49 protein-coding genes (2 of these 49 cut by a window edge) are annotated in these 57,671 nt (G+C 43.6%); 26 read left to right on the top strand and 23 right to left on the bottom strand.

The genetic code is table 11. The annotated features are described in order from the left end of the window. The 3 genes from DN068_RS19565 to DN068_RS19575 all read right to left on the bottom strand — a co-directional run. Positions 1-3,209, bottom strand: the 5' portion of a protein-coding gene (locus DN068_RS19565) for an Ig-like domain-containing protein (protein WP_111000642.1). 3,274 nt of this gene lie to the left of the window's left edge; 3,209 of the gene's 6,483 nt are visible here — the first part of the coding sequence; its start codon is at positions 3,207-3,209; its stop codon lies off the left edge, out of view. A 286-nt stretch (positions 3,210-3,495) separates the two neighbouring features. Next, on the bottom strand, positions 3,496-3,807 hold the full coding sequence (locus DN068_RS19570) for a hypothetical protein (protein ID WP_111000643.1): 312 nt from the start codon (positions 3,805-3,807) through the stop codon (positions 3,496-3,498). A 106-nt stretch (positions 3,808-3,913) separates the two neighbouring features. After that, positions 3,914-8,683 carry a T9SS type A sorting domain-containing protein gene (locus DN068_RS19575; RefSeq protein ID WP_111000644.1) on the bottom strand — a complete coding sequence of 1,590 codons (4,770 nt, stop codon included), beginning with the start codon at positions 8,681-8,683 and terminating at the stop codon, positions 3,914-3,916. A 407-nt stretch (positions 8,684-9,090) separates the two neighbouring features. Here DN068_RS19575 and DN068_RS19580 point away from each other — a divergent pair, with 407 nt between their 5' ends. Beyond that, the gene (locus tag DN068_RS19580; protein ID WP_111000645.1) at positions 9,091-9,762 is read left to right on the top strand and encodes a response regulator; all 672 of its coding nucleotides are present in this window, start codon (positions 9,091-9,093) and stop codon (positions 9,760-9,762) included. Between the two features lie 95 nt (positions 9,763-9,857). Here the strand turns inward: DN068_RS19580 and DN068_RS19585 are convergent, their stop codons facing one another. Then, positions 9,858-12,971: a sensor histidine kinase gene (locus DN068_RS19585; protein WP_111000646.1), complete on the bottom strand. Its 3,114-nt coding sequence runs from the start codon at positions 12,969-12,971 to the stop codon at positions 9,858-9,860. 738 nt (positions 12,972-13,709) lie between these two features. On the opposite strand from DN068_RS19585, the gene DN068_RS22185 reads away from it, so the two are divergent. From DN068_RS22185 to DN068_RS19620, 6 genes are all read left to right on the top strand, one after another. Then, the gene (locus tag DN068_RS22185; protein ID WP_165836469.1) at positions 13,710-14,288 is read left to right on the top strand and encodes a DUF1801 domain-containing protein; all 579 of its coding nucleotides are present in this window, start codon (positions 13,710-13,712) and stop codon (positions 14,286-14,288) included. A gap of 126 nt (positions 14,289-14,414) precedes the next feature. Next, positions 14,415-14,648: a hypothetical protein gene (locus DN068_RS19600; RefSeq protein WP_111000648.1), complete on the top strand. Its 234-nt coding sequence runs from the start codon at positions 14,415-14,417 to the stop codon at positions 14,646-14,648. A gap of 183 nt (positions 14,649-14,831) precedes the next feature. Further along, on the top strand, positions 14,832-15,470 hold the full coding sequence (locus tag DN068_RS19605) for an alpha-ketoglutarate-dependent dioxygenase AlkB family protein (protein WP_111000649.1): 639 nt from the start codon (positions 14,832-14,834) through the stop codon (positions 15,468-15,470). Positions 15,471-15,487: 17 nt separating this feature from the next. Further along, positions 15,488-17,224 carry a thiamine pyrophosphate-dependent enzyme gene (locus DN068_RS19610; protein ID WP_111000650.1) on the top strand — a complete coding sequence of 579 codons (1,737 nt, stop codon included), beginning with the start codon at positions 15,488-15,490 and terminating at the stop codon, positions 17,222-17,224. A gap of 143 nt (positions 17,225-17,367) precedes the next feature. Beyond that, a complete protein-coding gene (locus DN068_RS19615; RefSeq protein ID WP_111000651.1) occupies positions 17,368-18,162 on the top strand; it encodes an SDR family NAD(P)-dependent oxidoreductase in 795 nt (264 codons plus the stop codon). A gap of 207 nt (positions 18,163-18,369) precedes the next feature. Continuing rightward, positions 18,370-18,921, top strand: coding sequence for a type 1 glutamine amidotransferase domain-containing protein (locus tag DN068_RS19620; protein WP_111000652.1), 552 nt, complete (start codon positions 18,370-18,372; stop codon positions 18,919-18,921). 134 nt (positions 18,922-19,055) lie between these two features. Here DN068_RS19620 and DN068_RS19625 read toward each other — a convergent pair whose 3' ends face one another. After that, positions 19,056-19,301 (bottom strand): hypothetical protein, encoded by a 246-nt coding sequence (locus DN068_RS19625; RefSeq protein WP_111000653.1) that lies wholly within the window; start codon positions 19,299-19,301, stop codon positions 19,056-19,058. Positions 19,302-19,391: 90 nt separating this feature from the next. On the opposite strand from DN068_RS19625, the gene DN068_RS19630 reads away from it, so the two are divergent. Further along, a complete protein-coding gene (locus DN068_RS19630; protein WP_111000654.1) occupies positions 19,392-19,604 on the top strand; it encodes a hypothetical protein in 213 nt (70 codons plus the stop codon). Between the two features lie 28 nt (positions 19,605-19,632). Continuing rightward, complete coding sequence (locus DN068_RS19635) at positions 19,633-19,962, top strand: hypothetical protein (RefSeq protein WP_111000655.1); 330 nt, start codon at positions 19,633-19,635, stop codon at positions 19,960-19,962. Between the two features lie 6 nt (positions 19,963-19,968). On the opposite strand, the gene DN068_RS19640 is transcribed toward DN068_RS19635, so the two are convergent. From DN068_RS19640 to DN068_RS19650, 3 genes are all read right to left on the bottom strand, one after another. After that, positions 19,969-20,169 (bottom strand): KTSC domain-containing protein, encoded by a 201-nt coding sequence (locus DN068_RS19640; RefSeq protein WP_243630335.1) that lies wholly within the window; start codon positions 20,167-20,169, stop codon positions 19,969-19,971. 30 nt (positions 20,170-20,199) lie between these two features. Further along, positions 20,200-22,710 carry an ATP-binding protein gene (locus DN068_RS19645; protein ID WP_111000656.1) on the bottom strand — a complete coding sequence of 837 codons (2,511 nt, stop codon included), beginning with the start codon at positions 22,708-22,710 and terminating at the stop codon, positions 20,200-20,202. 170 nt (positions 22,711-22,880) lie between these two features. Beyond that, entirely contained in the window at positions 22,881-24,251 is a 1,371-nt protein-coding gene (locus DN068_RS19650) for a hypothetical protein (RefSeq protein ID WP_111000657.1), read from the bottom strand. Positions 24,252-24,582: 331 nt separating this feature from the next. On the opposite strand from DN068_RS19650, the gene DN068_RS19655 reads away from it, so the two are divergent. After that, a complete protein-coding gene (locus DN068_RS19655; protein WP_111000658.1) occupies positions 24,583-25,080 on the top strand; it encodes a hypothetical protein in 498 nt (165 codons plus the stop codon). A 95-nt stretch (positions 25,081-25,175) separates the two neighbouring features. Here DN068_RS19655 and clpB read toward each other — a convergent pair whose 3' ends face one another. The 4 genes from clpB to DN068_RS19675 form a co-directional block, all read right to left on the bottom strand. Further along, positions 25,176-27,803: an ATP-dependent chaperone ClpB gene (gene clpB, locus DN068_RS19660; RefSeq protein WP_111000659.1), complete on the bottom strand. Its 2,628-nt coding sequence runs from the start codon at positions 27,801-27,803 to the stop codon at positions 25,176-25,178. A 341-nt stretch (positions 27,804-28,144) separates the two neighbouring features. Further along, complete coding sequence (locus tag DN068_RS19665) at positions 28,145-28,684, bottom strand: YceI family protein (protein ID WP_111000660.1); 540 nt, start codon at positions 28,682-28,684, stop codon at positions 28,145-28,147. Positions 28,685-28,730: 46 nt separating this feature from the next. Next, complete coding sequence (locus DN068_RS19670) at positions 28,731-29,189, bottom strand: MarR family winged helix-turn-helix transcriptional regulator (protein ID WP_207799053.1); 459 nt, start codon at positions 29,187-29,189, stop codon at positions 28,731-28,733. Positions 29,190-29,385: 196 nt separating this feature from the next. Continuing rightward, complete coding sequence (locus DN068_RS19675; protein WP_123985420.1) at positions 29,386-30,603, bottom strand: T9SS type A sorting domain-containing protein; 1,218 nt, start codon at positions 30,601-30,603, stop codon at positions 29,386-29,388. Positions 30,604-30,815: 212 nt separating this feature from the next. Between DN068_RS19675 and DN068_RS19680 the strand changes: the two genes are divergently transcribed. The 3 genes from DN068_RS19680 to DN068_RS19690 all read left to right on the top strand — a co-directional run bounded on the left by DN068_RS19680 (position 30,816) and on the right by DN068_RS19690 (position 34,016). Beyond that, positions 30,816-32,144, top strand: coding sequence for a (Fe-S)-binding protein (locus DN068_RS19680; protein WP_111000663.1), 1,329 nt, complete (start codon positions 30,816-30,818; stop codon positions 32,142-32,144). Between the two features lie 211 nt (positions 32,145-32,355). Further along, positions 32,356-33,138 carry a (Fe-S)-binding protein gene (locus DN068_RS19685; RefSeq protein WP_111000664.1) on the top strand — a complete coding sequence of 261 codons (783 nt, stop codon included), beginning with the start codon at positions 32,356-32,358 and terminating at the stop codon, positions 33,136-33,138. A 281-nt stretch (positions 33,139-33,419) separates the two neighbouring features. Further along, positions 33,420-34,016: a hypothetical protein gene (locus tag DN068_RS19690; protein ID WP_111000665.1), complete on the top strand. Its 597-nt coding sequence runs from the start codon at positions 33,420-33,422 to the stop codon at positions 34,014-34,016. A gap of 535 nt (positions 34,017-34,551) precedes the next feature. Here the strand turns inward: DN068_RS19690 and DN068_RS21990 are convergent. Genes DN068_RS21990 through DN068_RS19710 form a run of 3 tightly spaced genes read right to left on the bottom strand, consistent with a single transcriptional unit; the run spans position 34,552 to position 36,027 of the window. Beyond that, a complete protein-coding gene (locus DN068_RS21990) occupies positions 34,552-34,758 on the bottom strand; it encodes a hypothetical protein (RefSeq protein ID WP_123985421.1) in 207 nt (68 codons plus the stop codon). 3 nt (positions 34,759-34,761) lie between these two features. Next, positions 34,762-35,673 (bottom strand): Abi-alpha family protein, encoded by a 912-nt coding sequence (locus tag DN068_RS19705; protein WP_111000667.1) that lies wholly within the window; start codon positions 35,671-35,673, stop codon positions 34,762-34,764. A 6-nt stretch (positions 35,674-35,679) separates the two neighbouring features. After that, positions 35,680-36,027 carry a hypothetical protein gene (locus tag DN068_RS19710; protein WP_111000668.1) on the bottom strand — a complete coding sequence of 116 codons (348 nt, stop codon included), beginning with the start codon at positions 36,025-36,027 and terminating at the stop codon, positions 35,680-35,682. Between the two features lie 552 nt (positions 36,028-36,579). On the opposite strand from DN068_RS19710, the gene DN068_RS19715 reads away from it, so the two are divergent. From DN068_RS19715 to rocF, 4 genes are all read left to right on the top strand, one after another. Continuing rightward, positions 36,580-37,089: a hypothetical protein gene (locus DN068_RS19715; RefSeq protein ID WP_111000669.1), complete on the top strand. Its 510-nt coding sequence runs from the start codon at positions 36,580-36,582 to the stop codon at positions 37,087-37,089. 542 nt (positions 37,090-37,631) lie between these two features. Next, positions 37,632-38,705: a DUF4421 domain-containing protein gene (locus DN068_RS19720; protein WP_111000670.1), complete on the top strand. Its 1,074-nt coding sequence runs from the start codon at positions 37,632-37,634 to the stop codon at positions 38,703-38,705. Beyond that, positions 38,702-41,176 (top strand): mechanosensitive ion channel family protein, encoded by a 2,475-nt coding sequence (locus DN068_RS19725; RefSeq protein ID WP_111000671.1) that lies wholly within the window; start codon positions 38,702-38,704, stop codon positions 41,174-41,176. The genes DN068_RS19720 and DN068_RS19725 overlap by 4 nt, the downstream gene beginning before the upstream one ends. A 152-nt stretch (positions 41,177-41,328) precedes the next feature. Then, positions 41,329-42,276 (top strand): arginase, encoded by a 948-nt coding sequence (rocF, locus tag DN068_RS19730; RefSeq protein ID WP_111000672.1) that lies wholly within the window; start codon positions 41,329-41,331, stop codon positions 42,274-42,276. A 169-nt stretch (positions 42,277-42,445) separates the two neighbouring features. Here the strand turns inward: rocF and DN068_RS19735 are convergent, their stop codons facing one another. Both DN068_RS19735 and DN068_RS19740 read right to left on the bottom strand, forming a co-directional pair. Continuing rightward, positions 42,446-42,850, bottom strand: coding sequence for an EVE domain-containing protein (locus DN068_RS19735; protein ID WP_111000673.1), 405 nt, complete (start codon positions 42,848-42,850; stop codon positions 42,446-42,448). Positions 42,851-42,904: 54 nt separating this feature from the next. Beyond that, entirely contained in the window at positions 42,905-43,936 is a 1,032-nt protein-coding gene (locus DN068_RS19740) for a polyprenyl synthetase family protein (protein ID WP_243630336.1), read from the bottom strand. A 155-nt stretch (positions 43,937-44,091) separates the two neighbouring features. On the opposite strand from DN068_RS19740, the gene DN068_RS19745 reads away from it, so the two are divergent. Beyond that, positions 44,092-44,628, top strand: a complete 537-nt coding sequence (locus tag DN068_RS19745) for a hypothetical protein (protein ID WP_123985422.1) — start codon at positions 44,092-44,094, stop codon at positions 44,626-44,628. 78 nt (positions 44,629-44,706) lie between these two features. Here the strand turns inward: DN068_RS19745 and rnr are convergent, their stop codons facing one another. The 3 genes from rnr to ftcD form a co-directional block, all read right to left on the bottom strand. Continuing rightward, positions 44,707-46,788, bottom strand: a complete 2,082-nt coding sequence (rnr, locus tag DN068_RS19750; protein WP_111000675.1) for a ribonuclease R — start codon at positions 46,786-46,788, stop codon at positions 44,707-44,709. 102 nt (positions 46,789-46,890) lie between these two features. Continuing rightward, positions 46,891-48,015 carry a tetraacyldisaccharide 4'-kinase gene (gene lpxK / locus DN068_RS19755; RefSeq protein WP_111000676.1) on the bottom strand — a complete coding sequence of 375 codons (1,125 nt, stop codon included), beginning with the start codon at positions 48,013-48,015 and terminating at the stop codon, positions 46,891-46,893. Positions 48,016-48,289: 274 nt separating this feature from the next. Beyond that, entirely contained in the window at positions 48,290-49,327 is a 1,038-nt protein-coding gene (gene ftcD, locus DN068_RS19760; RefSeq protein ID WP_111000677.1) for a glutamate formimidoyltransferase, read from the bottom strand. A gap of 172 nt (positions 49,328-49,499) precedes the next feature. Between ftcD and DN068_RS19765 the strand changes: the two genes are divergently transcribed. After that, positions 49,500-50,111, top strand: a complete 612-nt coding sequence (locus tag DN068_RS19765) for a GNAT family N-acetyltransferase (protein WP_111000678.1) — start codon at positions 49,500-49,502, stop codon at positions 50,109-50,111. After that, positions 50,104-51,381, top strand: coding sequence for a retropepsin-like aspartic protease (locus DN068_RS19770; RefSeq protein ID WP_111000679.1), 1,278 nt, complete (start codon positions 50,104-50,106; stop codon positions 51,379-51,381). Before DN068_RS19765 ends, DN068_RS19770 begins: the two co-directional genes overlap by 8 nt. 63 nt (positions 51,382-51,444) lie before the next feature. Here DN068_RS19770 and dprA read toward each other — a convergent pair whose 3' ends face one another. Beyond that, positions 51,445-52,509: a DNA-processing protein DprA gene (gene dprA / locus DN068_RS19775; protein ID WP_207799055.1), complete on the bottom strand. Its 1,065-nt coding sequence runs from the start codon at positions 52,507-52,509 to the stop codon at positions 51,445-51,447. Positions 52,510-52,630: 121 nt separating this feature from the next. Here dprA and DN068_RS19780 point away from each other — a divergent pair, with 121 nt between their 5' ends. After that, positions 52,631-53,095: a DUF6438 domain-containing protein gene (locus tag DN068_RS19780; RefSeq protein WP_111000681.1), complete on the top strand. Its 465-nt coding sequence runs from the start codon at positions 52,631-52,633 to the stop codon at positions 53,093-53,095. A gap of 124 nt (positions 53,096-53,219) precedes the next feature. After that, positions 53,220-53,552 (top strand): phage holin family protein, encoded by a 333-nt coding sequence (locus DN068_RS19785; RefSeq protein ID WP_111000682.1) that lies wholly within the window; start codon positions 53,220-53,222, stop codon positions 53,550-53,552. A 224-nt stretch (positions 53,553-53,776) separates the two neighbouring features. On the opposite strand, the gene DN068_RS19790 is transcribed toward DN068_RS19785, so the two are convergent. Next, positions 53,777-54,124, bottom strand: a complete 348-nt coding sequence (locus DN068_RS19790; RefSeq protein ID WP_111000683.1) for a 4Fe-4S dicluster domain-containing protein — start codon at positions 54,122-54,124, stop codon at positions 53,777-53,779. 54 nt (positions 54,125-54,178) lie between these two features. Between DN068_RS19790 and DN068_RS19795 the strand changes: the two genes are divergently transcribed. The 3 genes from DN068_RS19795 to DN068_RS19805 all read left to right on the top strand — a co-directional run bounded on the left by DN068_RS19795 (position 54,179) and on the right by DN068_RS19805 (position 57,032). After that, positions 54,179-55,183 carry an acyl-CoA reductase gene (locus tag DN068_RS19795; protein WP_111000684.1) on the top strand — a complete coding sequence of 335 codons (1,005 nt, stop codon included), beginning with the start codon at positions 54,179-54,181 and terminating at the stop codon, positions 55,181-55,183. Between the two features lie 208 nt (positions 55,184-55,391). Next, on the top strand, positions 55,392-56,228 hold the full coding sequence (locus DN068_RS19800) for a CvfB family protein (protein WP_111000685.1): 837 nt from the start codon (positions 55,392-55,394) through the stop codon (positions 56,226-56,228). 27 nt (positions 56,229-56,255) lie between these two features. Then, a complete protein-coding gene (locus DN068_RS19805; protein WP_111000686.1) occupies positions 56,256-57,032 on the top strand; it encodes a M90 family metallopeptidase in 777 nt (258 codons plus the stop codon). On the opposite strand, the gene DN068_RS19810 is transcribed toward DN068_RS19805, so the two are convergent. Continuing rightward, a complete protein-coding gene (locus tag DN068_RS19810) occupies positions 57,033-57,377 on the bottom strand; it encodes a hypothetical protein (protein ID WP_111000687.1) in 345 nt (114 codons plus the stop codon). A 234-nt stretch (positions 57,378-57,611) separates the two neighbouring features. On the opposite strand from DN068_RS19810, the gene DN068_RS19815 reads away from it, so the two are divergent. Continuing rightward, positions 57,612-57,671, top strand: partial view of a lysophospholipid acyltransferase family protein gene (locus DN068_RS19815; RefSeq protein ID WP_111000688.1) — the 5' portion only. 690 nt of this gene lie beyond the right edge of the window; 60 of the gene's 750 nt are visible here — the first part of the coding sequence; the start codon lies at positions 57,612-57,614; its stop codon lies beyond the right edge, outside the window.

Genomic DNA, 57,671 nt, shown 5'->3' on the forward strand with positions numbered 1-57,671 from the left:
GTAAGACCCTGTGTAGTTAGTTCAGAAGCAAGGATCAGGTATTGTTCATGATCCGATCCGTTGTATTCACCAAAAGGCGTCGGATACACAAGCGGGCCATTAAAGGTGCCTTGTGTACCTAATGTTGCCATCTTCGGATTGTCTGTTGGCACAGCGGTCAGTTTAGTGCTAGCACCCTGACATATAGCAGCCGTTGCCGGTGTAACCTTTGGCAAGACTGGTTGTGGAAAAATCTGGAATGCTGTTTTGGAAACTTGCTGAGTAGTAGGACCTGCTGCAGGCGGAAGATTTACGGTAGTGGGGCAGAAAGTACTTGCCAGCCCTACCAGACTAACGCCCACGTTGGGGTTGGTATTATTGTCTTGTGCTGCGATAAAATAAACGACAGAATCACCACCGGTAATTGAGGAAGTGAGTATGGAATAATCAAACGCGAAGGAAAAATTACTGCCACCGGTATTCACGCCTGTCACATATTTCCAACCATTAAAAGAAGAGACATTATTGCCCGGGTACACGCCAAAAGTATCCGATTCCGAAGCCTTTCTGTAATATAATCTTGGAGCATTCGTTGTTGTATTGACGCCGCTTGCATCGCTGATACTGGCAGTGAGCACCGGGGCCGATAAACAATAAGTTTTCGGAGACAGTGCGGTATAGCTAATTGCAGGTGGTGTAAAATCGCCTGCGGCGGTACCGGTAAACTGCAATGCACCTGCGTCTGCTGGCATTGTTCTGATAATACCACTGTAGTCAAGTGTTACAGCAGGAACGATCGTCGCAATTGCATTTTGCTTCGCGAAAGAGCTGCCTGTTGGCGCATAAGTCGGCGTACTGCCGATCTGGCTCAGGTTATTTTCAGTAAAAGTTGACGCCTCTGCAGGGTAAAAGAATTTCTTGTACTTACTGCAATTAGTATTAAAACCTGGATCGTTGGCGAGGTTGTACATATTGGTCAAACCAGCCAGCGATGTGCCCTCACAATAAAGATAGATGTTTGCATCAGCGGGCGTCCAGTAAACATTACCACCGCTGGTTGGCGCCAGACCTGTGCCCGGATAAGGTGGCGTATTCGCAACACCAGTAAGCGCGCGTAATGCACTCACCACCCCAACGCCATTCGGCGCTGCGTTTACACGAATAATATTGTTACGGATATCAATAATCGGGGCACCGTTGCCTGAAGGAAAGAAAATCCCCGTTGCGCCAAAATCAGTACCTGAACTTCCAATTGGCATAAAGCCCGGTCCTATATTGATCGTATTGTTGTAGATGTTATAAAACTTGCCATTGTTCGAAAGATAAAGACCTACAACCGGCGAAAAACCCGTCGCATTTGGCGCACGGAGATCGCTGATCATATTGTTGTAGAAATTTAAATTCACGCCGGTAAAAACATACATACCCGCCGTAAAAACACCACTGTTGAGCGTATATCTGACCTGATTATTCTGAAGATTAGTGACCGTATTATTATATACGTCAACGGTACCCGTAGTGCCCACTGTAAATATCAAACCATACATAGGCGCAGGCATAGCCGAAACACCATTACCATTCAGTGTCAGGTTGGAAACCGTGTTATTGAAAACGGATACTGCCCCGCCGGAATTTGTTGAAATACCATAGATAGTTCCTGTATCCACGATATTCGTCACCAGGTTATTGCTGATTACAGAACCGGTACCATTAGTGGCGGTAAACAAACCATAAAACCACGCGCCGCCACCATTAATATTAGAAATTGTATCAAAAGAAACCGTTCTGATCGGATAAGGACTTACCCCACCTGCGATATTCATAGGATACAACTGGGAATTATTGGTGAAATAACCTGGCGCGTTTACATTCGTTACCTTATTACGGAGAAAATCAAACGCTGTACCGCCTATCAGCGAGCCGCTCTGGTAAAATCCCATTGTACTGCCGGAGATAGGAACACCTGTACGGTTGATCCCGTCAATCTTGTTATCATTAATTGCCCAACGGGGATTGCTGCCGAAAGATGCACCGGAGAAATAAACAAGCCAGTGATTTCCGTTTGAAGATGAAGTTTCTGAAATCCTGTTTGCCGTACAACTCAATACATTTGCGGCGCCCGGCACATTAAATGCATTAATACCAGTACTGATATTCTGAGCGCCTGTAGAACTCACAGCCACTGTATTTGTATCAATATCGATTTCATTTGCATTAGTACCGCCACAATTCAGATAAACAGCAATCAGATTAGAAGCAACTGGTCCTTGGGTCAGGTTGATATTGTTTTTCCGCACAATAACGTTACCACCAACAGCTGCACCGTGATAAATACCATCGAGCACGTTGGCTGACGCGATACCACCATTTAGCATGTTGTTGATTGTATTGCCGCGAATCAAAGTATTATTGGCGTAACCAAAAATATAAACAGCGGAAGCTTCATTTGCACCGCCACCGTAATTCGATATCGTGTTACCATCGTTGGCACCATAGCCACCTATAATGTTACTCTGATCATACAGCGCGTAATTACTTGCAGCTGCATAACCATAAATGTAAATACCGTGGTTACAGCTACGGATATCACAGCCTTTCACCACATTATAACTATTGGCATCAGAAGGCGCCGCAATCGGTAACTGTGTGGTTAGTGCGCTCAGCGCGATATTCATCATCATGATGCCCTTGCTGCCGCCATATGTCGCTAACGCAATCGCATTCGGCACGTTCGTGTTGAGCTTATTCAACTGAATATTACAATTGCTGATCACATTATACTGACAACCATCAAAAGGTGCGGTAGCGCTGAGTTTCACCATACCGTAGCCCCACTCCATTTCTGTCGTGTACGACACGGTGTTCGTATCAACCAGATGCAAGGCATTTATGGTTACATAATCTGTCCCCCTCATGGTAAACATACCATCCGAACCGCTGGTCCCTACATTGGAAGTAATCGTATTTCCGTTACCATTAATCAGTAACCGACTCGATGCGGTAAGCGAGCTATTAAGCGTGGTACTGCCAAGCTGATAACCACCGGCGGGCGCGTATTGAGGATTCCCCGCTGTAATGTTTACGGTGACCCCTGAAGATCCAACACCTTGGGAGTTTAAAGCAGATACGACATCGTTGAGTGTCGCATAAGAAGCACTCGGAACCGTGACAGTCCCCGACAATTGTGCTTTTGTTTGTTGTGCACATAGCTGGAATAGTATCAGCAACATGCCTAGTGGTTTCATTCTCATGATAAACAATGGATAATAAATGAAGAACAGACCGAACGAGGACACTTAAACATTGCATCCATAAATCGCCGGATTATAAATTTATTTTCCCTGCCTGTTCAGTGTATTACAACTTCATTGAATTACCATTCGAAAAATCTTGAAATATCTACTTGTTGGATATAGACTATTAATTATTGAAAATTCCCAAAAACAAAGAGACGTCCCCGAATTAAATCAAGGACGTCTCTTTTAAAATGTATTCACATGTCAAATCACGGTTCAGTTACCGTTTCGCCATCAGCTTGCGGCCTTTAGGTTTTGGTGCTTCGAAATAGCCAATTCCCCATCCACTGACTGCAACATTTGAATTCTGTTTTTTAATTACTGCCTCCGCTTGTTTAGCATCGAAATGCTGACGGGAAGCGTTGGCGAGTGCATGCTGTAAACCTGTTCCGGAAAGCGGCGACCAGGATTTATTTGGTCTGGCAATAGAGTGCCTGCCATCACATTCCTTGATCTGGGCTCCGGATGAATGAAAGAATAAACACAATGCGATTACCGCCCCAAACGATCTGAAAAAAGTAGTTTCTTTCATTATTAAATACTTCGTAAAAAAATAGAGTTCAAAAAAGCTGGTCAAAAAAGAGGTCGCCTCAGGATTGAGGCGCCTCTTATAAGAATATAGACCCGGAAGCTTTTTACTATTGTTTAACCAGCTTCTGATTCAACAAGACATTTCCTTTTTCGTCCGTTACTGTTACGAGATAAATGCCATCAGCGATATTGCCGAATGTCAGTTCCTTAGTATCCGATGCTTTTGTAATAACCTTACCGACAACATCACGTAAAGTGATGGTTACATTGTTGGCAGATTGCACATAAATGCGATCGTGCATAGGATTCGGATAAACCGTTACCTTATTATTCAGGTTCACAGATCCTACGCTTTCCGGCGTCAGTGTGGTATCTGCAGAAGTACCATAGCAACCAGTAGTGCCTGGAACAGTAACAGAATATTGACCATTGGTCGTTACCAGATAAGTTGCATTTGTTTCACCCGCAATCGGTTGTCCGTTTTTATTCCACTGATAAGCGCTAAATGGAATGGTAGTGCTGAGGATATAACCGTTTACAATCAAAATCGGAGTTGGTGAAACATTAATCGTATCAGTTACTACAGCCGAAGTATCATGACAACCAGCACCCGTATATTCATATACGCGATACACACCACTTGCCGTTACTTTATAGCTGTTTGAAGTAGCCCCTGTGATATTGGCGCCATTTTGCTGCCATTGGTAAGAAAGACCTGTTGCCGTATTTGCGTTCAATGTCAGAGAATCACAAGCCTTAGTTGTAGACGAAGTAATCGTTGCAACAGGAGATGCGCTCAGTGTTACGGTAGCTGCAACCGCTGAAGTATCGCTACAACCAGGGCCAGCTACTACATACACGCGGTAAACACCGTTGGCAGTAACATTATAAGCGGAATCCGTAGCACCTGAAATGTTTGCACCATTTTTCTGCCATTGATAAGTAAGATTCACTGCGTTGTGTGCATGTAAATTCACAGAATCACAAGCTGATACAGCACCGTTTGGTGTGATTTGCGCAGCGCCGACAATCGGTGTGATTACAGAAGGCGCAGAAGGTGCAGAATTACAACTTGACAATACACTTACTACTGTATAATTAGTCGCTACCGTTGGGTTGGCATATACCACATGATTGGTATCCGCAGCCGTCATCGGAATGGTAAGTGCAGCATCTTTATAAAGACCTGTTACCGGATTCCAGCTGATTGGTTTTGGTGCACCAAACACGAGTTGCACATTCGGACGCATATTGTTTGCAGTAACATTAGCTGTCAGATAAGAAGAACGTGAAATAATAGAATCATAAAGCATTGGAGCAGCCAGCGGACCGCCGTCAATATAGTACATGTTCAGATTGCTGCTCTGTGCAGTATTAAATGTGCTTACGTTCCAGACAGTCGACGAGTTTCTGCAAATAAAGTCTACTACAAGGTTGCTTGTTCCGTCCCAGGTAAATGGCGTATTCAACAGATAAGTATTAAGACCGTTTGCAACAGAAACCTGTCCTTTAAATACCTTCTGAATCGGCTGCCAGTTAGCGTTTGAAAAAGATGTAGCGGTGGTATTGCCCATACCGATATTCAGCGAATCAAAGCCTGTAACACCAAAATTCAATGCCACGTTTAACGAAACCGCAGAAATCTGCACACCCGGTGTCATACCTTGTGCTGTCAATTCCGCTGCGGTGAACATCATTTGCTGACGGTGATTATACTGATATGCAGACAAAGGCGCGTTGTTATCATTATTCAGATTAAACGTAGAGTCAGTTCCCAATTTAGCAGTAGTAGGCACTGTTGAAGCGCCGGCAGCAGTGATCATAACCGGGCTGCCACAAACTACAGCGGAAGCTGGTGTCAATGCCGGAGATACCGGTGCCAGTATTCTGTAATAATTTTTAGCTACAGTATTCGAAGTAGGTGCAGCTGCAGATCCGATGTTTACAGATGTGAGACAGTAACCGCTCGCAAAAGCAACCATGTTGGTACCCGCATTTGCCGGTGCTGCTGTATCCTGCGCCACCACGAAATAAACGATGGTATCGTTTCCTGCAACAGGAGCAGTCAGTAAAGAATAGTCGGGAGTGAAATTGAATACAGAACCGGAAGTGTTGGTACCTGTTACATATTTCCATCCGTTGAACGCAGCAGTATTTGTTGTACCAAAAGCATCTGCTTCTGAAGTTTTGCGATAATACATACGCGGAGCAGCTGTAGTAGTGTTCACGCCCGTACCATCATAAATATTCGCAGTCAGTGTTGGCGCAATATTCGCACAAACCGAAGTAGACGGCAATGCGCTATAACTGATTACCGGAGGGAAATAGTCTTTATTCGCACCGTGAAACAGAATAGCACCTATATCAGAAATTGTTGCACGAACACCACCGATCTCATCAGTAGTAATTGCAGGATTCGTAATTGGCGAGCTGCTGCTGCTGGCATAAGACATACCTGAAGGAGCGTACATGCCCGGGTGACCTGTTACAGCAACCGTGTTGTACTCTGTAAAGCTCGTACGTTCTTTCTGTCCCATCCATGCCTTATAAAGACTTAGACAAGAGTTGTTGAAATTCGGATCATTGAGTGGACCATAAGCGTTAATTGCAGCGGAGTTAAAACCTTCCGCATAATAGTAGCAAGAACCAGCAGCCGGTACGTAGTAAATATTGTTACCGGAAGTATTCGCCATATAAACCGGCGCAGGACCACCTACGTTACCGGATTGTTTTACGATAGCACCGACCATACCAAAACCGTTTGGCATACAATCAAGATAGACGATGTTATTACGGATATCCATACCCATCAGTTTATCTCCCAGATAAATACCGGCTACACCAAAGTAAGACCCGGTGCTGGTTGGATTGAGACGAACCGTATTGTGATAAATATTGTAGTAAGACGTGTAGTTAATAGTACCAACCAGATAGATGCCATAAATACTCGGCCATGCCCAGTTTGGCGCCGAATAATCACTGATAGTATTGTTGTACAGGTTACAGGTACCCAGTCCGGCTGTACCGGCGATACCATAGATCGCACCTGATGTTGCAGCACCGGTGCCGGTGGCCGCAAGGCCAGTAATCAGGTTGTTATAAACAGAGTTGCTGTTATTACCGCCATCGATCTTGATACCATACAGAAAACCGTTCGCAGTGGTATCTTTCCCAACGTAACAATCATGAAGATCACCGTTGAAAGACTTATCGACAGAGATAAAAAACGCATTATTGTTACGGCAGTTCGTAACTGTATCGAAAGCCATTACTGATCCTTTCGCACCGTACATCGCCAGGTGTCCGTAAAAAGCCCCGCCCGTAGAAGTGGTAACAAAACTATACATCGATACACATTTATCAACTTTGTTGTACATGTACGTTACTATGAAACCGTTTGGATCAGCGTTGGTGCTGAAAATACCGCTACCTGTATAGAAGCATTTCAGCTGTGAATTCGAATAGCAATTCTGCATCAGGTTTCTGGTAAAAATCAGCGACCCGGTTGGTGCCTGATTGGTGGCGTTATCAATCCCCGTCAGCTCACCACTGCCACCCGCAACTCCCAATTTGTTCAGATTGGTGAATTGGTTATTTTGAATAACGGTGTATTTACGGCTACCTGCAGACGTATTGCTGCCTGATTCGTAAATACATTTGATAGTACTGTTACTGTTAGTCTTGGTCATACTCGACCAGATGATATTCGTAAAGTTGTTATTGCAGATACTATCAATATTAAAGTCGGTATAGTTGTTGTAAAGCCCGTAGAAGTTACCGGCCGTCGCAGAGGTATCCGTTCCCGTAATCGTATTATTGACAAAAACGAATTTTGCGTTGATATCGGAATGACCCGTAGTCGGAAACGCAGAACCAATGAGGTTGTTATTAAACACCGCATACATATTACCGCTCGCAAACGCCGCGCTCGGCGCCCAGCTCAGATCATACGTGTTGTTTTTAATGGTCATGTTACCTCTACCGGTACCCAGCGACATCATCGCCAGTTCGGCAATGGATGGTGTTTGCGTATTGGAAACAGAAAACTGATTGTATTGAACAGTCAAAACAGAATCAAACTGCACGTAAAGACCTGCAGTACGGTTATTGGTACTGCCGCCCACTTTCATCAGATTACCTGCTGCAGCCGTCGCACCGCCAATTACGTTGTTGTAATCATAAAAACCCGGAGCGTTCATACCACGAAAAGACATCGCAGTGTCGATGTTGCTGATGTTATTGCCCGAGAAAACGTTATAGCTGTTTGCGTCTCCTGCAACAGCGCCGGTTACCGGCAGTATCACGCCGCTGGCAGCATTTGAGTGCGCCATACGGATACCGCATGACACCAGGTTAGCCGCATTCAGCGTAATGGTACAATTGGTGATCGTATTATACTGACAACCATCGTAAGGAGCAGTAGCATTAAGTTTCACCAGATTATACCCCCATTCCATACGTGTAGTAGTAGTGGTATTTGCTGCATTTTCCGAAAGATTGAGGCCATTGATCGTTACGTAATCGGTACCAAGGATAGAAAAAATCGCATCACTCGTTCCCACGCCGGTTCCGGCTGTAATAGTGTTACCGTTACCGTTGATGACAATCGTCTTGGCTGCCGACACACTGCTGTTCAGCGCTGTACTGCCAAGCGCATACCCTGTACCCGGTGCCGTCTGCGGATTCCCCGAAACGACATTGATGATGACACCACCACTGCCTACACCTTGTGTATTCAGTGCTGTAATTGCCGTGCCCAGATCTGGATAGTCGCCCGGAATATTTTTTGTGCCGGACAACTGGGCACTCACCTGCAAACTCATGATGCTTCCTGAAAACAGCAGAAGCATACGCCGCCATGTAGTTTTAATAATCATTAGATTGATTTTGGGGGTTTCGGTGATTGCAATTTTTTGTCGCGACCACCATTAATTAACAATTCGTTTTCGGGGAATGAAAAAAGCAATAAGCCATTTCTATTCGCGACTTACAAGGTCGTTTTTTGCATCGCAACACAACTATGAATGCATTGAATTCTGATTCGAAAAATCTTTAATCACTATTCGAATTATATTGAAATGCAACATCCAGGAAGTTTAAACAGAATAAACTTGTTAACGTAAACAACTGTATAACAACAAAAAAGACATAAAACAGAAATAAATTACCAGGTAGCCTCGTTTCATACGACATCTACAATAATGCGATACAATTGACTAACTTGCCGGTTAATCCCAATATAAGACATCAAAAAATCCGCACTCCATCAACGGTATTATTGCTTATGATCGCTAAAAATCTTGTGAACAACCCCGCTATCAATGTACTCATAGCCGAGGATCATTATCTGGTCCGGAAAGTGACAAAACAGGTCGTGAAAACCTATTATCCACAAGCTACTTTCGAAGAAACAGACAGCATTGAGGAACTGGCAGATATGGTGAAAAACGGAAAGTATGATCTGCTCATTCTCGATATTTATCTGGCTGACGGCAACGTGATCTCTACCCTCCCTTACATCAAACAACATGCCGGACCGGAAACAGGAATTTTATTCTTCACGATGTGCAAGGAAGATACTTATGCAAAACGCCTGATACAGCTGGGAGCAGACGGTTTTCTGAATAAAAAGGCAGATGAAAACGAGATTAAAGAATCGCTTCAAAAAATTCTGGCCGGCGAGAAATACATCAGTCCTTATATGCAGCGAAAACTCGCAGAGGAAGTTGTAAGCGGCCGCAAAAGCAACCCGTTTGAAGAACTGACCAACAAAGAATTTGAGGTGATGCTTTATTTATTGCAGGGGCATTCACTCAACGATATTGCAGACATTACACACGTTTCTGTAAGTACAGTAAGTTCACATAAGAAAAGAATGTTTGACCGGCTGAAAATTACGAGCCTGGTAGAATTAACGCAGCTGACTGCCATACATAATATCATTCCCGGCGGATAGCATTATTCAAAAAAGATAAAAATTAAGGGTTAAATAAGTTCGCGACTGCGCCACTTATTTAACCCTTTCTTCATTTACCTATCAAAAATCAGCGATCAGAAAATCATTCCTTTTCGTTGCACAAATGCAACAGCGGGCAAGTGAATATTTACAACGGTGCCTTGTCCCTGCCTGCTTTCGATGGCAATGCTGCCGCCTAATGCATGCGTCAGATCCCTTACAATGCGCAGCCCTATTCCTTTCCCACCCTCTTCATTGGTTCCTTTTTCCGGACTTACGCCCAGCATACCATTGATCTGCTGCAAACGCTGCTGCGAAATACCCTTGCCCTGATCGCTCACCGCAACCGTACACAATTTCTTTTCGTCGGAATAAAACACATCAATCATCACTTTACCGGAAGATGAAAATTTAATGGCGTTACTGAATAAATTATAGAGTATGATCCCGAGCAATTTCGGATCGGTAAATAACTGCTGACGGGCGTCGAATATCAATTCCAGGCTCAGGTTTTTGTAAGCCGCCTGCGAGCGCAGCGGTTTCCATTTTTCGGCCACCAGATCGGCAAGCAAAAAGTTTTCATTGTATACCGAGAATGTATCCGCATTCTGTTGTAACTGTGACCAGCGTACCAGATCGTCGGTAAGGCATTCCAGATTTACCACCGTATCTACCACATCTTCTAAATCTGCCTTCGGAACCGCAACATTCGTATGATCTCCTCCGCGCAGCAAACTGATCAATGCACGTTCTATATACTGAAGTGGCGTTGCAATGTCGTGGCTCAATGCCGAAAGCAAACGGTTCTTCAACACATTGTTGCGATGCAGCTGCAGATTGGTGGCACGCAGATCTGCAGTGGCCGCACGCACATGGCTTTCCAGCTGCCTGTTGCGCCTTACGAGCGACCAATAACGCATCCGGAATAACAGAAAGACCAACAATACACTTCCCAATACAATCAACAGCAAAAACCAGGTGGTCTGATACCAGAACGGCGCGATTGCAAAATTGAAACGGTGCATACCAGCTTCCGTGCCAAAAGCAGAGCGAAGCAGCAAATGATAATGCGTATTACTGAGCACAGGAATCGTGATAAATCCAGATGCGGGAATGTCCAACCATACTGGTCTGTCAAATCGTTCATCTGTAGTCAGCGAATAACGCATCTGACTGCCCGAAATTTTCGTCCAGGAAGGTGCCGCAACATGCAATTGAATTGTTTGTGTTCTGGGTCCGCAGTTCAAATCTCTGACCGCGTTTTGTGAAACGCCATCCACCCAGACATTATCGATGTATAACACGGAATCTGTAGTTGCGTAAATACGCGCCAGCGTATCGGGATGAAATTGCACCAGACCATACATAGAAGGCAAACTGATCTTACCTCCCGGCAAACGCAGGTAAGCCGGATTACACCCTCCGTTAAATTCATTGGAATGCAGACCGTAATTACGGTCAAAATAAACGTATGCAGGTGTTATTTCTTTTGTATCCGCATAAGACAGCATTTTATGATAATCCGCGATCAACAGACCATGATTTGTGGGAAGAAAAAGATACTTGAAATCTTTGTCTGGAATCGCGGCGTGTACATACCGGAGACGCGATTCCACATCGAGTGGAAAATGGATAGCCTCCCCATTCCGATATAGGTAAAGACCATCGCCATAGGTGGCGCACCAAATGTTTCCACGGCCATCCTTCTCTATAAAGCGAACATCTTTCCCCTTCGCAAAAGGCAATAGCCATCCCTTGTCTGTACCGTTTTTCACAAGATAAATACCTCCGGAAGTACCTACAAGAAGCCCATCCGGGCATTCATAAAATGTTTCAACATGGTAAGAATCATTAAAGCCGATCAGCTTTATGCGATGCAGCGAATCGTGAACTATATAGCCTATATCAATGCCCTCCGCATCAGACATCCATATTTTACCGCCGGAAGCCTGATAAAAAGCCCTCACTCCTTTCTCCACAAATAAAACCGGATGAGCTATTCCGTCTGGTGTCCGCCGGTACACGGTCCCCCTAATGCTGTACCACAAACTCCCGGAACGGTCTGTCATGAAAGTAAAACTAGCCGCGTTCTGCAACGAAGGCTCTACGCCTATATACGCTCCGTTTCTGAAAAGCAGTCCCCGCCCCGATAAAATGGTACTGTTGTTGGGGAAAAAAGCCTGGCCATAAAATACTGCCTGTATATCTTCACTAGCCGGTGGCAGCAACGTTGTGAAAGGCACCGTATGAAAAACAAACAAACCCTGCGATGCGGAACTTCCGACTAAGGTAAATTCATCTTTCTTCCAGATAGCGCTCAGCAGTAGTGCGCGGGGGAATTGGGACAAAACTGTATCAAAAACAACATGGTGTTCTTTATTTAATGCAACGGAAAATACGGTGCTCCCAATTGCATAATACCCCATCACATCAGGATTTTTACTGACGACGACTTTGGTGTCTTCATTGTGTTTTTCGGGGCCCATCTGTTCAGATACCAATGCTCCTTTTGCATTATAAACCTGCAACATGCCATCATCCCGGAAGTAAACGACATACGGCGGCTTAAAAAGCGTGTTTACCTCTTTTGTCGTCTGAATTGGAATTTCTTTAAATAGACCGGCAGCATTATACCAGTCCATATGTGCCTGTGAAACTTCTACTATAGTGTCGGTAGCAAGCTGATCTCCGAGTGTATACCCTTCCAGCCCATTTTGCCGCTTAAAATTTACAGATTGTTTTAATACAGCATAAGAGTTGAGCTTTCCGATTTTGGAATTCAGCAAAAGCACGCCTATACTGTCAAAATTCAACGGTGTTATTTTCACGATTCTGCTGGCATAAATGTAAATCAACTGCAGATCGGTGGTCTGGGCCAACAGCGTATCTCCCTTATAGTACAAAGACCAGATACGGTTGAGGAATCCGGAAACATCAGACCTGTTATGTTCAGGAGTATAAAACTGAGCACCATCAAACCGCTGTATACCGGATTGGGTTGCCAGCCAGAGAAAACCAGCTTTGTCGGGCAACATATCAGTCACGCTGTTCTGCAACAGTCCGTTCTCATCGGTGTATTGCTGAAGAAAATAAGATTTTCCGCCATTACCTTGTACAGATTGTCCGGACGAAATAATGCTCCATGTCTGTAACAACAGCAGCATGAAAAAAACGGGGAAAAGATTGATGTGGCGCGCAGTAACCTTCATCGGGCACGGTTAGTAATTGCTATTAAATTACTCAAATAAAAAAGAAATTTTCAATGGAAATAAAATTGATATTCCTTTATTCATAAAAAAAGCCGGGCATTAGACAATGCCCAGCCTAATATGTGCAAAAAAGACTTAAAGTCAGTATAACCTGACGGTGCAAAATTTTTAAAAACCCTTTTGCAATAATGTTATCTGAAAAAAATACGCCTGGCATAGACATACCCAGCCTTGTCTTAGATCAAATGCGTGTTTTCACACGAAAAAAGTTGTTGCTGATCTCACCCAACTAAAACTTAACCATCGTCACCAAAACTTCCCTTTTTTGATTTTCTCCAATTTTTTCGGGCCACAAAGGTCTGCAATCAAAATTCTGACACGGGCTTAATTTATTGAATCTACATTCAAACTTTATCCAATTTTTGAGCAATTAGCAGCGAAAATATCCTTAAAACACTCATGCAATCCGTTCACTCAGAGCTGTTTTGATAAGATATCGGGCTATTTGCGACTCAGAAAGAACACGTTCCCGCCCGGAGCTGAATCATTTCTGCTAAAAGAGCGCGCATTTCCACTCAAAGAGGGAACGTTCATGTTCAGAGAAGGAACATTCCCACTAAAAGAGGCAATTTCCAGGCTAAAAGCTACAACCGTTCCCATAGTTGCCAAATCGGCGTTCGCAATTAGATATTTGAGTTTTCTGTAAGTTTGATGCAGCACAATCCAAACACTTCGACTATGATGCCTAAAGCCGAAAACATCGACGCCTATATCGCCCGGTTTCCTGACGACGTTCAAAAACAATTGCAGCAGATACGCAAACTCATAAAAAAAACGGCGCCCGGCGCGGAAGAAACAATCAGCTACGGTATGCCGGCCTTTCGCCAAAACAGAGTACTGGTTTATTTCGCCGGATATAAAAATCACATAGGGTTTTATCCAACTGGTTCCGGAATCAAGAAATTTGAAAAAGAAATACAAGGTTATGTGCATTCAAAAGGCGCGGTACAGTTTCCTGTCGGCAAAGCCTTACCGACTGACCTGATTAAACAAATCGTTGCTTTTCGCGTAGCGGAAGATCATACCGTCGCAGATCTGAAAAAGCAGGCGAAACCGGCAAAATCCAGTGGCAAAAATTTCGCCGCGTCGCTGTCCGCACCCGCACAACGGGCTTTGGTCTATGCCGGCATTAATACGCTCAAACAACTTGCAAAATGGAAGGAAGCTGATCTGCTAAAACTGCATGGACTTGGCCCGGGTTCTTTGCCAAAGATCAGGGAGATTCTGGCAGCAGAAGGATTATCGCTGATTTCCTGAGGGCTGATTTTTGCGTGATGAATGGCCGGTTGTGCGCTTCCCGAACTATACAAACATTGTTAAATGTCTGTTGACTTTTGAATTTTGCTTCTTTGAATTTTGACTATTCACTTTAGACGCTGAAAGATGCATTTTACCGCTACAACACACAACAGTCGCTATTTTGAGATCATAGACGATCTTGATGAAATTACAGGCACGCTCAATTACGATATTTGGACCGACAGTAATGCGACAACACTCACACATAACTACACAATGGACGTCGACATCATTGCGGTCGATACAGAAACGACAGCGGTATTGCCCATCCTGATGGTCTATGGTGCGAAATATTTTAAAACACGGGCAAGTTCATGATGGTGGAACGGTGAATGATCAAAGTAACGCAGATGGGTTCGGGAAACCCAAAATATCAGCCCAAAATCAGCTCCCCACTTTTCGCATCTCGTTTTTGACTTTTGACTTTTGACTTAATTTTTACGGTATGATTTTTCTAACTTCATTATCACATCCACTCTGCTGATCAGATAATGGCCGGTCATGGAACAACTCAGTTTTTTCGAACACGATGAAAATGACCTCAGCGTATTGGCTGATGTGCTGGACTATTTGCCGGCAATGTTTACCAAAGCGGTAGGCGATCATTATCTGGCGCATTTTATCAAATCAGTTCCCTGGCAACAACGATCTGTTTTAATGTATGGCAAAGAAGTCATGACACCGAGGCTTACCGCCTGGTATGGTGATGTAGACGCCGATTATTCTATTTCGGGGAGTAATGCTACGCCACTTCCATGGACAGACGAACTGCTGGAGATCCGCGAAAAGGTCATAACCCAGTCGGGCTTTAATTTCAATACTGTTTTACTCAATTATTATCGCGACGGCAATGATTCGGTCAGCTGGCACGATGACCAGGATAATATTCCGGGGAGAAATCAGATAGTAGCTTCCGTAAGTTTTGGACAAGAACGGATGTTTGATATTCGTCAGAAGAAAAACCATGCAGTCAAGTATTCCATTCCACTGCCAAACGGCTCGTACTTGTTGATGAAAGGGCGTTTTCAGGATGACTGGCAGCACCGCATCGACAAATCGAAACATCAGATGAAACCGCGCATTAACCTCACATTCAGAATCAGCAATACCCGCATTATTTCAAGCAATCTTTCTCCATAAAAACAAATTTTTCAGCAATGAGTCAGAATGTAGCAGATCAAATCGTAACCATGCTCGTAGCCGCCGGTGTGAAAAGAATTTATGCAGTAACCGGCGACAGTCTCAATCATCTCAACGATGCGGTAAGAAGAAACGGACAGATCAAATGGATGCATGTACGCCATGAAGAAGCGGGAGCCTATGCTGCTGCCGCGGAAGCTGAACTGGAAGGCATTGGCTGTTGTGCCGGCAGCGCAGGTCCGGGACATGTGCATCTGATCAACGGTCTGTACGATGCACACCGTTCCAATGTGCCCGTAATTGCCATCGCCGCCACCATTAATACAAATGAAATGGGTACCGAATATTTTCAGGGCACCAATACCATAAAACTGTTTGATGACTGCAGTCTGTACAATCAACTTATCACCACACCGGTGCAGGCGCCGCATATGCTGCAGACAGCATTGCAACATGCGATCCACAGAAAAGGTGTAGCTGTAATCGGATTGCCCGGAGATGTCTCTGCACAAAAAGCACAGGAAACAGAAACATCCCTGCACACCTATCGCACCAATAGCATTCTGCGTCCAGCAGCACAGGAACTGAAAGATCTGGCGGGTTTTCTCAACGAAACAAAGAAGATTGTTATCTACACTGGCATCGGCGCGGCAGATGCACATAACGAAGTGGTAGCACTTGCGCAGAAATTAAACGCTCCGGTGGGTTATTCTTTCAGGGGTAAAATGAGTATGCAGTATGACAATCCAAACGAAATCGGAATGACCGGATTGCTGGGCCTGCCTTCTGCTTATCACGCCATGCATGAGGCAGATTTACTACTGTTGCTCGGTACCGATTTTCCCTACAGTCAATTCATGCCTACTGATAATAAAATCATCCAGATCGATGAATGTCCGGAGAAACTGGGTCGCCGTGCGAAATTATATATGGGCTTGCACGGCAACGTAAAAGATACGCTGGAAGCATTGTTGCCAATGATCGATCAGAAAAGCGACGATGATTTCCTGCAGACCGAACTGAAGATCTATGGCATGATCAATGACCGCCTGCAAACCTTCGCTAAAGAATCGGGTGAAACCGATAAAATAGAACCGGAGCACGTAGCCGCGGTGATCAATGAAATGGCAAGCAGCGATGCAATCTTTACGCTCGATACAGGCATGTGTTGTGTCTGGGGTGCCCGTTACTTACACGCAACGGGTTTCCGTAAAACACTCGGTTCGTTCAATCATGGCTCTATGGCGAATGCGATGCCGATGGCTATTGGCGCACAGGCCGCCTATCCCGGCCGTCAGGTAATTGCATTCTGCGGAGATGGCGGTATTTCAATGCTGCTCGGCGATCTCGCTACTATTCAGCAATATAGGTTGCCGGTAAAACTGATTGTTTTTAATAACCGCGCACTTGGAATGGTGAAACTGGAAATGGAGGTACAAGGTTTGCCCGATAACGAAACCGATATGGTGAACCCTGATTTTGCCTTAGTAGCGCAGGCAATGGGTTTTACAGGCATTAACGTGCATGAGCCATCCGAACTGCGACCGGCGCTGGAAACTGCATTTAATTCAGACGGCCCCGTTTTGGTCAATATATTCACCAATGCGGATTCGCTGGCGATGCCGCCAAAACTGGAATGGGAACAAGCTAAAGGCTTTGCAATGTCGATGACCAAAATGATGCTCACCGGCAGAATGGATGAAGTGATGAATATTATCCGCACTAATTATAAACACATCCGGGAGGTGCTTTAATACGGCTGATTGACGATCGCGGATGTCTGATTTACTTCAAAATTCAATCAATATTTACGCGCAACTTGCAATACCCAAAGAAATTGACTTTTGCCTTTCGGCTCCGCTCGGAGTGACAATAAAAAACTTTCGACTTTTAAAACATGGATTTACAACTAAAAAATAAAACAGCATTTATCAGCGGATCTACTGCTGGTATTGGTCTTGCAATAGCTGCCGGCTTATTGAAAGAAGGTGCAACGGTAATTATTAATGGTCGCACAGAAGATGCGATCAATAAGGCAATTGATGTACTGAAGGGGGAGATTCAGGATGCGAATGTGTACGGGATTCCGGCCGATTTTTCGAACGAAAAGGAAATCGGTGCATTACTATCAAAGCTGCCGGACATTGACATACTGATCAATAACGTGGGCATCTTCGAACCAAAAGCATTTGCTGAAATTTCAGACGAAGACTGGTTCCGCTTCTTTAATGTGAATGTGATGAGCGGTGTTCGATTGTCCCGCCATTTCTTCGATAAAATGATTGCAAAAAACTGGGGCCGTATCATTTTCATCTCCAGCGAATCTGCGATTTTCATTCCGGATGAAATGATTCATTATGGCATGACCAAAACAGCGCAGTTAAGCATTAGTCGCGGTTTGGCGGAACTAACGAAAGGTACCGGCGTGACCGTAAATTCCGTTTTGCCCGGTCCTACGAGATCCCGCGGTGTTGGTGATTTCCTGAGCGACCTTTCGAAGCAGGAAGGGGTAACAGAAGATGAAATGGAAACGAAATTCTTTAAAGATTTTCGCCCAACGTCTCTGCTGCAACGTTTTGCATCAACAGAAGAAATTGCGAATATGGTGGTGTATCTCTCGAGCCCGCTTTCTTCCGCGACTAACGGTGCCACGCTGCGTGTAGAAGGTGGTTTGCTGCGGAACGCTTTTTAAATTCAAAAAGCAGAAAGCGCAACCTCTAAAGCTGAAAACTGCCTGCATTATTACAAGTTGCATCTTTACGGTTCTACGAAGCCGCTTCAGCTCGCTTGCCAGGCAGAACAGAATCGTAGCCTCGCGACGTATTAACCCATTGACGCCTCAACTTATTAACGTGCTCCGGTGGTATGATAATGGTGCTTTTTACAGAAACACTATACTATGGAAGGGAAACTGAAAGGCAAAAATGTTGCCATCATCGCTACAAACGGCGTTGAACAATCTGAATTTGAAGAACCGCTAAAAGCTTTGAAAAAAGCAGAGGCGAATATCAAAATTATTTCGCTGAAAGCGGAACCAATTAAAACCTGGAAAAACAAAGACTGGAGCGATACACACAATGTGGATCTGACGATCGATCAGGCAAATAGCAGCGACTATGATGCAGTTGTATTGCCGGGCGGCGTTATCAACGCGGATATTTTACGAACAAACCAGGATGTGGTCAATTTTGTTAAGGATTTTTTTGACGCCGGCAAGCCGATTGCAGCTATTTGTCACGCGCCGTGGATATTGATTGAAACCGGGGCTTTACGCGGCAGAAATGTTACCTCTTATCATTCACTACAAACTGATCTATCCAACGCCGGCGCCGTTTGGATTGATGAAGAAGTGGTTGTAGATAACGGCCTGGTGACCAGCAGAACACCAAAAGATCTGGTCGCTTTTTGCCAGAAAATGGTAGAAGAAATTGGAGAAGGGGTTCATCACTGATTTTTTGACCGCTGATAGCTGATTTGTGAAGGGGCAGTGGTCAATGGTGAATGGTCAATTTTATAAGACGTAAAACAACAACGAAATGAGTGCTTTGCTTCGTTGTCTCTTCGCGTCTGGGGGGAATGAACTGTCTAAACATACGCGACTACGACATGCTCACTATTATAAACTACGTATTCAAACTTGTTGTTTGAAATTGCTTTATCGTGCTTGATATGCGCGTGCACTTTTTCAAGACTATCAAATATCGCAAAATAGTCAGCATCAGTATGCGCTGTACTTAAAGTACGTGAGCCTTCAGTTGTGACAACGATTCCAGTCTGGCGTTCTGCTTTCATCAACGCAAAACTTCCTTTAGCAAACTTTGGTAGTTCCATATATTTAGAAGATAGTGTAATTCTTTCAAACGATAGGATTTTATTAGTGGCGGCACGATGTTTTAGCCTTTAAAGTGCAAAACTATCACTATGAAAAATATTCTTGTCGCTGCAGCAATCCTGTTTGGTGCTTTATTGTTGGGGACGTCGTGCAGTTCATCCAATCAATCCGACCATATGACCACTACAGACACGGTCATGAATACCCCGCCGGCAGCGGGTGACACGGCAATGATTCCACTCGCAGACACAATGGTACCACGCAGCAATATCAATTCAGATACTCCAATGCAAGCTCAATAGATTTTGTGAAGATTTAAAATGAACAGTGATGAAAAAAGGACCAACTTCATTTAATGAAGCAATGGAACTCAGAGATCGTTATGACTATCTGATCGGCAATGTCGCTGAAGGCTCAAACGGCGCGAGGGATATTATTGAAAACATAATTGTAGCTCCCAAAAACATGTTGGGAGATTCATTCTTATATCATTATCATCTGGAGGGACAAAACAGCAAAGCTTTGCTTCGTTTCTACTCCTATCACGATTATGCAGTGGTGGGCATTGTAAAACAAGAAGAGAAAGACGGCGGTATCAGCTACTATTATAAACCGCTGGTGGCACTGACTCATTTTCTTGCTCCTGAGACAATGGCCTAGTGTGGTTTATGCTACTTTCCGATACCGGTACTTGCCTTTAATATGAACGTTAAGGTAGGTACCCTTCGACGTTGCCGCACGCATTGCATCATATTCCGCCTGCGGCACAGCCAGGTACTCATAAATATTCCCCGACAGGAAAATAATACGAAGGATTTCTTTGGCCTGATCGTACTCCATTCGTGCAATAACAGAAGACGGCATCATTTATTCCTATAAAAAAATCCGGCCCGCAAATCAGCTCACAGGGACGGCCGGTATTGTAAAATAGAACGTCGCACCTTCGCCAGGTTTACTCATAACGCCGATACTTCCCCGGTGTCGCTGAATAATTCCCGAACTAATGTAGAGGCCGAGTCCCATACCCGGAAACGTACGCATCTGCGCATCATTGATTCTGAAGAACCGGTCAAACACCTTATGTTGTAATTCCGGCGTAATACCAACACCTTCATCGCGCACCAATACTTTGATATAGCCGTTTTCCGGCTCCATTCTGATCTCTACCTTTCCGCCATCGGGAGAATATTTCACCGCATTTGAAAGCAGATTTGTAATCACCTGCCCGATCCGTTCACGATCGCCGTAAATCTCCGGCAGAATGACGTCATTAAAAATGATCTGATGTTTCGCTGTGGTGTGTTGCATTTCTTCTGCCCGTTCCAGAATGAGGGAACCGAGATGAAACTGCTCCGCACGCAATTGCAATCTTCCTTCTGAAATACGCGTGGTATCCAGCAAATCGCGGATCAGCTGTGCCAGGCGGTCCACCTGCATATTCAGCTTATGCATCATTTTAATATTGCTGTCCTCCTGCTGATGCTCAAATCGCTCCAGTAAAAGTTCAGCGAATGCCTTAATACTTGTCAACAGTGTTTTTAGCTCATGACTTGCCACAGCGATAAAATCATCTTTCTGTTGCTCCAGCGCTTTCTGGTCAGAAATATCAATGGCAGTACCTACCATGTGCAACGCTGTTCTCGGATTTTCAGAAAAATAAACCTGACCGTTAATGGAAATCCAGCGTATGCTGCCGTCGGGAAGTGAGATACGAAAATCCTCGTGAAGGACACCGGGACCATTTACATCGCAGGCAGCGGCCACGGCAATGGCATACCCTGGTACATCTTCAGGATGAATCATAGACCGCAATGCTATCTGCAGATTAATAATACCATTTTCCGGCAGTCCAAAATGCCGCAGAAACTGCGGATCTGGCTCTGTACGGTCTTCTGCCACATACCATATAAACGTGCCGATATTCGCAGCTTTTACAGCCAGCTTCAGTCGTTCTTCACTTTTGCGCAGCGCTTCCCCCGCTTGTTTACGTTCCAATAAATCAGTGGCAAGACGTGCAAGTACGTCAAACATCATAAATTCTTTTTCGCTGGCCAGGTGTTCTTTTCGCCAATGTGTAGAGATCATACCAATAAACTGGCCGCTGCGGGAGATAAGTGGCGTCGACTGCACCCCTCTGATACCGCAAAGACTAAAGTAGACCCGCTCCTGATCGGCGATAAAAGCATTTGTCATTACATCCTCAATAATGACACGTTCCCGCAACGCGGTTGCTTTAGCACAACTGGTACCATCATCTATTTCTACCCATTGCCAATGCGCTTCCGCTTCCGGATGAAAACCGCTGGAACCGAGCAAAAACAATGCATTCCTGTCTTGATTCATCATTTGAAAACTGGCCATATCAGAATGCATCATGGCTTTTGCAGCAAAGACGACCTGTTCATAAAGCAATTGCGCATCATCTTCCTCTATCAACCGGGCGCTGACTTCCTGCAACAATTTTGTATCCGCGAGTTCCTTTGCCAGCTGAATTTTGCTTGCGACCAACGCTTCTTCAGCTTGTGCCCGTTCCAGCCTTGGAAAAAAACGATTGGCCAGTTCCCTGAACACATCAACCTCGTCACTTCGCCATACCCTCATTTTATTATCGGAAACCGCTAACACAAAACGCCATTCTTCGTTTCGGTGAAAAGGAACCACGACGGCAGAATAGATATCCAATGCGGCCATTGCCACGGCGCTGACCCGGTCATCGTTTTGTGTGTCGCTGATAATTACTGTTTCTCCATTGCGAAAAGCATTGGCTGTGTCCTCATTGATAAAATCGGACAAACGGATAACAGGCGGCACAAACGGACTGCCGGCATTATTCATGATATAATAAAAGCGGCCCTGATCCACACTTTCGTCTATCTCCACAAAATAAGCGGTAGCGATATTCATGTACTCGCCCAACTTCTGCCCGACAGTATGCATGATTTCTTCGGTGGTATTAAGACTGGCGAGATCATCCTGAATTTCGGAAAGAAAAGTATTGTTGAGTTCCCGTCTTTTACGTCTTGTAATATCACTGAAAATAACAGCAACCTGTTTGTTTTCGGGACTTCCTAATCTTGCAGCGAATACGCTTACCCAACGGTCTACTTCCGGCGAATAATCCTCGAAACGCTTGGGCTTGCCGGTCTTTACAACTTCACCAAAAGCACCCGCCCAGGAAGCCTCCATGCCGGGAAATATTTCGAGCAATGTTTTTCCTTTGGCATTTGGAACGCCACTGTCCTGCTCAAATGCGCGATTTGTTTCTAAAAACCGGTAGTCTTCACCATTGCCAACCTCATTAAAAATGATTTCTATTATGGCAAATCCTTCGTCTATGGAATTGAAAAGAATTTCGTACTTGTCGGCCTCACTGCCGAAATAACTTTTGCGTGAATCGGCTGGTGTCATGGGATTCAGATTTGTTCTTACAATTTAAGAAAAATCACCTGAATCGCTGATGGCGGATTTCTTGCCCGCACAACTGATTGTCTTACTGAGCGGAAAACACCAAACGTTCTCAAAATCAAAAAAACGTTTCCACGATACCGTGAAAACGTTTTTGAATTTTGATTTTTAGCTTAAACTTTCGGCTGAAAACTCATTTCCACCCAAAACCAATAGTAAAAGTCTGCAGTGGAAGAAGCAGGATCGCGAACAGCCCATATATTCGACAACACATAATCATCGATTATCGGGATCTCCATGTATTGCATGGCACCTTTGTTCGTTATTGCCGTTTCACTTTCTGTGTTGTCTTCGTATACAAAATTGATAGACCGGAATGGAGCGCTATAAGTAGAAGGCACGTAATAGAAACGGAGCGCTTTAATTCGCTTACTAAGATCCGCTTTTACCGTCTTGACGTTATTACCGCCCATATTCGATGGACGAATGCCATCGTGATCGGTAAAATTGACCAGGAAGCTGTCCATATTGTTACCAAAATTGAAAACGATTTCCTTAATGGTTCCGCTTTTTTGCTCTTTGTTTTTCGGTGCTACAACCGGAATCCGCTTTTCATTACCCGGACAGAAAGGACCATAAACGATTTTCTGAAAGTTAGCATCTGCAATCGGCGCCGCATTTTCCTGGCCTGGCACCAGACGATTCATGTAGAAAAATGAGGTGTACGATTTGGTCAGTTCAGCCATCCACGGAGACAGCCAATGATCTCTCATTTTCATCAGCTGTTCCTTTTTATAGTCTTTTACGTCCGTGCTAGTAAAAACTTCCTCAAAATCTTTACTTCCAAACTTGTCGTTCAATTTAACTGTAGTGTCTCTGAACACGGCACCAGAAACAGTGCAAGAGTAAGCGATCTCACTCTGCCGCCATTTGATCAGATTAGGCATTTCCTCACTGAAAAACTGGCGATAGTTTTCGATTTGCCGCTGCAATTCAAAAGTCCATTGTTCGTCAAATTCACCATACAGTTCTTGTCCGGAAACGATGCGTTCTCTCAGCACAGCCAGATGTACCAATGAAAATGCAATGGTAAACGGAATCAGGCGCGCTTTGTTTTGCGAACGGCTTAGTTTAAAATAAAGCTCCGTGCATTTACTGATCAGGAAAGTCAGCTTCATCGCACGCTCACTATTGTTTTTCGCCAGCACATAAGAAAGCATATCACTTTTGATGGCCACCATTTCTGCGCCGTCGCGTGTGATTTCAAATTCCAGCAAGTGCAGTTGGATCATTCTTTCAACGTTCGCACTCACCTGGCTCCAGATATCGGCTTTGGCTTCCTGCCAGAAACTACGGATTACATAGCTTAAAACGCTGCCTACATAAGGTGCTTTTGAGGCCAACGCAACAGCCACTGTTCTTGCTTTCTGGCTCCAGGCTTCTTCGGGTCCGGGTGGCGGATGCGGGAATGAAATTTTGTTGGACAGAACTAATCTTTGGTGATCGGTAGGTAGTTCTTTGGTGTCGGTAATAGTAAACGACATGGATTTGGAAAATTTTGGTGTGGTTAGGAATAAGGCGGTAAGATAAGCCGGCGATACGATAATTGGGCAATGACTCGGACTATAAATGTGTCAATGCAAATTTGTGATTCAACGTGCGTATTAACGCGAAATCAGGTGGCGACGTCGACGAAAAAAGCACCTCGCAATTAACGCATTTTTATACACATGCGATATGAAACACAAATAGGCAAAACTCACGCAAGTCATTGCGAAAAGAAAACGACTTCATCATCCAACCGAATATAGTTTATCTAAAAATTAGATACTATTGTAGTCCGAACAAAAACCAACAATTAAAACCTTATTATCCATGCGCCGTTTCAGAATAATTTTGGTGTTTCTATCCATCGCACAGATTTCCGCTGCACAACATTTTCGTGATAGCAAATTCAAAATTTCCAAAACAGAGAAAAAATTAATTGCAGCATTCTGGACCGATTTCAAAGAAGCGATCAATTCCCAGAACAAATCAAAACTCGCAGCACTGATTTACTTCCCATTTAATTGTGAATATTGCGGACCGGTTAACCCCGCATCCCATTTTTATCCTCCGGTAACAAAAACTGAATTTGATCAAAAATTCTATGCAATATTTTTCGATCCAAAGCTTGTAAAAACAGCAAATGGTATTCAGGAGCTAACTGATATTTTAGAGATCGCAAAAAATGAAGACGGCAGTGATGGGGGATTCATGTTTAGCTATACAACAATCGACCAATCTCAAAACACAAAAGGACGACAATGCTGTTTTTGTATAGCAAAGATTAACCAAAAGTACGTGATAACATCAACCTGGACATTCCCATAAATTGCATTTCGAATTGATGTAGACGTAACAATAAAAAAGCTCGTCTCCACATTTCTGCAAAGACGAGCAACTTATAACCTAAAACTTATCACTCTCTAAGAATCTGCCTGTACACCAGAAGATGCTTCATTTCTGATCGCCACAACCCCATCGAACACATCGATCAGTACCGGTTTTGTTTTATCGATATCGCCGGCAATGATTTTTTTACTCAGTTGGTTAATGATATCTTTTTGTATCACACGTTTCAGTGGACGAGCGCCATATTGCGGGTCAAAACCACGTTGTACGAGATAGTCCAGCGCATAGTCAGTAAATTGGAGATCGATCCCCTGCTCTGCCAATTGCTTCTGAAGATGCTCTAACTGAATACGGATAATTCCTTTGATTTCTTTTTTCAGCAGCGGATGGAACATAATCACATCATCTACCCTGTTCAGGAATTCCGGACGCATGGATTGTTTCAGCAAATCCATCACCTGTTCTTTCGTAGCATCGACTACTTCGTCAATATCCTTATCTTTTAAGTCTGCAAAATTTTCCTGAATAATATGGCTACCCATATTGCTGGTCATAATGATGATGGTGTTTTTGAAATTCACCACACGACCTTTATTATCCGTCAGGCGACCATCATCCAATACTTGCAGCAATACATTGAACGTATCCGGATGTGCTTTTTCAATTTCATCCAGCAGCACCACAGAATATGGTTTCCGGCGAACGGCTTCTGTCAGCTGACCACCCTCATCATAACCAATGTATCCCGGAGGCGCACCAACGAGACGGCTCACGCTGTGTTTTTCCTGGTATTCACTCATATCAATACGCGTCATCATGCTGTCATCGTCAAATAAGACCTCTGCAAGCGCTTTTGCCAGTTCCGTTTTACCTACGCCAGTTGTACCCAGGAAAATAAAAGAACCGATCGGACGTCTTGGATCCTGCAAGCCGGCACGGCCACGGCGAATCGCATCTGAAACTGCTTCTATAGCTTCATCCTGACCAACCACACGCTTGTGTAATTCTTCTTCCAGCTGCAGCAGTTTTTCACGTTCGCTCTGCAGCATTCTTTGTACCGGAATGCCGGTTGCTTTCGCCACATTTTCTGCAATATCTTCCGCATCCACTTCTTCCTTTAGCAAACGTTTATGCTGATTGTCCATTTCATTCAACTGTCTGCCAAATTCCGCGATCTTCGTTTCTTCTTCTTTTATTTTACCATAGCGAATTTCAGCTACCCGGCCATAATCACCTTCACGTTCCGCCCTTTCTGCTTCCAGCTTCAATTGCTCAATGCTGTTCTTCGATTTATTAATCTGGTCTACAATTTCCTTTTCTTCCAGCCATTTTGCTTTCAGCGTATCACGCTCTACCGTGAGCATGGAAATATCCTGGCCTAATTCTCTCAGTTTTTCTTCGTCATTTTCCCGTTTGATCGCTTCGCGTTCAATTTCCAGCTGACGGATGCGACGTTCCAGTTCATCCAGTTCTTCTGGCATGGAATTCATTTCCAGCTTCAGTTTGGCGGCACTTTCATCAATCAGGTCAATAGCCTTGTCCGGCAAAAAACGATCGGTGATATAGCGATGTGATAATTCAACCGCAGCAATAATCGCCTCATCTTTGATACGCACCTGATGGTGGTTTTCATAACGGTCTTTCAGACCGCGGAGAATGGAAATGGCATCTTCCGGTGTCGGTTCATCGACAAACACTTTCTGGAAACGACGTTCCAATGCTTTATCTTTTTCGAAGTACTTCTGATATTCGTTGAGCGTCGTTGCGCCAATTGCACGAAGTTCCCCGCGTGCCAGTGCCGGCTTCAGAATATTAGCTGCATCCATCGCACCTTCCATGGCGCCGGCGCCGATCAGTGTATGAATCTCATCGATAAACAAAATGATTTCGCCATTGCTTTCGCTTACTTCTTTTACAACTGCTTTCAAACGTTCTTCAAACTCACCTCGATATTTTGCACCGGCCATCAGGGAACCCATATCAAGTGCAAAGATGATTTTGCTTTTCAGATTATCGGGCACGTCACCGTTAATGATACGATGCGCCAGACCTTCTACGATGGCTGTTTTACCAACACCCGGTTCCCCAACGAGAATCGGATTGTTTTTTGAACGGCGGGAAAGTATATGCAACGTCCGACGAATTTCTTCATCACGGCCAATCACAGGATCGAGCTTACCATTACGGGCGAGTTCGTTGAGATTTTTCGCATAACGTTGCAGTGAATTATATTGATTTTCGGAAGTCTGCGAACTTACGGTACTACCCTTGCGCAATTCTTTAATCGCAGTAATCAGGCCTTTTTCGGTAAGCCCTGCATCTTTCAGCAATTTGGAGGTATCATCATTGGTTTGCAGAATACCAATGAGCAAATGCTCGACGGTTACAAACTCATCGCCAAATTCTTTCAGCGAGGCGCCGGCACGCAGCATTGCATTATTCGCATCGCGGCCAATGTTTTGAGCTGGTTCGCCGTTCTGCATTTTCGGCAATTTATTAATCGCTTCCTGAAGTTTAGTTTCCACAAAATTCAGGTTCACATTATTTTTCTTCAGTAAATAGGAAATCGGGGCATCCTGGTCATCCAGTAAAGCCTGGAGCAGGTGTGCGGATTCTATGTTAGGGTTTTGATTATTAAAGGCAATCTGTTGTGCCTGTTGCAGTATTTCCTGCGCTTTGATCGTGAAATTATTCAAATTCATAGTCGTGTCGGTTTTTCCTTTTAACTAATACGCATAAAAAGCGTTCCAAATGAATTTCAAAGCAGAAATGTCACCTAAAATTACGGCAAAATGCCACTACGGCGCACAAACAAAGTCAGTTCTGTATATTTTTCAGGACAATTTGTTCCGGACCGCCAAGCTGACAAAAATCGCTGGTGGCTGATAGCTGATTTTATGAGTTGTGAGTGGTCAATTGGGAGTGCCCATGGAATTAATGGAACTCAATTTTAAATGTGTCATTGGCACTTGTATCTGAACCAAAAGCAAAGCGGTCCCCATGTAGTATGGAGACCGCTTTGTCTAAAAGTATTTACTATTAATTAGTTCGCACTTGCTTTCACAAATTCTACAGCAGCATGGATTTTTACTTCGTCACTTACAACGAGGCCACCAGCTTCTGTTACAGCATGCCATGTCAGACCGAAATCTTTACGGTTGATTTTACCGTTGATCTCGAAACCGGCACGTTCGTTGCCCCAAGGATCTTTTGCAAAACCACCGAATTCAACGTTCAATTTTACAGGCTTTGTAACACCACGCATTGTCAGGTCACCGTTCAACACATAATCTTCATCATTTACTTTTTCCAGTTTAGTACCTTTAAAAGTCAATTGCGGGTGATTGGCAGCGTCGAAGAATTCATCACCTTTCAGGTGTTCATCACGTTGTTCGTTTTTAGTATCTACAGATGCAACATCAGCAGAGAAGCTGATTGCAGCTGTGGTCAGGTCTTCACCATCTGTTTCCACGTTCGCGTCAAATTTTTTGAAATGACCCGTAACAGAAGAAATCATCAGATGTTTTACTTTAAAAGAAATTTCAGAGTGACTGGCATCTAATGCCCATTTAGTTGTTGACATTTTATTTTCCTTTTTTATGGTGTTTTTAAAATAATTACAATGTTATTTAAAGATCACTACTGCGCATTTTCTCAAGTAGTTCATTGAGCGCAGCTGCATCTTCTTCGGTTGTTCCAATTACCTGTTCGGTCATTTCCGCTACTTGCCTGTTGGTCTTTTCCAGCAACTGAATTCCTTTTTCAGTAAGCTGCACCATGGTTTCGCGTTTATCTTCTTCCGAATTATAACGCTTTACCAGTTTTTTAATGACCAAACGGTCTATGATACGTGGTACGTTGGAACTTTTCTCAATCATACGCGAACCAATATCTTTCACACACATTGCTTTAGGGTCAGAGCCTTTCAGGATGCGCAGCACGTTAAATTGTTCTGCAGTAAGTCCCGACTCCTTTAATGCCTGGCTGATATGCGATTTCATCCAGTAAGCCGTGTACATAATATTGAGACTGGCTTTATGGCGTTCGCTGAGAAAACGGTTTGTCTTTAGTGCTTCTTCGAGTTTCACAATGCAAATATATGTACATACATGCATTTTCGAAATCAATTTAACCTATACCGTGATTAAATATATGTAATAATAGGGGTATTCAGAAATTATTTGCTTCGCAACAAAAACAAATACCGTGGAGATCATCCTCCACGGCATTAAAAAAGCTATTTGATTTACAATAAAAAAACATTGTTCTATCAGCCTTCGATGTTTAATGTGTCACGATCAAACGGAAATTCTGAGGCTGCCATTTACTGCCACTTACGCGCAACAGATAAATTCCTGCGGATAATGCGCCGGTAGCAATGGTATTAACGCCTGCTTCTAGTTGGCTGCTCAAAATCTTTTTTCCTTCAACAGAATAAATAGCCATTTCGTTGTAAACAGCATTTTTATTATCAATGGTTAGAAATGCATTTGCAGGATTGGGATAGATCGAAATCTGGCGCGCTGCATTTATTTCATTAACGCCGGTGGTCGTATCTGGTGGCGGATTGCTCGTTACGGTATCATACAACACATACTGCGTACGCACCGGAAAGTGATCAGACACATCATAATTATAATTGTTTACCCAGCTCTTTACTTCTGTACGTAATGAGTGCGCACTATTGGGTACATAATAGTGAAACATTGAATTGCTGGCAAACACATGGTCGATCAATGTTGTGTATCCGTCAATGGAAATGGCGCCAGCTTTTGAAATGGCTAAAGTGAGTGCATGGTAATGTGCACTATCCGCCAACAAGTAACTGTAATTGCTCACTGAATAATTGCTGCAGATAGTTTGGTCAAGATCATCGTTATAATCGCCGAGCAGTAAAAAAGGCTTGTTTACGAAATAATGATCGAGCGTATCTTTTAGCTCATGGCAGGCTGCTACGCGACGAGTACATGCGTCATTGTCTGCTTCGGCTTTGGCATGCATTACCATAAAAGTTACATTATGCCAGGCGCTGTCTTTACCGAGTACTTCTGCATTCACCTGAAATGGCAGTCGTCCGCTGGAAAAATTATAATAGGCGTTATTACTGTTTCCCATCATTCTGCGGGTGGAGATATTCCGCACCATTGACTTTCGGTAAATGAATCCAAGCTTCTGGGCACTCGCATAATCCGGATCAGAAGTATTATTCGCGAAGCTGCCAAATGTTGAAACCGTATAATCATAGTTGCCGTTAATGGTATGTGCCAGCTGCGCAAATGAATCCACATCCACCACTTCACAGATAGCATAGACATCGGCATTTAGATTGTTCATGATTGTACGCACCTTGCTTACCTGCTTTGCAGGATTATTATGTGTAGGATCTGCAAAATACCGGAGGTTCCAGTTTACAACATCCAGCGTGTCTGAATAGGGCGCCTGCGCTTTGCAATAGCCAATAAGGGTTATACTGGCTAAAAGTGTGAGGAAAAATTTAATCATAGCTGCCAAAATTAAAGGCTATGATTATCAAACGATCGTGTTTACAAAAACATAACCTTCATTGCAATTGACAGTTGCTTCATCTTTGTCTGAAGACGGTTGCTTCCAGCTCCCAATCAACGTTTTAACCTATTAACCTTTCAACTTATTAACCCCTAACTTATGATTTTAGCGGAAAAGCAATTATTTTCGGCCTCAAAATCATTTCCTACATGCATCTGATCCAACAGATATTTTTCATCATATGTGCCGGTGTGGCGATTTACCTTTTTGCAAAAAAAGTAGGTTCCATCCGCCGAAATATCCTCCTTGGCCGCGATGAAGACCTGAACGACAATCCTGGCGCGCGTTGGAAAAACATGACTTTGCTGGCTCTTGGTCAGAAGAAAATGTTTAAAAAACCAGTTCCCGCGCTGCTGCACATTGCGGTTTATGTAGGTTTTATCATTATCAATGCGGAAGTAGCAGAAATTATTCTGGATGGTATTTTGGGTAAACACCGTTTGTTTGCGCCGTTCCTCGGACCTGTCTATGGTTACCTGATCGGTTTCTTCGAAATTCTGGCCGTTTTAGTATTGGTTTCTTGTGCGATTTTCCTGATCCGCCGTAATATTTTACACGTTCGCCGTCTTTGGATGAAAGAACTGAATGGCTGGCCAAAAAGCGATGCGAATTATATCCTGATTACAGAGATCGTGCTGATGAGCCTGCTGCTGACGATGAATGCTGCGGATCAAATCCTGCAGGCACGTGGCGTAGAGCATTACCTTGCAACTTCACCGTTCTGGGTCAGCAGTCATCTGACTGGTCTGTTTGATGGTATGTCAACGGGTGCATTAATTGCGCTTGAGCGCACTTGCTGGTGGCTGCACATTGTCGGCATCCTGGCATTTCTTAATTACTTGCCTTATTCTAAGCACTTCCATATTATTCTTGCGTTCCCGAATGCTTATTATACACGTCTGATCCCTCAGGGTGAAATGAAAAACATGAAGGACATCCAGAACGAAGTACTGTATATGATGCAGCCCGAACTGGCTCCGCCGCCAGCTGAAGGCGCTCCTGCCCAACACCGTTTCGGTGCGAAAGACGTTCAGGATCTGAGCTGGAAAAACCTGCTCGATGCTTATTCTTGTACAGAATGTGGTCGTTGTACATCTTCTTGTCCGGCAAACCTGACAGGTAAAGCGTTGTCACCACGTAAGATTATGATGGATACGCGCGACCGTCTGGAAGAAGTAGGCCGCAACATCGATAAAAACAAAGAATTCCAGGACGATGGTAAATCACTCGTTCATGATTATATCACGGTGGAAGAACTGCGTGCCTGTACTACTTGTAACGCCTGTGTTGAAGCTTGTCCGGTGGGCATCGAACCATTATCAATCATCAATCAGCTGCGTCGTTATCTGGTGATGGAAGAAAGTAACAGTCCGCAGGAATGGAACCTGATGTTTAGCAATATCGAAAACAACATGGCGCCGTGGAAATTCAGCCCGGATGAAAGAGATCGCTGGGCGGAGGAAATGGGTGCCAGTTAATAGGTTGAAAGGTTAATACGTCCGCGAGTCATCCGCTTTGTCATGCTGAGCGGAAACTAAGCAGACAGCTCAAAAGATTGACCATTCACCATTGACCGTTGCCCTTCGACTACGCTCAGGGTGACAAGATGAAAGCCTTACGTTTCACAGTGTTCAGCTTTGCGCTTTCAGCTTTTTGAATTTTGAATTTTGAATTTTTAACTTCTAAGAAATGCATATAAAATCAATGGCCGAATACGCTGCTAACGGTGAAATGCCGGAAGTGCTTTTCTGGGTAGGTTGTGCCGGTAGCTTTGACCAGCGCGCCCAACGTATTACCAAGGCTTTTGCTACCATATTGGATAAAGTGGGCGTGAAATTTGCCATTCTGGGTAAAGAAGAAATGTGTACAGGGGACCCTGCAAGACGTGCTGGTAATGAGTTTCTGTTTCAGATGATGGCGTACAACAACATCCAGACGATGAACATGTACGGGATTCAAAAAATCGTAACTGCTTGTCCGCACTGCTTTAATATTCTGAAAAATGAATATCCTGCATTGGGTGGCAATTACGAAGTAATCCACCACACTACTTTCCTGCAACAACTCATCAACGACGGCCGCGTACGTCTGAAAGAAGCTGGTGGGTTTAAAGGCAAAAAAATTACGTATCACGATAGCTGCTATCTCGGTCGTGCTAACAATATCTATGAAGCGCCACGTGCTGTGCTGGAAGCGCTGGATGTAGAACTCGTAGAAATGAAACGCTGCCGTACCAACGGCCTTTGCTGTGGTGCAGGTGGTGCGCAAATGTTTAAAGAAGAAGAAGCCGGCGATACACGTGTGAACTGGGACCGTACTGCGGAAGCGGTGGAAACGGGCGCTAAAGTAATTGCCGCTAACTGTCCGTTCTGTACCACGATGCTGGTAGATGGTGTGAAGAAACAAGAAAAAGAAGATGATATAGCTGTGTTGGATATTGCAGAGATGGTTGCACAATCGCTTGCGGACTAATAGCTGATCGCTGTTTTATTGATGTCTGATGTCTGATTTGCTTTGGCGATCAAATATCAGGCATCATTTCATTCAGCAGGACCGGTCCATGTTGCGCGGGACCCTTCCTTTGTCAGGGTGACAAACGCGAGTGATTAATTACTCACGACGCCACAGAGACACTACGCCAGGCATGTATCAAGCCTTTGCGACCTTAGTTTACTTTGCGTGAAATAATCGTTTTGCCCTTCGACTCCGCTCAGGGACAGAAAATTTTGAATTTTGACTTTTGAATTTAATTTATGAAAGCCCTTCCTCAAAATAGCGGCAGTCAGCCAGAATGGGACAGTAATCTGATCAAGGATCTGTCGTTTATTAAAAAGAACCTGCGCTACCCGATCAGCAAACGACAATTATTGCCGGGCATGCTTGCAGTTATGTCTTTAACTACCGTCTGCTTGCTCGTAACACTCACTTTGGCCAAAAAACATGGACCATTTGATTTTCTACTAGTCGGCCTCTTGTTGCTTACATTTTTCATTACATCACGCCGTACGTATGAGTCGTTGCGATTTATCAGTGTCCCTACTCCGTTTGTGCTGATTGAAAATATCAAAGCGTTGCACGATTTTCTAGAGAGCCAACACCTGGTTGTATTCCATCATCCCGAAGCGCCGGAAGTATTTCAGATTATCAGCAAAAACATAGACGCATTTAAAGACGTTCGGGAAATACTGGTCTTTATAGCCGATGATAACCGGATTCTCATCAATAGTCATTTTACATCGGTCACACAGAACATGACCAAGCACCATAAGCAAATGGGCAAAATGCTCACGGACTATATCAAAGCGCATGAAGCAGCTGGACCGTCGCAGTTTCGGCAAAAGATTAAGTAGACAATGGTGGTGAATGGTGAGTGGTGAATGGTCAATGGTCAATCACTCTCGCGACGCAGGAAACAGCTACACGAAATATAAAGAAAACGGTCAGACAACATAACGTCATCTGACCGTTTTTCCTTTTTGATATATAGGCGCTGTGCCTTCCTTTCGACGAGTTACAACATCTCGTTACACCATTACATTATGAATGCAATTTCAGTCCTTTAAATAAACTAAAGGAAATGATTAAAGAGAATAAAAGACTTTACGAACGTTTGCTTGAAGAGAAGGAAAAAAAGTGAAGTTGATGGAAAAGATGTTGGGAAAATAAAAAAAATGAGAAGGCGACCGTGGGCCGCCTTCTCATTTTGCTTTTGTTATACTGGAAACATTACGAAACTATCGGACTCATTATGACCCTCGAAAAAATTGATCTCTTCTTCAGCAATTTTCAAATTCTTATATGCGCTAAGCCAAGTCATTTCACTATCCAACGCGTGTAAATCTATTGCACTTTGAAAATCTGCCATACCGTTTTTCATATAACTCTCTATTCCTTTCGTATTTCCCCGAGCATGCATTTTGCCACTCCTCTATTATTAAAAGAGGACTCTAACAAGGCGCAATTTTCTTTGTCGCCGCCTGCCTCAATGATTTTATCATAAATCTCAATTGCTTCTTCATACCGTCCACTGTCGACACAAAGTCGGCCATTTTCGAACTCCTTATTTAGTCGCTCTGATTCTTTACTACTCATAATCTACATTTTTGATCTGTCTGTGCATGCTTCAATAAACAATTCCCCTAACTCTGTTAGAACATGCTCAATATCGGACTCCACATCAATATCTAACTCAACTTCTAGATATTCTTTGTTCGATTGATTAGGTATTTCTATAGTTTGGGGATGCGCGTAAGTTTCTTGAGTAACTTTTATTAAACCCAATCGGACCAAGTTTGAAATTTCAAAACCTTTGAGTTTATGCTCTGAAACAACTTGAAGCCTATTTATTTTATTCACTATTGAACTTTCCTGCCAACCTAACCTCGTTAGATTCGACTCAAGACGGGACTTCTCCGATGCCAATTCTCTAATTTTTTTTAGCACAGCCATTCTGCTTGACAAATCAACCCTCTCATGCCTCTCCGCTATAGCAATCTCTTCCTTCTTTTTTTCTATTTCATTTCTTAAACCCTGTTCAATTTGCGGCCTGTCAATTTTAAATTGATCAAGCTCAATCTTTAACTCAGTTACCGTCTCTCTCTTTTCAATAAAAGCCTCTTCCAAAAAAACAAATTCTGTTATTGAAATCTGTCCAAGAATGTATGGAAAAACGTGATTCTCTATATTTCGATCCGAATCGACTAAATTCGAAAGTAAGATTGCCCATTTTTCTTGCAAAGCTTCATCTTCTTCCAATCCTGCATTTTCAAGGAGCGGACAAAGTAATTTTAATGGGATTGTCTTTGTTGAGATGTTGTTTTTTTCACAATACTCTTTTGCTTTATTTAAGATTCTTACCTGATTCTTAAACTTCCAAAGGGTCACAGCATCTTTTAAAAGAAGGCCGGCCTCCTCTATTGCTGGCATTATCAGTTTTCCAAGAAAATTTTTCGCGACGTCTATTCCCTTATCTATGGTTGTCGAACTGATGTCAATTTTTTTATCCATTTAAGATTATAATTGAGATTTTAATGCAGTTATTAAGTTAGGTTTTAATTGCCACGTAAAACCATTGCTTTCTTTTTGACCAATAAAAAATAGTGACCAATACATATTCTTGCCGTCATCATTACCGATCAAATATTCAAATTCAACACCTCGTTTCTTCTCAATCCTTTTTGCAATGAGATAGGGCCGATTATTTATTTGCCGAAGACCTGTCATCTCTACAATTGTTTTCGTAGACCCTTTGTGTTTATCGAGAGTAAAAAATGCACGAAACATTTTCAAATCATCTTGATTAATCAAGGTTTCATCTTCTAATATTTCTTTAAATTCTGCAGCAGTAAGTTCTGTAGTCATTGTTTATAAAACTTTGCAATTCTATGTAAACATAAAATGAACAACCAATTTTCACAACGTGAAAAACCCCCTTTTCTTCCCAGTTTTTACTACTTACAAATAATAATGAGAAAGCCTTCTTCCCTTCGCGAAATCAGATCGCCACGTACCTCGCGATGACCGTGTTTTTATACAACACGGGATGGAAAACCCACGATGGAAAACACTCGCACGGGTCATTGCGATGAGTTGGCAAACAGCAAAGCTGTGAAAACGAAGTGGCAACCTGATTTCGCGCTGTGAAAAACACACTGCACGGTACGCCAATTACGCGAGACTCTTCCTTCATCAGAGTTACAAACGCGGGTGAGTTATGTAATGCTTCGCTCATACAATCGGGCAGATCGCTTCCTGAGTCGCGAAGCGACCCGAAGGGGCACGCCATTACAATTGACAGGTGACAATGCACAGTTGACCGTTATATATATTATCCTTCCTTGAAATTTCGCCAACGGTTGTTGTACCTCACAAGATTCCCTTCAGGGGTTGTGGGTTTTAGGTTAACTTTGCCAGATGCAACAAGACTGGAAAAATCTCCTTCCTGCTGATTTTGCGGAGAATGCGCGTGTTTGGGTGTATCAGAGCAACCGTCCGTTCAGCGAGAAAGAACATAAAGAAATTGAAGAACAACTGTATCATTTTTATAGCCAATGGCAATCGCACGGTGAACCTGTAAAAGGTTGGGCCGGCATTTTGTTTAATCGTTTTATTGTTATGATGGCCGATGAAACAGATACACATGTAAGCGGCTGCAGTACCGACAGTTCGGTACGGATCATAAAAAGCCTGGAACGCCAGTACAGCATCAACCTGTTTGATCGTATGAGCATCACTTTCCTGGTAAAAGATCAGGCGGAAATGTTGCCGTTCCAACAAATCCAATACGCGATTGATAAAGGATACATCAATGCAGATACGCTGGTGTTTAACAATATTGTCAATACCAAACAGGAATTGCTCGAAAAATGGCTGGTGCCGCTGCATGACAGCTGGATGGCCTCCAGAGTTAAGACAACCGCTTAAATTTTTAAAAAGCATCTCGAAAGAGGTGCTTTTTTTTATTGCACTCATTTTCAGCTGAATTAGACATGATGAGTGTTGCATTTCCGGGTTCCGAACTCGGAGTTCGGAACTTCAGTGTCCGTGTTCGGAACTTCAACGTCCGAGTTCCGAACTTCGATGTCCGAGTTCGGAACTTCAACGTCCGTGTTCGGAACTTCAATGCCCGAGTTCTGAACTTCAACGTCCGTGTTTGGAACTTCAATTTCCGAGTTCGGAACTTCAATGCCCGAGTTCGGAACTTCAACGTCCGTGTTCGGAACTTCAATGCCTGAGTTCTGAACTTCAACGTCCGAGTTCGGAACTTCAACATCCGAGTTCGGAACTTCAACATCCGTGTTTGGAACTTTGATTTGCAGTAATTACCCATTCGCATTGAGCACGCTCCTCCATTAGACAAGTCGAAGGAAATTGGGACTACTTCTTTTATATACAGATATTTATCTTATATTTATTACCAAGAGCAAACTGTTTTCAGACTATCCATCATTCGACCAAAATTTATTATGGCCGTTTCCTTGTCCACTATAAAGCGATTATTGACTACAACGCTCTGTTGTGGATTTTTCATTGCGGCATCGGCCCAGGATTCAGTAAAGATTACTAAAGGTACCGCCTGGGTTCGTCCGATGGACGATTATCTTACCGCCAAAGTCACACAAATCACAGATCTCACCTCCTTCGCCGTATATACGAATACCAACAAAATTGTTTTGCAGCAGAATGGCGAAAGCGCTACGATGCTCAATCTCAATTATTCGTTCATTTCGGCATTTTACATTTTCGTTCCAAAGTTTATTCCCGGCAATAACGACAACGACACAAAGGGAAAAACCAGCAGTCAGGAATTTGGATTCAATTTCAATTTTGCCCACTGGCAGCAATCTTTGTCTTACGAAAGAGTAAAGGGATTTTACCTGGAGAATACAGCAGATTATAGACCAGGCTGGAAGGACGGTGATCCCTATGTTCAATTTCCCGGACTCATTTATAAATGTTTTGAAGGGGTCACTGCCTATAATTTTAACCGGAAATATTCAGTCAATGCTGTTGTCACACAATCGGAGCAACAGCTAAAAAGCGCAGGAAGCTTTATTCCCAGCCTTCGCTACCGTTATTATATCATCAATAACCCGCCAGATTCTATTTATTCCACGCAGAAATCCAACAATATTGAAGTCATCCTGAACGCTGGCTACTATTATACATTGGTACTGCCGAAACATTTTTACATCTCGGCCGGAATAGCGGCGGGCGGCGGTTTTATAGAGACAAAATTAACGACGAGGGTTCCCGGAGACGATGATGTGATCAGTCATCAGACTAATGCTATTTTCCGGTTGGACGGGCAACTAGGATTAGGTTATAACGGCAATCGCTTTTTCGGAGGAATTTATTCGTTTGCTTTCTCAGATTCATACAAACAGCAAAACACAACAGTAGTAACGGGAGACAGCAAACTTAATTTCCAGTTCTTTATTGGTTATCGTTTTAATGCACCAAAGTTTCTGAAAAAGCAGCTGGCGCAAATGAATGAAATGATCGAGGCGAAACGGCAACAGTTAAAAAGTAAGCAATGAAAATAACGCAGCAATATATGGGACGGTTGATGTGGATCTTAGTATGGCTAAGCTCGTTTTTTATAGGAGCAAATGTCAGTGCACAAAATCAGGATTCGCTGAAAAATGCAGCACACGACTCTGCCCGCAAAGCATTCACAGAAAGAATACAGGAAATGGGCCGGGCTGAAGCAGCCAGCAGTATTGCGAAATACAACGAAGGGCGCATTCATCTGGAACAACGCAGTGTGATGGAAGAGCTGAAAAAGACGAATGAAAAGATCAAGATTTATTTGCAGCACAGCATCGATACGGCAAGCATTTCAGACGATATTCAATCGGTAGAAAATTATCTCGCTATTGTGAAGGAAGGAATCGTTGTGCATAGAGGCACTGCACAGACCCAGCGGAATCTTTCCGTTTCGAGTGCTATTATTGATCAGCTCATCGGCATCATGGGCAAACGGAAAGCTACTGTTGACAGATACGCAAGCGAGCTGATGGGCTTTCGCGACCGTATTGATTCGCTGTCCAGTGATTCTGTACTTTATATTTATCCGACGGACACGGCCGGCTTAATCCGCTATTATAAGAAAATGGTGGTGGTAGTAAAGGAAATCGCACCGATCGATACCGCGTTAAATGTGGCATTGAGCAACGTACAAGACCTCCAGGTAAAAACCGACCTGGTAGTGTACGAGCTCCGTTCTTCTTACGAAAACATAGAAGCTGAAGTAAAGAAACTGGCAGCGAACAGTCTCAATCGCGAATATCCCAACATATGGCAAACGCCCACTTACAGCAGACCTTTCGGAGACATCATACGTTTTTCGATAGCGAAAGAATTGCTCGCGCTGCAATTTTATGCAAGTGATAACCTGCCGCAGATTTTTCTTCTACTGGTACTGATTGTGATGAGTACTTTATTTATCCGCCGGCTGAAACTGCGTTTGAAACAAACGGGAACACCTAAAGAAGAAATAAAGACCAAGCTGATCACCCGTTATCCATTGCTTTCTGCAATACTAATTGTAGTCAGCATTTTCCAGTTTATATTCATCACACCTCCATTCATCTTCAGCTTCCTGATCTGGCCTGTATCGGCCGTTTGTCTGACCATCATTTTCTACAAATACATCACCCGTTTCTGGATGATTTTCTGGATCGTGATGGTGTTGCTGTTTACAATAGCTTGTGCCACGAATATGCTATTGCAGGCTTCACGTGTGGAAAGATGGATTATGGTGATACTGGCGCTGGCAGGAATTGTATACGCACTCTGTGTCTTCTTTAGCGGCCGGAGCATGGAATTACGCGAGAAGCGCATTCTCTATTTTATAGCCATTTTTATTGTTACAGAACTGCTGGCACTGGTGTTTAACATATATGGCCGTTACAATCTGTCTAAAACATTCCTGATCTCCGGCTATATAGGCATTGTGGTTGCTATTCTGTTTTTGTGGACTGTACAATTGATTAATGAAGGTCTAAGTATTGCTACGTCCGTTTACCGGCATCCGGACCGGCAATTGTTTTATATCAATTTCAATCGTATCGGTAATAAGTCGCCTGCGTTTTTGTACGTACTGCTCATCATTGGCTGGTTCGTGGTAGTAGGCAGAAATTTTTATGAATTTAAATCGCTTGCCTGGTTTACGCATGATTTTCTTACGAAACCACGGAGCTTGGGCAACTACGATTTCACCATCAATGGCATTGCTATTTTTATCACCATTTTATTTTGTTCGCTATTTCTGTCACAGATCGTTTCTTTCTTCTCGGTTGATCATTCTGCCACACGCACAGGAGAACAGAAGAAAGGCAAGATCGGTACCGGAAGCCTGGTGTTATTGCTGCGCATTTTCATCATTAGTGCGGGCCTTTTTCTGGCTTTTGCGGCAGCAGGAATTCCATTAGACCGCATCACTATTATTCTGGGCGCATTGGGCGTTGGTATTGGCCTTGGTCTGCAGGGACTGGTGAATAATCTGGTAAGCGGACTCGTCATTGCGTTTGAACGGCCGGTAAATATTGGTGATATCATTGAAGTGCACGGCAAACTCGGCACGATGAAATCGATTGGATTCCGCAGCAGCATTATTTCCTTGTCAGATGGCGCCTGCCTCGTCATTCCGAATGGCGATCTGCTCAGTCAGCATTTAACCAACTGGACAATGGGAAAAAATGCTAAACGTGTAACCTTGCAAATCGGCGTAGCTTATGGCACAGATCTCGATCAGGTAAAAAACATATTAACGGGTGTGCTAAAAGCCGAAGAAAAAATCATGGCCCCACCAGACCCCATCGTTATTGCTAAAGATTTCAACGACAGCTCCATCGATTTCCAGGTTATCTTCTGGGTGCATCATATTGCACAAGCCTCAGAGGTAACCAGCGATATTATCACCAGGATTGACAAGGCTTTTAAAGATTCCGGTGTGGTGATTCCGTTTCCACAGCAAGATTTGTATATTCATAAAATTGACCGTTGACAGTGGACAATTGACAGTGTCTCATGCCTGGTACGCAACTTTAAACAAATTGTCAATTGTCAGCTGTCAATTGTCAACTGTTTTTATTTAGCTATTTTTGGGGCGATAGACAGAAAGAGCGGAGCTGTTTTTATACTAACGAACAATTATTTATGCGGAATATTAAAATCATAGAAGTAAAATCGGAAATAGGTGCGGGAACCCGCGGCGCCAGTCTGGGCGCGGATGCTATTCGCATAGCCGCCCTCGATTTTATGAGTAGTTTCTTTGTAAATTTTCCTACCGAACAAGTAGAAACCGAGAACAGACTTTTGTACGAACCAATCGAATCGCCTTACGCAAAGCGTATCAAAGGCATTCTGACAATGTACGAACGTGTATCAGAAGCGGTGAATAATACATTAAAATCAGGTTTGTTTCCGGTAGTACTGGCGGGCGATCACAGCACAGCGGGCGGTACCATTGCAGGCATTCGCAAAGCGAAACCTAAAAACAGACTGGGCGTTATCTGGATCGATGCGCATGCTGATCTGCATTCACCATACACTACTCCGTCGGGCAATATGCATGGCATGCCGCTGGCGGCCGCACTGGGTGAAGACAATAAGCCCAACCAGGTTCACAACCCGGATACGCAGACAGTAGAATTATGGAATAAACTAAAGAATGTTGCGAAGTTGCAACCAATGATTAATCCGCAGGACATCGTGTTTATCGGTCTGCGCGACTATGAAAAGGAAGAGGAAGCCATTCTGAAAAAGCACAACATTAAAATTATTCCGGTACAGGAAGTACGTCGTAAAGGTGTAGAAAATGTAGTGCGTCAAACGATGCAGCACCTCAGCAACTGCGATGATATTTATGTTTCTTTCGACGTAGACAGCCTTGACAGTTCTATTTCAAGAGGTACGGGGACACCGGTAAGCAATGGCCTGAAAGAAAAAGAAGCAGAGGATCTGATCGCAACGCTGATGCAAAATCATAAGATTTGTTGCTTCGAAGTAACAGAAGTAAATCCAACGCTCGACAAAGAAAATCTGATGGCTGAAATTGCCTTTAATATTCTGCAACGAAGCGTGAACTTGTTGTTGATGAACTAATGTGGTGAATGGTCAATGGTGAATGGTCAATACTCAACATATTGCAAAATGAAAATGGAGCGTTTAAACGCTCCATTTTTTGTATTCTATTTCCGGTAATGATTTGCTGCTTAAATTTCATGCAGCTAAATAACGCGAGTATTGACCATTCACCATTGACCATTCACCCCTAGCTTCCCATTTTCACCACGAGCTTAAATTCTTCTTTGCTGAGATCGCAAACAGATAAGCGCGATTGACGGATGAGGGACATATTTTCCAGTTCGGGGGTTTCTTTCATGGTCGCTAATGTTACCGGCTTCTTCAATTTTTTTACTGGCTTTAGGTTTACCACTACCCAACGTTCATCATCGGTAGTCGGATCCTGATAAGCAGCAGCGCTTACTTCTGCGATGCCTACTACTTCCATGCCTTCATTGCTGTGGTAAAACAATACCTGATCACCAACAGACATCGCTTTCATATTATTTCTTGCCTGATAGTTGCGCACGCCGTCCCAAAATGTTTCTCCATCCGCAACGAATTTGTCCCAGGCATATTTAAAAGGTTCTGATTTTACTAACCAATATTTCATTTTACGTATCGTTATTTGTAAAGATGTTAAGTTGCGAAGAAAATAGCTTCAAATTTATTTATCGCGCTGCAGCAAATAGCTTGCGAGATCATGCAATGGCTGCTTTCTTTTGCTGAGCACTGCAATCTGATCCAGACAATCAAATGCTCTATTGGAATACAGATTTACCAGCTCTCTGCATGCTGCATCTGCGCCGGTTGTTTTAAACAATTCCAGCATCTCTGTTACTTTATTTTCGCTGTCGGTTTCCAGTAATGTATTAATCGCGTTGCGCTGCTCATTCGTAGCATTTTCGAGCGCTTTCAGCAACAGATAAGTTTTCTTGTTTGATTTGATATCGCCGCCGTTCTGCTTACCGGTTTTATCTGTACCGAATGAATCCAGATAATCATCCTGCAACTGAAATGCGATACCAAGGTTTTTACCGAATTCATAAATCTTCTCCGTATTGCCGTCAGTAGCGCCACCAAGCACGGCACCGATTTTCAGCGCAGCGGCCAGCAATACAGAAGTTTTCAGCGTGATCATATGAATGTACTCGTCGATAGAAACATCTGCACGCGTTTCAAAATCCATGTCCCACTGCTGCCCTTCACAAACCTCGATCGCTGTTTTATTGAAAATCTCCAGCACATCCTCGAGGGCATTTTTTACGTGCGACATTTGCCGGTAGGCGTAAATAGCCATTACATCACCACAGAGGATACCTGCGGTAAGACCATATTTTTCGTGTACTGTCGTATGTCCGCGACGCAATGGCGCCTTGTCCATAATATCATCGTGAATCAGCGTAAAGTTGTGAAACAGCTCGATGCCACTGGCTGCATGCCAGGCATCTTCAATAATATCACCAAACAGTTCGTTGCCCATCAGGCAGAGGACAGGACGTACTCGTTTGCCGCCTAATTTTAACAAATAATTACACGGATCATAAAGCGTTTCCGGCTGTTGCGGAAAAGTTTTCTGACTGAGAAAATAAGTCTCGAATTGTTGTACCAGGCTGGCAAATGAATTCATGGGCGCAAGATAAAGAAAGACATACAGACCTTTCGCATAATTATTGCCACACACCGCTAACCGGGGCATATTTGCAACAAATAAGCATGCAAAAACAATATGAATGATCGTCGATAAATTTTGCCCGTTCAAAGCCAAACAACCTGCTTTTGACAGTTTTAGCAAAACCGGCACACAAACTGGCATCAACTTTGATCCTTTCTAAGTAAGTAAAAACCATTTTTATGAAAAGAGTTGTTTTAATGCTCGCAATGATGTTTATCGGCGGTGCAGTTACGGTTCCTACAGCGAAGGCGCAAGTTCAGATCCAGGTTAATATCGGCAGTCAACCATTGTGGGGTCCGGTAGGATACAATCAGGCGCAATACTATTATATTCCGGATGCAGGTTGTTATTATGATATCAATCGAAGCGTGTTCGTTTACCCGCAAGGCGGCCAATGGATCACCGGCCCGAGCCTTCCCGGCCCATATGCCAATATAGACTTGTACAGGGTTCATAAAGTAGTGATCAACCAGCCTAGTCCCTGGTTGCACGATAGAGACTACAGAGCTCAATACGGTAGTTACAAAGGCCGTTATGACCAAACCGCGATCCGCGATAGCCATATCAACAAATACTACGCTAACCCTCAGCATCCACGCCATAACGAATGGCATGATAACGGCAATCACAATGGCGACCAAAACCACGGCGGCTATCACGACAATGGTAACCACAATGGTAACCACGATAATGGCAACCACAATGGTCAACACTAAACAATAAACCAGAAACAATTCCTATAAAAAAACCGCGCTAAAAAAGCGCGGTTTTTTTCACTTCAGATTTATGAGTGACTATTTTTTCTTCCTTTTCTGTGGCACCGATTTCCCTGTCGGATTCTTTTTCGGTTTTGCAGATTTCGGAGGTTTCACCTGATAGTTTTTTTGCGCCGTCGCTGTATCTAAAGGCGAACGTCTGCGCTGTACAGGCAATTCGAGAATCGTATAATCGATCTGGCGTTTATCAAGGTTTGCAGAAACCACACGTACACGAACTTTATCGCCCATCCGGAAACGAAGGCCTGTATTGCGTCCTACAAGTGCATATTCATGTTCCAGCAACTCAAAATCATCAAACTCTGCGAGGTCCGCAATAGACACCATACCCTCACATTTCTGTTCCACAGTCTCTGCCCAGAAACCAAAACTGGCCACACCACTGATTACAGCATCGAAATCTTCCCCCACATAGCTTTGCATGTATTCAACCTGTTTATACTTATTGGCACTCCGTTCTGATTCCATTGCCCGGCGTTCCTGATCGCTGCAATGACGGCATTGCTGCTCCAGTTGCTTGATCGGATGAATATCAGATTCGAGGCATTCAAACAAAATACGGTGTACCAATACATCGGGATAACGACGGATCGGCGAAGTGAAGTGACAATAGTTTTCAAATCCGAGGCCGTAGTGACCGATATTTTCCGTCGTATACACGGCTTTCGCCATTGTGCGGATACCGAGGCTTTCCAGCACATGTTGCTCTGGTTTACCCTGCACCATCGCCAGCATTTCATTGAAGGAATGCGCAATGCTTTCCGGTGAATTCAAATCGAAACGAACACCAAAACGCGTGGCAAATGTGGTAAATAACTTCAGTTTATCCTCGTCCGGCACATCATGCACACGGTACGGGAATGGTACTGGCTTGTCTTTTACTTTAATATTGGAAACATATTCAGCGACCGTTCTGTTAGCGAGCAACATAAACTCTTCAATCAGCTGATGTGCCTGCTTGCTTTCTTTTACAATAATGCCAATCGGCACTGCATGTTCGTCCAGCTTAAAGCGAACTTCTGTTGAAGAAAAATTAATGGCTCCTTTTTTGAAACGCTGCGCACGCAGATTTTGCGCGATACCGTTCAGGATATGAATTTCTTTTTCATAATCGCCGCTGGCACCTTCAATGATTTCCTGCACTTCTTCATACGCATACCGGCGTTGTGAACGGATCACCGTTTTACCCAGCCAATAGTCTTTTATTTTACCCGCTTTCGTGATTTGAAAAACGGCAGAGAATGCATATTTATCTTCATCCGGACGCAATGAACACAATTCATTCGATAAACGTTCCGGAAGCATTGGCAATACACGATCTGGCAGATAAACGCTCGTTGCACGGCGATATGCTTCTTTATCCAGATCGCCGTCGGCATGAATATAATGGCTTACGTCGGCAATATGTACGCCGATTTCATAATTACCGCCTCTTAGCGTTTTGAAGGAAATAGCATCATCAAAATCTTTGGCATCTGCCGGATCAATGGTAATGGTCAACGTCTTGCGGAAGTCTTTTCTTTTCTTCACTTCATCGCTGGCCACACCTTCCGGAAAACGTGCCGCTTCTTCCATTACTTCATCCGGAAACGTAAGTGGAAATCCGTTTTCCACCAATATTCCCTGCATGGCAATTTCATTTGCCGTTTCATTGGTAAGAATGCTGATGACTTCACCTACCGGATTTTTTGCTTTCTCGCTCCATTCAATAATACGTACAATGGCCTGATCACCATGTTTTGCATTATGCAGTAAATGAAGTGGTATGAAAATATCTACCGGAATATTGTCTTTGGATGGTACCAAAAATGCATAATGTGCATGCACTTCAAGTCGTCCGTTAAATTCGGTTTGCTTACGGTGTAATACCTCTTTTATTACTCCTTCCTGACGGCCATTCTTGCTGCTATGCAATACTGCAACTCTTACTTCATCTCCATTCAGGCCGGTTCCGAGGTTTTCTTTTTTAACGAGAATATCCCGTTCCAATCCTTCCACGATCACAAACCCCATACCACTGCGCGTTACTTCCAGTTTACCTTTGTACAAATGTTCAGCGACATGTTCTTTTCCTTTCTTATGATGTTTTCTTGCGCTCATTCTAATTATTTAATTCACTAAATATAAGCAAATACGCTCCAATAAAGCAATACGGCAATTCCCTAAATGAAAATTAATAAGGATTTCACTTGGGATAAGTATTTATTCGACCTCATCAAAACTGATGTCCATGCTATCCAGGTCAGAGAGTCCGTTATGTTCTGCCAACGCTTTTTCCGTATAGCGCGTTACCAGTTGATCAAACGCAGAACCTTTGCCTAATAAGATCTCTACGGCAATTGGCAGCACGACGATCTGTATACCCCAATCCTTAAGTTTGTCTTTATGTAAATGCAACCTCGCCGCATCTTTTTCCGTTGTCACAATAACTTTATCGGTCACATTCCAGTTCCCGTAAGCTGCTTTGATTTCTTCCATATCCTTGCTCACGAAATAGTGATGATCAGGATAAGAAAGCACATGCACCCCTTTTGAAATACCTTCTACATGGCTTACCAACGGCTCCGGACGGGCAATGCAGCAGACCAGCACAACATGTTTTTCTTCCAGCGCCACTACTTCATTCGTGAAAAAATCGTACGGTTTTTCATAGCGAATTGTGGAGAAAAACAAATGCTGATCCGGCAGCGGATTTATATGCACTCTAATCGTGTCGGCTTCCTGCTGCGTCAATTGCTGCGGACATTTGGATACGATGATGATATCGGCACGCTTATATGCACTGCGGCCTTCACGCAGACGGCCATAAGGCAAAATATAATCGCTGTAAAACGGACGGGAATAATCGGTAATGAGAATATTCATCCCGGCTTTTACAGAACGATGCTGAAACGCATCATCGAGTAAAATAACTTCGGTGTCTGGTCTGCTCTGAATCAGATATGGAATGCCGGTCATGCGTTCTTCTGCTACACTTACAGCTATTTCCGGAAACTTCATATGGTACTGCATCGGTTCGTCGCCAATCTTCAGTGCATTGGTGTTTTCATTGGCCATCAAAAAGCCTTGCGTACGTCTTTTATAACCGCGGCTCATCGTCGCGACATTAAAGCGGTACTGCAACAAACGGATAAGGTATTCTACGTGTGGCGTTTTACCAGTACCGCCTACAGAAAGATTGCCAACGGTAATAACTGGTATGCTAAAACTAACGGACGATGAAAAACCGGTATCATATAAACGGTTGCGCAGCCAAACAATGGCACCGTAAATCAGTGCAAAGGGATATAAAAGAATTCTTACGAAAGAGAATAATTGAAATTTCATGTTTCTTATTGTCAATGGTCAATGGTGAATGGCAAATAGTGAATTGTCGGTTGCGAATGCCCGTGTAAGCTGTTGCATTGCATCTTGCATCTTTTGCATCTTTGCGGGAAACCCTAACACGTTTGTCATGGTGAGCGGAGTCGATTCATGTGAGCGATGAAAAGGCACTCAATTCGCGGGACATCTCCTACCGTCGATGTGACAAATGCGAGTGGCACAAATACGGGGCAACTGTCAATTGTCCCCCACAGTACTGTGCGGGGTCAATTGTCAATTATCTAAAGGTCAATTGCTCATTATTCAAAGCGTATTCTAAAATTTTTTCCTGCGGATCAAACGGTTTTACTTTATTGAGACCAAGATACTCGATTGCCGCATAAATCAGCAACTGACGGTCTTCCGGTATTGGCAGTTGTCTTTTCAGGTAAGAAAAAGTACCAGCTTCTATCAAACAGGCTTCCGGCATCAAACCAATCAGCTCACTGCCGAGTAATGTCACGCCAAGTTCCGAAGCAACGGCTGTACATGCCTCCCAAACCTGCAGCGGTGACGAAATGCGATAATCCAGCAAATTCATCGACACCTGTGCACATTCAAAATCGGCCATATACCACCCGATTGCACGCACTTTCGGCATCAGGCCCGGTATGCGTTTCCGTTTCCCATTTTCTGTAATAAAATGACCACGTTCACGAATGCGATCGGCTATATAACTAGCTTTAGTTACATCTTGTGTATTCAGAGAAATATTAAACGCCACCAGGATATCGCGGGCCCCAATCACGGTCGCTCCTTTTTCCGGCACAAATTCCTTTGGACCAAAATCCGGTACCCATTCCGCATTTTTCATTTTCTCCGCCAATCCTTCATATTCGCCTTTACGAATATCAGGTAATGCTTTCCGATATGGTTTTTCGGCAGAATATTCATAGAGATAAACAGGAATACCAAGCGCCCCTGCCCGTTCTGCCAAATTCTTCGACCAGGCTACAGCTTCGTCCATCGTAATACCGGACAGCGGCACCAGCGGACAAACATCGGTGGCACCGATACGCGGGTGTACCCCTCCCTGCTCACGCATATCAATAATTTCGGAAGCTTTTTTAATGGCACGAAAGGCAGCTTCTACCACTGCTTCAGGTTCTCCGGCAAATGTCATTACCGTGCGGTTAGCAGCCGGACTTATATCAATATGTAACAGCTTCACGCCCGGCACCGAACGAATGGCATCTGCGATCGCGTTGATTTTTACAGGATCTTTTCCTTCACTGAAATTAGGGACACATTCCAGTATCGTCTGTTTTTCACTCATTGCAGGTAAAATTAAGTTAAAACGGTGAGTGGTGAATAGTCAATGGTGAATACCCATCTGAAGATGAAGGCGGGACGACATTCTTTGCACAAAAACATATGGACGGTATTGACCATTCACCATTGACCAATTTTCGTAAATTGCATAATGCATAAATAAACGACCCTGATCTATGACAAACTGGATTCATCATCCTGTAATATTAGAAGGCAATCTCGTTACATTGGTTCCACTGGACCGCGTACATTTTGCAGACCTTATCGAAATTGGCAGACAGCCTGATATCTGGACGCATTTGCCATTTGACGGCACCGATGAACAAAAACTGGAACTGGAGCTGCAATCAGCGATTCTGAAGCGCATGAACGGGGAGCAATATCCGTTTACGATCATTAAGAAAAGTGACAACCGTGTCATTGGCAGCACGCGGCTTTTTGAGATATTTCAACAACATCGCAAACTGGAAATCGGCTGGACCTGGAACGATCCATCGAGCTGGGGAACGGATTGTAACACTGAAACCAAACTGCTGCTATTACAATATTGCTTTGAAACCCTCGGCGCACAGCGGGTGCAATTAAAAACACGTGACACTAATCTCAGATCCCGTGCGGCGATATTGAAAATTGGCGCCACGTTTGAAGGGGTACTCCGAAAAGACCGCATCGGAAAAGATGGGAAACCGCGCGACTCTTATATGTTCAGCATTATAGATGATGAATGGCCTGCAGTAAAGAAAATGCTGACAGAGCGATTGCATCCCGAAAACATTACGAATGATTAAACAGACAACTGGTTTTTTAATTTTCTTCTTATTTATTTTTAGTGCTCCTTCCTTTGCCCAAAGGGAGCTCAGGGATTACCTTGATCAGGCCGATTTTTTCCGGCTGCGCGATGAACTGGCTAAACACGGTTCCACTATCGATGCCGATGCAAGACTCTATTTTACTGCTTTTGTAGACAATGCTTTTAACCGGAATGAACTTTCCATTCGCCGGGTAGATTCATTTATGGCACTGAAAAAAGACGACTGGTACCCGAAAGAGATTGCCAATCTGCTGCAGGTGCAGCGCGACAATTACTGCAAAACCTACCGTTACAAAGACGCAGCAGCACTGGGTGACGTATTGCTCCAACACTATAATCATGTGCTCGATCCGGTGATTATCGGAGATGTAGCTAATACGAATAAAATATGGGGTTCGCTGGCAAACGTGCCGCCACAGCGTGTAGAAATACATTCTGATATTCAGCTGCCCATAAAAAAAGATGCAGCAAGCTTATGGACGCTGCCTGTAAGCAGTGGCAACTGGCAGGATGACTTTATTTTTGACACGGGTGCTAATATTTCTACAGTTACCTCTTCTGTGGCTGATAAAATGAAACTGCGCCGCTTTTCAACCCATTTTGATGTGCACGGATTTCAGGGTACTGTAGTCACCACTTCGCTGGGAATTGCAGACAGCCTGAATATCGGCAATATGGTTTTACACAATGTGGTCTTCATGATTATGCCGGATGATGCGCTCACGTTTTCAAAAATACAATATACGATTCACGGCATTATTGGTTTTCCGGTAATCAGCGCACTAAAAGAAGTGCATATTTACAGAAAGGGAACATTGGAAATACCTGCAAATGAAACTGCGCTGCCTTTTACGGAATCAAATCTAGCAATACATGGCCTGTTTCCAATGGTTCAAATGGGCACGGACAAAGGCGTTTACAATTTCCATTTTGATACCGGTGCGAAAATCACCGATCTCTTCGATACTTACTATGTACTCCACTCAAATTATATTCAGCGCAAAGGCAAACGTAAGGTTACAGAATTTGAAAGTGCCGGTGGCAAACGCAGCATGGAAGCCTATCAGCTAAAGAAGTTCAAATTCTATATTGGCGACAAAACAGCTACGTTACCAACTGTTACGATTCTTACCAAACCTATCCGTTCCGGCTCAGAAATGGTATATGGTAACATCGGCCAGGACGTCATGGAACAATTCGACGAGATGATTCTGAATTTCGATAAAATGTACGTGACATTTAATTAATGGTGAGTGATCAAATTTTGAATTACCCTTTAAATTGGCGGTTCACGACCTACAACAGACAACTCACGCAAGCTTATATCGCTTCCCTGGCAAGGTTTTCACTGCACCCAGCATTTCCAGCTGCAATAATGTAGACGCCAATGACGATGCCGGAAATCCGGTAAGATGAAAAAGCTCATCGCTATGAACAGATTCCTTGCCCTGCAAAATATCGATGATCTTCTGTTCTTCAGGTTGCAAATCAGGAAATAGCAATTGAGGTTTTGCTGAAACGCCGGTATTCGCAGCCCACCGCATCAGAGACAGTAAATCCCCTGCCCTCGTAATCATGCTCGCCATGTTTTTCTGCAGCAGATCATTGCAGCCGGCAGAGCGTGTATCAGTAATGCGGCCGGGAAAAGCCATAACCTCCCGATGATAGCTTGCAGCCAACATTGCCGTAATAATAGCGCCACCTTTTATATCACTTTCCACCACAACCGTCACATCACTTAGTCCCGCCACAATACGGTTCCTTATCGGAAAATTAGAACGGTCTGGATTGGTGCCAGATGTAAATTCAGTTAGCAAACCACCATTTCCCAGCATCTCCAATGAAAGATTTTTATGCATAGGCGGATAAATATTATCGAGCCCATGCGCCAATACGCCTAGCGTTGGAACACCTGATTTTACAGCTTTCTTGTGTGCAATAGCATCGATTCCATACGCGAGCCCACTAATCACCAAAATGCCCGGCACTTCCTTCAGCCCGTCAACTAGCTCCTCAGTGAGTTTCAATCCATAATCCGTATTCTTTCTGGTGCCAATAATAGCAACAGTCTTTTCTGCCTCTAAAGATGTATTCCCCTTGCCAAATAGCATGATGGGCGCATCGTGGCAATCGCGCAACCGCTGCGGATAATTATCATCGGTGAGAAAATAAGTTTGAACATTATGATCGGCGATAAATGTCAGCTCCGCTTCTGCTCTTGTTAAAATTTCCGGATCTTTTAAAGCACGCGCCTTTGCCTCTGTCATGCGCGACACTTGTATCAATTCTTTTGGAGTGGCCGCCAATACACCATCGGGCGAACCGAAACGGTCGACTAATGCACACGCAAGTCTTGGACCGATTCCTGGGGCCATACTTAATACAATTCTGTTAAACAACGCTTCCGCCGAATCTTTTGGCAACATATTTGTGATCAATTAAAACAGGCGCCTCAAAAAGGAGCTTATCTTTGTAAAAAGCTGAAAAATAACGAAAATGAGAAAACTAGCATTGAGCCTGTTGCCTGTATTGATGATATCCCTCTTCGCTTGCGCGCAAAAGAAAATTTCCTACGTAAAAATGAACCGCACGGCATGCTTCGGCCGTTGTCCGGTATATTCCGTGGAGATCTACGATAATGGCCTGGTTCGTTACTCCGGCCAGTATTATACCGATCATCAGGGCGTGTATGAAACAAATATTGGTAAATCGAAAGCGCAGAATTTGATGAAACAGTTTTCAAAATATCGTGTCGATACTTGCCAGAACGAATATGTAAGCCGTATCAGCGACATTCCGGGCATCATTTATAATATTAAATACGGCAAGACAAACAAGCGAATCAACAACGCTCATTTCGGTCCAATGTACCTTCGCACACTGGCAGCCAATATAGACAGCCTTTCGCAGGTAAACAGCAGCTGGAAGAAAAAAGCAGACACAGCAATTTTGAAATACTAATCTGTGAATGGTCAGTTGTGAGTTGGTAAAAATTCTGCCGACGCAAAATTATTGTACGCAGGCACTCACAACTGACTATTCACCACTCACAATTTTGCCGTAATTTCAAAATAAAATTATCACTATGGGAATCATCGTCAGAATATTGATCAGTGCGCTTGCGGTATTTGCCGGCGCTTATATTTTGCCCGGCGTGCATGTGCGCAGTTTTGGTGTCGCCATTATTGTGGCCATTATTCTGGGGCTGTTGAATGCATTCCTGAAACCATTGCTGGTCATACTGACGATCCCGGTTACAATCCTCACGCTCGGTTTATTTTTATTGGTGATAAACGCCGTGATCATTTTGCTTTGTGCAAAGCTGGTAGATGGATTCCGGGTGGATGGCTTCTGGTATGCGATGCTGTTCAGCATTGTGGTGTCACTGATTAATGCAATACTGGGCGGAATGGATTAACCCCATCCCCTGAAGGGGCGTCCCAGCGCGACTCAGATCCGCAAGGGTTAATAAGTTAATAGGTTAATACGCCAGCGAAAGAGTACTGATACAACTTATAACGTACAAAGTCGCACTTAAAACAACCCATCCACAGATTTTGACTTTTGAATTGATATTAAAAGAGAGTCCCACGATACCGTGGGACTCTCTTTTAATATCCTATCTATAAGCGTTCGCTTATATTATAAATGCAGTTTTTCTTTCTTTTCCAGCAGTTCGTCTACTGTTTCTTTGTACATATCATCAGGCACACAACAGTCTACCGGACAAACGGCAGCACATTGTGGTTCTTCGTGGAAACCCTGGCACTCCGTACATTTATTTGGAACAATATAATAAGAATCTACTGCAATCGGTTGATGACGAGCGCCGGCATCAGTTGTGCTTCCGTCCATCAAAGTGAAAGAACCTTTCACCGAGGTACCGTCAGCGATAGCCCATTCTACGCCGCCTTCATAAATAGCATTATTAGGACATTCCGGCTCACAAGCGCCGCAATTGATACATTCATCTGTTATCTTAATAGCCATATTCGGTCTTAATTTTAGTTTTTATCGATACAAAGTTACAATTTCGCACCAGAAATGAAACAGATCGTGAGCAGTTTAGCAAGTAGAATTGAAATATTGACCCGTTTAGGTGCCTATATGTGTTCGGAAGACGAAACCTGGCAGCAGGTAAAACAGCATGCCATCATCAAAAACTCCTGGTTTACCGAACCTTTTCTAAACACTGCCATTCAGAATATCGTTGATAATTTTTTACAGCAAGACAAACTGGAAGCCTGGGCAAATCAATATCCATTGCCAAAAGAACCTAAAAAAGTAGGTATTGTAATGGCGGGAAATATTCCGCTGGTGGGTTTTCATGATTTTCTGTGCGGTTATATCACCGGTCATCATTTATTGATCAAACTTTCTTCGAAAGACGAAATCTTACTGAAACATCTGGTAGAAAAAATGGCTACCTGGGATGCTTCGATAAATGAACAAGTACAGTTTTCCGAGCTATTGAAAGGTTGTGATGCCTATATCGCTACCGGCAGCAATAATTCGGCTCGTTATTTCGAACAATATTTTCAGAAATATCCGCATATCATCCGCAAGAACAGAACTTCTGTCGCCATTCTTGATGGCAAAGAAACCGAAGCCGAATTGAATTTGCTGGCCGACGATGTCTTTACTTACTACGGCCTTGGCTGTCGAAATATCACGCAACTCTGCGTTCCCGAGGGCTACGATTTCGAGCCGCTGCTGGCCAATTTCCGTCAGCGAGATGAAATGATGCTCCACCACAAATACAAAAACAATTACGATTACCATCTGGCGTTGTACCTGCTGAATAAAGTACCGTATATCACCAATGAATCTGTGCTGCTGATTGAAAATAAACTGCCTTTTTCTGCGGTAAGCGTACTGCATTACCGCTATTATAACAGCAAACAGGAATTGGCTTTAGAACTGCTCCAAAGCGGCGATGTGCAATGTATCGTCGGTCACGATCTCATTAATTTCGGCCAGGCGCAGGAACCTTCTTTGTTTGATTATGCAGATGGCGCAGACACCATGCAATTTTTGGGTACGCTCTAGAAATGTCCGGCCCAAAAGCATTTCCGCCCAAAGGGCCAGTTCGTTTAGCAGCGCAAAAACTTTACCTTTACAGCAAAGGGATAATCAATTTCGCATGAATTAGTTAAAAAACTAAAGGGCTAAAATATCGCGGTAGCCAACTGCCGTTTTAACCTTATAACCGATTTGACATTTAACAAATTACCCCTTTAACTTTTATAATATTACGATGATACAAGCAGGACAATATAGCACACTGAGAGTGGTGAAAGAGGTAGATTTCGGAATGTATCTGGATGGCGACGGCGAAGAAATTCTGCTGCCAAAAAGATTTGTTCCGAGAGGTCTGAAAGAAGGAGATGAAATTGAAGTTTTCATTTACCACGATTCAGAAAACCGCCTGATCGCTACTACGCAAAAGCCTTATGGCATTGTGGGCGACATTGTCTCGCTGAAAGCCGTAGGTAGCACCCGTCAGGGGGCTTTTCTTGACTGGGGATTGATGAAAGACCTGTTTATGCCGCTGTCACAACAGCTTTCCCGCATCGTCGAAGGCCAATATTATACAGTACTGATCTATCTCGACGAACAGACCGGACGTGTTGCCGCTACAGAACGCATTAACCGCCTGCTCGACAACGAAGACCTGACTGTCGTAGAAAAAGAACCAGTCGATCTGTTTGTACAACGCGAATCTGATCTTGGATACGTAGTCATCATCAATAACCTGCACATCGGTTTGTTACATTATGACGATGTCTTCCGTGAGCTGAAAGTAGGTGAAAAACTAAAGGGCTTTATCAAGACCATTCGCCCGGACAATAAAATTGACGTTGGTGTAGGTGAGATGGGTTATGCCAAAGTCGCCACCATTGAAGAGAATATTTTACAATTGTTGCGCGAAAACGGTGGTTACCTGCCTTATCATGACAAGTCTGACTCTGACGAAATCTATGCATTTTTCGGCGTCAGCAAAAAAGCTTTCAAGATGGCTATCGGCGCACTTTATAAACAAAGAAAAATAGATTTTGCAAAATCAGGCATTCAATTAATCGACGAAGCCTAAACGAACACTAGTCTTAAAAACAGATTTATGTGGTTTCTTGTCATTGCAGCATTCATCCTCTGGCTGATCGTACGAAAAAAGAACAAGAAAGAAAAGCCAGTTAGTTTACCGACTAATAATAGCGCCATGCTGGAACAACATGTGCGCTTTTACCAGAAACTTACTCCGGAACAGAAAAAATCCTTTGCAAAACGTGTTCAGGACTTCCTGGGCCGTACGGCTATAACTGGAGTAGGAACTACGGTCACCGACCTCGACCGTATGCTGGTGGCCGCCAGTGCTATCATTCCGATTTTTGCATTTCCGGACTGGCGCTATAATAATATTGACGAAGTGCTGCTCTATCCTGATCGTTTTAATGAAGGATATGAGCAAGCCGGCGAAAACGACCGAAATATTCTGGGCATGGTGGGCAGCGGTGCCATGAACCGCCAGATGATCCTTTCACAGCCGGCATTGCGCTCTGGTTTCGAATATAATGACGGGCACAACACAGGCATTCACGAATTCGTGCATTTGCTGGATAAAGCAGATGGCGCGGTAGACGGCATTCCCGAATACCTTTTGCAAAATCCATACATCATTCCGTGGGTCAATCAGATGCACGAAGAAATCATTAAGATTCGCTCCATGCATTCTGATATTGACCTATACGGAGGCACCAACGACGCAGAGTTTTTTGCCGTGATCGCCGAGTATTTTTTCGAAAAACCAGAACAGCTGGAAATACACCATCCGAAGCTATACAGTTTGCTGGAAGGCATGTTCCGCACGCAAAGCGTTTTTTCACCGCCCGGCGAATAACTATCCTTCCGAATCAATTACCAGAGTTGGCATTGCTTCCTGGTTCATCACACGGATGTCCATACCATGGATTTCGTTTACTTTTTCAACGAACCATTTGGTAAATTCATCCTGTCCGTGTGTAAAATCATTGAAAGATTTTACCGGATCTTCGCCCTCCAGAGTCACTAACACAAGGTCTCCCATTGGTGTTTTCTGAATGAATGTTCTTTCCCGAACACCAAATTTCTTGCGGGAATCGGCAAACTGCTGTTTGTATTTAGATTGCAGTTCATTCATAAAGCTTTCCCATAATTCTGTTTTTCCCGGGGCAACGGGCACTGCCATAGCAACCAGCTTTTTCATAAAATAAAAATTTAGAATATAAAATTACCTATATACATATAGCCAATTTTAATATTAACGCATCAAAAACATTCAGCGGTAAATGCCGATAATAAATATCTAAGTCTCATAGCGAAACCAGCCACGCATTTTTCCACACAACACAGAACTATCGGCTATCTTTGTTTTCTTTACGTTTGAAGTGATTGGTTTTTATATCAATCAGAAATCACAAATCTCCAATACATCAATAGTATGAATCCTCTGAAAAGGGTTTTAGGACACATCTACTTCGTCTACGCCATTATTCTGTTT

The organism is Taibaiella soli (genome assembly GCF_003236175.1).
Classification (GTDB): Bacteria; Bacteroidota; Bacteroidia; order Chitinophagales; family Chitinophagaceae; genus QKTW01.

Bases quoted from the DNA above. Each gene is read 5' to 3' on its own strand.
- DN068_RS19570 (WP_111000643.1), bottom strand. From the start codon at position 3,807: ATGAAAGAAACTACTTTTTTCAGATCGTTTGGGGCGGTAATCGCATTG.
- DN068_RS19575 (WP_111000644.1), bottom strand. From the start codon at position 8,683: ATGATTATTAAAACTACATGGCGGCGTATGCTTCTGCTGTTTTCAGGA.
- DN068_RS19580 (WP_111000645.1), top strand. From the start codon at position 9,091: ATGATCGCTAAAAATCTTGTGAACAACCCCGCTATCAATGTACTCATA.
- DN068_RS19585 (WP_111000646.1), bottom strand. From the start codon at position 12,971: ATGAAGGTTACTGCGCGCCACATCAATCTTTTCCCCGTTTTTTTCATG.
- DN068_RS22185 (WP_165836469.1), top strand. From the start codon at position 13,710: ATGATGCCTAAAGCCGAAAACATCGACGCCTATATCGCCCGGTTTCCT.
- DN068_RS19600 (WP_111000648.1), top strand. From the start codon at position 14,415: ATGCATTTTACCGCTACAACACACAACAGTCGCTATTTTGAGATCATA.
- DN068_RS19605 (WP_111000649.1), top strand. From the start codon at position 14,832: ATGGAACAACTCAGTTTTTTCGAACACGATGAAAATGACCTCAGCGTA.
- DN068_RS19610 (WP_111000650.1), top strand. From the start codon at position 15,488: ATGAGTCAGAATGTAGCAGATCAAATCGTAACCATGCTCGTAGCCGCC.
- DN068_RS19615 (WP_111000651.1), top strand. From the start codon at position 17,368: ATGGATTTACAACTAAAAAATAAAACAGCATTTATCAGCGGATCTACT.
- DN068_RS19620 (WP_111000652.1), top strand. From the start codon at position 18,370: ATGGAAGGGAAACTGAAAGGCAAAAATGTTGCCATCATCGCTACAAAC.
- DN068_RS19625 (WP_111000653.1), bottom strand. From the start codon at position 19,301: ATGGAACTACCAAAGTTTGCTAAAGGAAGTTTTGCGTTGATGAAAGCA.
- DN068_RS19630 (WP_111000654.1), top strand. From the start codon at position 19,392: ATGAAAAATATTCTTGTCGCTGCAGCAATCCTGTTTGGTGCTTTATTG.
- DN068_RS19635 (WP_111000655.1), top strand. From the start codon at position 19,633: ATGAAAAAAGGACCAACTTCATTTAATGAAGCAATGGAACTCAGAGAT.
- DN068_RS19640 (WP_243630335.1), bottom strand. From the start codon at position 20,169: ATGATGCCGTCTTCTGTTATTGCACGAATGGAGTACGATCAGGCCAAA.
- DN068_RS19645 (WP_111000656.1), bottom strand. From the start codon at position 22,710: ATGACACCAGCCGATTCACGCAAAAGTTATTTCGGCAGTGAGGCCGAC.
- DN068_RS19650 (WP_111000657.1), bottom strand. From the start codon at position 24,251: ATGTCGTTTACTATTACCGACACCAAAGAACTACCTACCGATCACCAA.
- DN068_RS19655 (WP_111000658.1), top strand. From the start codon at position 24,583: ATGCGCCGTTTCAGAATAATTTTGGTGTTTCTATCCATCGCACAGATT.
- clpB (WP_111000659.1), bottom strand. From the start codon at position 27,803: ATGAATTTGAATAATTTCACGATCAAAGCGCAGGAAATACTGCAACAG.
- DN068_RS19665 (WP_111000660.1), bottom strand. From the start codon at position 28,684: ATGTCAACAACTAAATGGGCATTAGATGCCAGTCACTCTGAAATTTCT.
- DN068_RS19675 (WP_123985420.1), bottom strand. From the start codon at position 30,603: ATGATTAAATTTTTCCTCACACTTTTAGCCAGTATAACCCTTATTGGC.
- DN068_RS19680 (WP_111000663.1), top strand. From the start codon at position 30,816: ATGCATCTGATCCAACAGATATTTTTCATCATATGTGCCGGTGTGGCG.
- DN068_RS19685 (WP_111000664.1), top strand. From the start codon at position 32,356: ATGCATATAAAATCAATGGCCGAATACGCTGCTAACGGTGAAATGCCG.
- DN068_RS19690 (WP_111000665.1), top strand. From the start codon at position 33,420: ATGAAAGCCCTTCCTCAAAATAGCGGCAGTCAGCCAGAATGGGACAGT.
- DN068_RS21990 (WP_123985421.1), bottom strand. From the start codon at position 34,758: ATGAGTAGTAAAGAATCAGAGCGACTAAATAAGGAGTTCGAAAATGGC.
- DN068_RS19705 (WP_111000667.1), bottom strand. From the start codon at position 35,673: ATGGATAAAAAAATTGACATCAGTTCGACAACCATAGATAAGGGAATA.
- DN068_RS19710 (WP_111000668.1), bottom strand. From the start codon at position 36,027: ATGACTACAGAACTTACTGCTGCAGAATTTAAAGAAATATTAGAAGAT.
- DN068_RS19715 (WP_111000669.1), top strand. From the start codon at position 36,580: ATGCAACAAGACTGGAAAAATCTCCTTCCTGCTGATTTTGCGGAGAAT.
- DN068_RS19720 (WP_111000670.1), top strand. From the start codon at position 37,632: ATGGCCGTTTCCTTGTCCACTATAAAGCGATTATTGACTACAACGCTC.
- DN068_RS19725 (WP_111000671.1), top strand. From the start codon at position 38,702: ATGAAAATAACGCAGCAATATATGGGACGGTTGATGTGGATCTTAGTA.
- rocF (WP_111000672.1), top strand. From the start codon at position 41,329: ATGCGGAATATTAAAATCATAGAAGTAAAATCGGAAATAGGTGCGGGA.
- DN068_RS19735 (WP_111000673.1), bottom strand. From the start codon at position 42,850: ATGAAATATTGGTTAGTAAAATCAGAACCTTTTAAATATGCCTGGGAC.
- DN068_RS19740 (WP_243630336.1), bottom strand. From the start codon at position 43,936: ATGCCCCGGTTAGCGGTGTGTGGCAATAATTATGCGAAAGGTCTGTAT.
- DN068_RS19745 (WP_123985422.1), top strand. From the start codon at position 44,092: ATGAAAAGAGTTGTTTTAATGCTCGCAATGATGTTTATCGGCGGTGCA.
- rnr (WP_111000675.1), bottom strand. From the start codon at position 46,788: ATGAGCGCAAGAAAACATCATAAGAAAGGAAAAGAACATGTCGCTGAA.
- lpxK (WP_111000676.1), bottom strand. From the start codon at position 48,015: ATGAAATTTCAATTATTCTCTTTCGTAAGAATTCTTTTATATCCCTTT.
- ftcD (WP_111000677.1), bottom strand. From the start codon at position 49,327: ATGAGTGAAAAACAGACGATACTGGAATGTGTCCCTAATTTCAGTGAA.
- DN068_RS19765 (WP_111000678.1), top strand. From the start codon at position 49,500: ATGACAAACTGGATTCATCATCCTGTAATATTAGAAGGCAATCTCGTT.
- DN068_RS19770 (WP_111000679.1), top strand. From the start codon at position 50,104: ATGATTAAACAGACAACTGGTTTTTTAATTTTCTTCTTATTTATTTTT.
- dprA (WP_207799055.1), bottom strand. From the start codon at position 52,509: ATGGCCCCAGGAATCGGTCCAAGACTTGCGTGTGCATTAGTCGACCGT.
- DN068_RS19780 (WP_111000681.1), top strand. From the start codon at position 52,631: ATGAGAAAACTAGCATTGAGCCTGTTGCCTGTATTGATGATATCCCTC.
- DN068_RS19785 (WP_111000682.1), top strand. From the start codon at position 53,220: ATGGGAATCATCGTCAGAATATTGATCAGTGCGCTTGCGGTATTTGCC.
- DN068_RS19790 (WP_111000683.1), bottom strand. From the start codon at position 54,124: ATGGCTATTAAGATAACAGATGAATGTATCAATTGCGGCGCTTGTGAG.
- DN068_RS19795 (WP_111000684.1), top strand. From the start codon at position 54,179: ATGAAACAGATCGTGAGCAGTTTAGCAAGTAGAATTGAAATATTGACC.
- DN068_RS19800 (WP_111000685.1), top strand. From the start codon at position 55,392: ATGATACAAGCAGGACAATATAGCACACTGAGAGTGGTGAAAGAGGTA.
- DN068_RS19805 (WP_111000686.1), top strand. From the start codon at position 56,256: ATGTGGTTTCTTGTCATTGCAGCATTCATCCTCTGGCTGATCGTACGA.
- DN068_RS19810 (WP_111000687.1), bottom strand. From the start codon at position 57,377: ATGAAAAAGCTGGTTGCTATGGCAGTGCCCGTTGCCCCGGGAAAAACA.